The following is a 57,671-nucleotide window of genomic DNA, read 5'->3' on the forward strand; positions in this document are numbered from 1 at the left end:
TTAACCGCAAAAATTTTAATATCATCTTCTTGAGCCATTAGAGCTTCAGCAATAGCTGATTCATTATGATTGTAAAAGGTATATTGTCGATGATAAAAAATATTTGTTAAAAGTTGTTTAATAGAAGCTTCTAAAAAATCTTCATATTTTTGTTCTGTCCACTCAAGTCCTTCTTTTGTTTTATTCTTTGTCCATTCAATAACCTCATTAACACTTTCTACCCCAAAAGGCAACCAAGAATTAGAATAACCTTTCAACTTATCAAAAACGACCGTGGAATTCTTTATTGTATCTCTAGATTTTTTTCCTTTTAAAATTTCTGCTTTTATATTTTGTGCGATGGTGTTTATAATTTGTTCTCCACCTTTTAATGTTCTACGTTCATAATAGCTTTGAAAGTGTTTACCTTCTCCAACTTGTTTACTATTATAGTTAAAATCTTTTTCCTTCATTTTTAGACCATCAAATTCTTTTAAAAATAGGTAGTCTAAGGGTTTAACTCCAATCCATGACAAGCCTTGAAGTGCTACTCCAACTGTTAGGTCAACTGTTTTAATTTTTTCTTCAACCTTACTAACATCAATGCCTAAACTCTTTAATCTTTTAATAAGTAGCTTTAGATCATTTAGCATACTACTTTCTGCCACGCTTGCCTCATATGGTAATAAAGAATATGGATTTGTGTAGTCAACTTTTTTATTTTTTGTATCTTTTATATAAGGAAGATTTTTATCACTATTTTCTTTTTTAAACTTTTCACTTAAATCATAGCTATAAGTTGCTTCTCCCTGAGTAAAAAGAATAATATGTTGTCTTTTCAGATAATTTTTGCTTCCTTGTTTCTCATTTTTAAACAACTCTCTAGCTCTATGAATAGCTGCTTGTAAAGCAACACCATCTGCCTTCTGATATTTACCTTCATTAATTTTATTCTTCAAATGATTAACACTTAACTGTTTATTTTGCTTATCTACTAAGCTTCCTTTATCCAATAACATTATTGGATTATCTACTTCTTTATTAAAAGTAATTAGTCTAACAGTATTAAGATTCCTATTGGACACGTTTCCCGTTAAAGTATCGACTATCTGCTGAATTTTTATTTCAGCCTCATTAAAGGATTCTTCTGTCATCTTAGATGAAGTATCTAAAAGAATAATGACCTCTGCACCATAGTCAATATCCTTAAAATCAATGGTTGTTTTTACTTCGAGTTCATCATTGCCTACATCTATAACTTCTTTTTTTATTTCAAAAAGTTCTTTTTGCTCTTTTTTAGTAAGAATACCATTTTCATCTTTAACAGTTTTAGATTTATTTGTTAATTCTGCCTCATATAAATTTTTGACTTCTTGTATATTTTGATTAACTGTAGAAGTAGTTGAAGGTATTGAGGATGAACTTGCATCTAATCCTCTTATCGCTGCGGGTGTTGCTACCTCTGTTTTTTCTACTGTTTCACCAACAACAGGGGTTGCTGATTCTCTACTAACATTTACTGGGCTTGCTGCGACAGTTGCTGTGCTTGACCCATCTGTTAGTGTCCTTGTCTCCTCTTCATTAGAACTTACACTTGATACAGTACTCGCTACTGGACTACTTAGTATGCTTGGACTTGTTACTGTATTTGCTGTCTCCTCATTACTCACAGTATCTGCTTTTACGGTTTCAGAAGCGCTCCCAAAAAGCATCACTCCTGCTCCGAGCGACACGACACCTACAGAAAGCTTACGCAGTGTAAACTTTTTAGGTTTTCCTTTATTCATTTGCTTTACTTCTCCTTTAAACTTAAAATCCCTAATTTTATATTGCCTTATTGCTAGTCCGACACACTTTTTTTCAGATCAAGCAAGAATCGTATTATAATATAGCACTTCGGTTTTTACAAAATCATTATTTTAATGTAATTTTAGTTTTATGATTAAAAATATTTCTTTACATTAGAATATAATTATGAATAAGACTCTAGTTAGTGTTATTTAAAGGTTGCCATTTAAGGCTATTTAAGAAAAAGACATGCATATTTTTATAGCATGTCCTATTTTTTGACTGTTTCATTTTATATTTCTCATATAAAAATGTGCTTAAAATTAATTTTTACTTTAATAAGTTAACAAAATAATGTTATTCAAAATCTATGAAAGTTCAAAAACCCTAGCTTTTGGGCTAGGGTTTTGGCTTAGATGGCTACTTTATGCTAGAAGGGACCATGTAAGGCTATTAAAGGAGTGCTTTAAATTGGATGTTAGAATCTTCTAGGAAGTAATCATCAAAGCCACGTGGGTGATGGTACTCAATTCTATCTTGGTCTTGTGGGTAGGTGTATTTGCCACCAACTTCCCAGATAAATGGATGGAAGTCATATTGGAGACGTTCTTTACGCATTTTCCACAATTGAAGGATTTCATCTGTTGAGGCCATAAAGTTTGACCAGATGTCATAGTGGACAGGGATGATAACTTTGGCGCGGAGATTTTCTGCCATTCTAAGAAGGTCCACAGAGGTCATCTTATCTTGGATACCAAGAGGGTTTTCCCCATAGTTATTAAGGGCAACGTCGATCTTAAAGTCACGTCCGTGTTTAGCAAAATAATTAGAGAAGTGTGAATCTGCCCCGTGGTAAACAGTTCCACCAGGGGTTTCAAAGACATAGTTAACAGCCTTACGAGCCATTTCTTCATCTGTCACAGCTAGTCCTGCTAGTTCACCATCTTGAGCATCTGCCCCTTCTACAGGTAGGGTGACAAGACAGGTACGGTCAAAGGATTCTACCGCTGTGATTTTCATGTCCTTAAGTTCTAGGCTATCACCAGGTTTGACAATGATGATACGGTCTTCTGGGACACCCCATTTTTTCCAAATTTCACCACATTCGTATGGTCCTACAAATTTAACATGGGCTAGTTTTGGATTATTAATAATAGCAGCAGCTGTATTGATATCAATATGGTCACTATGGAAATGAGATACTAGATAGTAGTCTAGTTCATTGATGGCAAAGGGATCAATAACCATAGGTTGCACGCGCAAGTTTGGTTGCAATTTACGAACACCAGCCATGTTAGCCATTTGATGGCCTCGTACCATGTCTTTCACTTTTTTAGTTGATTTACCACGGTTTGACCAAAGGTCCATCACAATGTTGGCTCCACCTGGTGTTTTTAACCAGATACCACAGTTACCTAGCCACCACATTGAGAAATTGCCAGCAGGAACAACTTCTTCCTCGATTTCTTCATTCAACCAAGTTCCCCATTCAGGGAAGGTGCTTAAGATCCATGATTCACGTGTAATGTCTTGTACTTTTGCCATTAGGTTTCTCCTCTTTATATTTCTATACTATCAGTATAAAACGATGTGCTAAGTAAAAAAAGACCAAGTGTCACACATGTTAGTGTTCAAAAATAGACACTTAGCATGAAAAACCTGATCTATGAGGCTAGATAAGCACTATGACTTATCAGCTCTTTTAAAAAGTTGATCTAAGTGGTTAAGATAATCTGTCCTAGTTCCTACAATTCTCAAGACGGTGACAGCTTTTTCTTGAATGATATAAAAAATCAGATAATTTTTAGTCGGAATCATTCTTAAATAGGCATTCGAAAAGTATTTTTCCCCGATACGTCCTTCAAAATCCGTATAAGCTTCTGGAAAAAGTGATAGGTAATCAATCTTTGTCTGTAACTCTATCATAATTTTTTTAGTTGAACTTTCTGAGTACTCTCTTGAATAATACTTATAAATAGCATCTAAATCAGCTTCTGCCTTTTGTGAGATACTTACCTTATAAATCATACTTAGCAAAAACCTCCTCTGATGACTTGACACGTCCGGCTAAGACGTCCTGATAGCCTTCATCAATATCAGCTATCAAACTTTCAAGAAATTGGTCTGCTTTTTCTTCTTCTGGTGTCTTAAAGGGAAGCTCTTCTTTTTCGACTACATAGTCAAAAAAGAGATTAATGGCTCTAGTCATGGTCAGGTTTTTTGCTCTTAAAATGTCTCTAGCTTGTTCTACCGTATCACCATCCGCCTTAAACGAATATTGTTTTGTATGTTTTTGGGTATTCATTGTATATCCTCCGTATATCTTTCTTATAGCCATTATACCCTAAAAATAGCAAAATGGCTATTTAATGCCAACTTTTCTCCTAAAACTAAAAAATCCTCAGCAATTCTGGCCATCAGAATGTTGAGGTACTTACCATTGGTTTATTTCTTAATCATATTTTGCACCAACTCTTGCCGAATCAAACTTTCAATACGGGACTTGAGAATCTGGCGTTCCGTATCGGTATCCAGGTATTGGGCAATGGTTTTTTCGAGGGTATCTGAAAAATAACCCTTTTCAGACGGATTACCCCGATTAGAATAATGAATCATACTTAAGATATTGTCATCCGTCAAAATGGGATTAACCACCAAATTAGCAAAAGGACTGTCTAGACCTGAGTTGGTGGTGACCAGAAAATCTATCTTCAATAGGTCCTTGATACTTTGAAACTGCTCTGTAGTCAAAACAGCCTCAATCTGGCTATTAAGAAGATATTGCTGGCACTGCTTAAGCAGAAGTTTTTGAATACCAATCCCATCATCTGAAACAATAACCACCTTAGTTTCTTCTGGTTCAGCAGAGCTCTTACGCAACTCACCTCCCAGATGGATAGTTAAGTAGGCAATATCATCATCTGACAGGGTCATAGACCAGGCCTCCTCTAAAATAGGCGCACACTTCTGGGTCTTGATGAAGAGGTCCTCATACTTGTCTTTTATATGATTTGTCAGGGGATTAACTGACGAGATACCGTAGGTTTTGCGATAAATAAGAGCCTTACAGTGGGTGATCAGTTGCCAGATCAGGTCCTTCTTATGGGAGAAATGAAGCTGAAAACGGTCTTCCAGAGCTGTCAGAAAGTGATTTAGGGTGACACGCATGTCATCATAATCAGGACTCTCCACATGGCTATCCTTATCTTTCCTAAAAGACAGCATCAGCATGGCCACGAGGCCTATTTCTATCTCATCTAGGTGGAGCTTAAAGTGAGTATAGAGCTGCTCTGCCAAGTCCTTAGCAATGTAGTATTCTTTTCGCTTCCAAATCAGATTAAAATCTTTTTTCAGAGCATCTTTGACCTCCGCTGTAAACTGCATGTTTCGATAGCTAAGCAGGATATAAGGCAATATCTGGATCATAAACTGGCTGTCCTGACAGTTGATTCGCTTGCCAAGATTGGCTTGAGAAATGGGCAAATAGGCACTTAAAAACTGGAGGAAATCCTTAGAAAAATAGGTGGTGTAGCTTAGGGTCTGGGATAATTTGTGATCAAAAAAGTCAATAAAGGTGCTGTTGCCACTGTGGTAGATGTCATCTAATAACTTATAAAGAAACTGGATGAAAGCTAGGGGGTGGCAGTCAAAATAGTAGCCACTAGACTTGGTGGAATGAAGCTGGATAGAATATTCCTTGCTAGCTAAAATCATGCGCAGCTCGTTAAGGTCATTAAGAATAGTGTTTCTTGAGACATCATTAATCTGCATAAGTTTATCAATAGTGACACGCTCTGTTGAGACAGCAATGTAAATAGCAGATAACATCATGCGTTCATCGCTTTTTAGGACATAATTGTAATCACTAACATCCTGTAAGAGCCACTGACAAGCTGCTTTTTGCTCTTTTGTCAGCAAAATTCCAATCCGCGGGAGAGAAACAATCTGACTAACAGTTTCTGGCAAGGCTTCATTTATCTTTTCTAAATGGTAATAAACCTTTCGCCGAGATTGCCCTAAGGTCTTAGAAATGGTCATAACCGTCTCTGCCTTTTCTAGTCGGATTAAATAAGACAGCAAATCATAACTTTTTTTATCCAATAAGATCACCTGATACCTCCTTCTAATCTAAGCTTTGTCTCTTGGCTCTTTGTAAGCCTTTGGTCCCTAGGATAAGCAAGGGAAAACACTTCCATTATACCAAAAAAAGGACTTGGCGACTAGACTAGAAAGGGAAATAGTCAGAATCTTTAGAAAGAAAAGTAAGTCAAGATTTTTAGGCCAATGCCTAAAAACCTGGCATAGCTTAAGAAGCTAAAAAATCCCCCTTTTAGGGGGGAGAGGTAAGCATGTGGTAGCTAAGTTTAATCTTTGAGATCTTTTAACTTGGCTAGGGATTTCCAGGCTGGGGTAAGGCTTTGTAGGACATCTTGATAGATGTGATACTTTTCTTGGTAGATGTTTTCTTGACTGGCATTGGGACAAAAGCTGTTTTTTAGGGTGACCATCTGACTAACAGCCTCTTTCAAGGAGATTCTGTCTAAAGCTACTCGTCCTATAATAGCTCCGCCTAAGCCAGCCACTTCCTTGGTTTTTAGGGTTTCAATAGGCAGGCCCAAGACATCTGCAAAGAGTTGGACCCAGGCTCTTGAGTGGCTGGCGCATCCTGTCATGCGAATTCTTTTAGGGACTGAACCCTTGCTAGCTATCAGGGACTCCACATGTTGTTTGTGGGCAAAGGTAATACCTTCATGGACTGCTCTTAAGAGATGGGACTTGGTTGTTTTTGTCGTCAAGCCCATAAAACAAGCTCTGGCATCTCTGGTCACATTACTACCAAATAAAAAGGGGAAAAAGAGGACTGAACTGTAAGTGGCATCTGTCCCTTTTAGAAAGGTCTCAAGCAACTCATAGATGGATTCTTTGGTCTTGGTTTTGACAGCTATTAACTCTTCTGTCATTAGCATTTTTAGAATCATTTCCAGATTGCTAGCAGAGGCTGGACTGCTGGATTGGACGAGATAGTTGCTATTAACACAAGAAGGTGTTGCTTCTTTGCTTCTAAATGTTTTAGGGTAGCAATTGATATTCCAAGAGCCAGAAATCAGGCCAAAAGTATCTGGATTAATAAGCCCCAAGCCAATAGTTGAGGCTTCTATTTCAGATAGGCCAGCAAGAACTGGGGTACCTTCCATAAGGCCTGTTTCTTGGGCTGCTTTTGCCGTTAGACCTCCTACAATGTGAGCTGAGTCTACTAGTTTTGGCAAGGCATGAAGCATTTCTTCTATGCCAAAAAAAGCAAGAGTTTCCGGGTCATATTGGCCCTTTTGCTTGCTTATCCAGTAATTGGTCCAGGCATCACTATAGTCTTGATTAATTTTGCCTGTCAGCTGATACCTGATAAAGTCCTTAGCAGCTAGGACATGTCCTATTTTATTGTAAAGACTTCTTTTTTCTTCTTTAAGCCAGCGTAGAAGGACGGGGCTGTGGCTCGCATAAATCTGCTGCTTGCTTAAGGGAGCAAAGCTGTCTTGCTTTTTTTCGAAGCTTCTAGCTAGTTTTTCAGCTCGGCTATCTGTTGGTAAAACCCCATAACCTAGTGGTCTTCCTTGTCTATCAAGCAGGTAGAGACCTTTCCCATGACCTATGCAGGTAATTACGGCAATTTGACGTGTATCAATAGCATTATCTTGTAAGAGTTTTTGGATGGACTGGCTAACAGCCTGCCAGCTAGCATTAAGGTCCACTTCACAGTAGCCTTCTTGATTTTTTATTTTTAAGATGGAAAAGCTAGTCATTGCAAGATCTTGACCTGTCTCATCGAATAAGATGGCCTTGGTCTGACTACCACTATAATCTATGCTTAAAAAATAGCGCATCTTTCTTTCCTCATTTACTAACTTGGATTGAGAGCTTGGGCTCATTTTTATGGTTATAGTTAGGAATAACTAAAAAAAGCAAAGGTTAAACGGTTAACTTATTTTGCAACAAGAAGGAAATTCTTATTTGGTAGGGCTTAGAAGGGAAGCAAAATAATAACGTTAAACGGTTAACCTAAGCAAGTGTGATTATAGCACCCACTTTAAGGAAATGCAAGCATGAACCTGAAAAGACAAAAAAGTTAGCCAAAAAACTAACTTTCTGATTATTTTTAAAAAGAATGACGAATCATTAAATGATTAGGAACTTCCAAAAGTTGTGGTGAGGATTGCTGCGCTGCTTGACCTTTTAACTTTTGAATTAAGTGTTGCGTAGCCAGACAGCCAATGCCATAGGAGTCCTCCTTAATAGAAGAAACAGCTGGGGTTAATACTTGCATCCATTCCAAATCCTCATAGGTCCCTAAGCCAAAATCTCTAGGATAGTTATAGGGGGTTTGGTTAATAACCTTCATAAAAGCAAGTAGGGAAAGACTATTCATGGTCAGAAAGGCAGGCTTTTTATCTGCTTCTTGCAGGATCGTCAAGATACGTTTATGACTATTCTCTTGGCCTAAAAGGATACACTTGTCCTTATTTGCACTGACTTTTTCTTTAAAAGCCTGATAACGTAGCTCTCTGGTTGATATTCCTTCAACCGGATAAGTGACAAAATAAATATCTGTGTAACCTGCTTCTTGCATTTGCTCTATAAAGTTAGCTGTGGATTCTTTATTATCAGCTACTACTGTGTCAAACTTCAGTTTTTTTGCCTGCCTATCTATCATAACCAGCTTGTTGGAATGTAATTGCTTAATAGACGGGTGATTGGGGGCTACAGAGTCCAGCAAGATGCCTGAGACATTGGCTTGCTTGAGGCGCTGCAGGTTTTCTAGCTCAATCTGTAAGTTATTATCCGAATTGGTAAAATTGACAGAGTAGCCCTGTTGATGGCAGGTGTCATGGATACCCTTCATCACAGAAGAAATAAAAGGATTGGTAATATCTGCGATCACAACTCCAATTGTATGGGTATTTCTAGTTACTAGACTTTGGGCCATCTTATTAGGCTGATAGCCACTTATTTCAATAGCTTCTTTTATTTTTTGCCTTGTGGCTGGCGACATTTTCTTGTAATTACCATTAAGGTAATAAGATATTGTCGCTTTTGAAACCCCTACAAGCCTAGCAATATCACTAATCGTTACCTTCTCAAACATTCCCCTACTCCTAAACGATCTTATTAGCGTATTATACCATGATTACTAGGAATTTAAAATAAAGTCTTTAAGAGAAATTAAGCTAAAAAAGAGGAGTAACAGGGCTTAACTGCTACTTCTCTTAATGGTTATTGATATTATTTTCTAGGAACCATTCTCCCTTAATGAGTCTGGCCTTTTTGCCCATAGTAGGCATTTGGTCCATGTTTTCTAAGGTAATGTTTGTCCATGATGTATTTTGGAGCTGGTTCCACTCGGGGATTAATTTGTTCTGTAAAGCGATTCATTTTAGCAACTTCTTCTAAAACGACTGAGTGATAAACTGCCTGTTCAGGTGTCTTACCCCAGGTGAAAGGTCCATGGTTACGAACAACAATTCCTGGCACTGCCATTGGATCTAAGCTCCTATTGGTAAACTCTTCAATGATAACTGTTCCTGTTTCTTTTTCATAGGCACTGTTAACTTCGTCTGCTGTGAGTGAGCGTGCACAAGGGACAGGTCCATAGAAGTAATCGGCGTGAGTGGTGCCATAAAAGGGAATGTCACGTCCTGCTTGAGCCCAGCCAACTGCTTCTGTTGAATGGGTGTGGACAATGCCTCCTACTTCTGGCCAAGCCTTGTAAAGTTGGACATGGGTTGGTAGGTCTGAAGAAGGGTTGAGGTCACCTTCTATGATATTACCGTCAAGGTCTGTGACCACCATATTGTCAGGGGTCAGTTTGTCATAGTCCACGCCTGAAGGCTTGATAACAATACGTCCTAGTTCACGGCATACTTCTGAGACATTGCCCCAGGTAAATTTAACAAGTCCATGTACTGGTAAGGATTTGTTTGCTGCGCAGACACGTTGTCGCATTTCCCTTAAGTCTTTTGTCATATTAATCTAGCCCCGCTTTCTTAATTAATGGGTAAAGGAAATCTTGGGCTTCTTTGATAGCAGCACGAGTTTCCTCAACCGTTTCACAATTTTCAGACCACATTTCAATCAAGAAGGGGCCATTATAATTACTAGTTTTAAGGACGTCAAACATGAGTGACCAGTCAACACAGCCTTGCCCAAATGGAACATCCCTAAATTGGCCTTTTAATTGTTCTGTGACAGGATAGGTATCTTTTAAGTGTAGGGCTGCAATAGATTTGTGGCCAAGATAAAATTCACTCCAAAGGTCATTATGCCAAGCTGAAACATTACCAGTATCAGGGTAGACAAAGAGATAAGGTGAGTTAATTTCTTTTTCCACAGCTAGGTATTTTTCAATGGAATTGATAAAAGGATCATCCATAATCTCAATGGCTAAAATGACTTGGGCTGCTTCTGCCCAGTCACAGGCCTTGCGTAGATTTTTGATAAAACGGGCACGGGTTTCTGGTGATTTTTCTTCATAATAGACGTCATAGCCTGCTAGTTGGATGGTTCTGACACCTAAATCTTGGGCTAAGACAATGCACTTTTTCATTAATTCAAGTGATTTAGCTTCTGTTTCAGGGTCATTTGAACCAAGTGGGTAGCGACGGTGACCAGAAAAACAGATTGTCGGAATACGGATTCCCGTTTCATAAATAGCTTTGACAATGGCTAGTCTGTCATCTTTTGACCAGTCAAGACGAGCTAAGCGGGCATCTGATTCATCAACAGACATTTCAACAAAGTCAAAACCAAGCTCTTTAGCAAAATGCAAACGTTCCAACCAAGTAAAGTGTTTTGGAGTTGCTTTTTCATAAATACCAATCGGACGAGACATAAGCTTACCCCCAGATACGTCTAATTTCATCTTTAAAAGCACGCGCTGCTTTTGCTGGGTCTTGTGCTTCTGTAATGCCTCGACCTGCAATAAAGGTAAAGACATCAAGTCCTTCAAATAATTTCAAGGTATCTACATCAAGTCCACCTGTTACAGAAACCCGGAAGCCCATATCAATTAATTTTTTAACCTTGGTAAGGTCTTTTTCACCCCAAGTTTCACCAGCAAGGAGAGCATCACGAGATTGATGATAGATGGCTTGTGAGATACCAGCATCTAACCAGAGTTGTGCTTGCTCATAGGTCCAATCTCCATAGAGTTCGATTTGGATTTCACCACGGTCACCACGCTCTGTTGTAATAGCCTTAAGGGCTGCTTGCATGGTTGGAATCGTTGCACAGCAAATACAGGTCATCCAGTCTGCACCACGTTTAGCATTGTTTTTAGCAACAGTACCACCAGCATCAGCACATTTTGTATCTGCAACAATAATTTTTTCTGGGAAGAGGCTGCGTAGAACTTCTACCAGTTCACTACCAACCTGTAGTAAACAGACAGTTCCAGCTTCGATAATATCAACTTCATGGCCTACTGATACAGCTGCTTTAATAGCGCCTTGTAAGTCTGAGTGGTCTAGTGCAACTTGTAAATTTGGAATATGCTTTATCATCTTTTCTTTCCTTTCTGTCTAAGAAGTGCTTTCTTTTATGAAAGTTGAACTTCTAATGCATTAACTTTCTAAATCTAAGCCTTCTAAATAGGGACTATTCTTAGATTCATCAACCAAGGTCAAGACGTCTTCTTTAGTCTTGCAGGCTACTAACCTGTCAATAGCATTTTCAAGTTCAAAGAGGGCTATGATTTGTGGAATGGCTACTGAGGTGTGAATAGCAGAGCTAGTTGCTGCTAGGGCCAAGAGTACCTGAACTTCTTTTCCATCTGAAAAAGTAACAGGCTCTGTTAGGGTGATGAGTGAAAAGGCATCCCTTTGCACTCCAGCTTCAGGTCTAGCATGGGGCATAGCCATTCCTGGCATGAGAACATAGTAGGGACCATATTCTTCTGTTGAGTCAATGATTGCTTGGTAGTATTCTTCTTTGACAGCCCCACTTTCAATCAGTGGCTCTACTGATAGTTTGACAGCTTCTTGCCAGCTATTAGCAGAGAGGCCGAGGCGGATTGAATTATTGTCAATAAATGCTTGTGTTAAGTTCATGGTTTCCCTTTCTGGCTTTGCCTAGTTTCTTATCAACTGCAAAGCTTTTATGTCTATGGTGCGGATGCTGATTCTTCCTAAAGAGAAAGAGTTGAAATTGTTCTCAACTCTTGTCTCATATGAGGCTTTCTTTTATAGAACAGCTTGTAATTTTTCTTTGATTTCTTTATCATCCATGAGGTTGTCAAGTCCTACCAAGTGGCCTTTTGTTCTGCCATCAAGTTCGTGGATAAGGTGATTTGAAGCAACCACAATATCATAGCCAGAAGCTAAACCTTTTGCTTCTCCTACTGAACATGATGCTGATTGGATGTCTGTCACTCCAAGTTGACGAAGGGCATTTTCCACTTTCATTTTGATAACCATTGATGAACCCATGCCGTTTCCGCATGCTGTAAGTACTTTAACCATTATATTTTCTCCTTTAGTAATATTTCTTATTTTTTGGGGGAATAGCAGAGCTTGCCAATAAGTCGTTTACTGAGCTTCGCCACGGTAGTAAGCTTCTTTATCCTTAGCTTTTGCAAACTGCAATTGAGGAATAGCTAAGAAGATGAGGCAAACAAGGATATAACCTGCAATTCCTAGGTATTTGAAGATATAGCCAAAGGCTAACCATGGGAATTCAAAGTCAATATTTCCGTGGTAACCACCTGCAAGTCCAAGCAGGCCAACTGCCACTGCACCAAGTGCTACTTGGATAATCCCTGAGATAAAGGATAAGGCAACTGCTGCCTTCCAACCACCACGTTTGTCTGCATAGACTGCGATAGCAGCATTATCAAAGAATACTGGAACAAAACCTGTAATAATCAAAATTGGGTTTTTAAAGATAACAAGTAAGGCAATAGTTACTAATTGACCAATTAAACCAAAGGCAAATCCTGAAAGAACTGCATTTGATGAGCCAAAACCATATGAAGCTGCTACGTCTACTGCTGGGAATGAACCTGGAAGCAGTTTGTTTGAAATACCTTGGAAGGCATTTGTTAATTCAGAGACAAACATACGAACACCCTGCATCAAGATGAACAAATAAACTGAGAAGGTTAATGATGTTTGTAAGATATACATAAAGAAGGCTTGCTTAGCTGGAACATAAGCTCCAGGACCAATTAATTTGACATTAGACATGATATCTGGTCCAAGGACTGCTAAGATGCCACCAAAGAAAACAAGCATAAGTGTTGCAGAAGCAACTACTGTGTCATGGAAGATATTCAAGAAAGCTGGTAATTTTAAATTATCCAAGTTCTCTTCTTTTTTACCAAAGAAGGGAGCAACCTTGTCCACAAACCAAATAGCAAATTGTTGTTGGTGTCCAATAGCAAAGCCACCGCCACCTGTTAGGCGTTGTGTTGGCTCGACAGTCATATTTGAACTCACTGCCCAGTAAAGACCACAGATAATACCAACTGCCCAGGCACCAAAAGCATTTTGGAACTGAGGAATAAGAAGTAAAACAAAGACTGAAATTGTAGCTGCTTGCTGCACCATAATGTGACCTGTAATGAAAAGTGTTCTCACTTTTGTCACTTTACGTAAGGCAACTAATAAAATGTTAATGCCAAAACCAATCAAGAGAGCTGTTGTCGCAACGCTAATAAAGCCCATGGTTTCTAATTTTGCATTTGCTGCTGCAAGACCAAAATAAGGATCAATAACAGCGGCTTTTAGCTCAAATTTCTTAGCTAAAGCTACAAGGATGGGACGGAAAGTGGTAACCAGTCCACCCGCTCCGACATTCAAGATTAAATAGCCTACTGTAGCTTTAATAAATCCTGCAAATACTTCGTGCAATGGTTTATTAAGGAGAAGATACCCTATTAAAACCAGTAGTCCAACAAAGAATGCTGGATTCTGCAAAATGTTTTGCGAGAACCAGTTTAGGGGAGCAAGGAAGAATTCCATGATAAGACCTCTTTTCAAAATTTTTAATAAATTATTGCTTTACAAACTCATTATAGTTTGTGAAAACGTTTTAAAAAAGACCAAGTATCACACACACAAGTGTTCAAAAATAGACTTTAAGCCTTGCTATTATTGGGTTAAGTGTACCTAATTTATTTTTTAAGCATTTTAAAACGATTGCTGTAATTACCTTTTTGACTATGATTAAATTGTCTGTTAATTTCTTTTTAGTGATTTCTTTCTCCTTTTTTGCTGTATATCTAAAGCTTGTTGATTAAAGGGAACTTTTTTGTGTCAAACCAAGAAATATAAAGCTTATTTTTTATTTGGTTCACCTTTTTAACTAATGTTTAATTTAATAAATTAATTAAAAATTGCAATTAAATGAGAGCTGGGTTATCATGAATAGACTAGATTTTGGAGGAAGATATGAAAGGCCCTAGAAAAATTAACTATAAAAAACTCACCTTGTCTCTAGCTACGACAAGTGTTTTACTTGCTTTCGTGAACACTGTTCAAGCTGAGGAAACAGTACCTGAAACGGCTCCTCAAGTGGTTAGTAGTTCTAATCCCGCTGATGTTTCTTCTATTAATGAAGGAGTTTCAACTGATAACCTAACAGATGACCTGTCTACAGACGATTTAGCTACTGATGATCTGTCTCAAAATGATGAGCTTATCAATGGATTTGATGAAAGTGCCTATGCTGATGATAGTTTCACTGGCTATTCTGATGAGAAAACCGGTGAAGAAGTTAGTGAAGACGACGGTGGTTTTGATGAGAATGCTATCGCTGATGATAACTTCACTGGCATTCCTGACGACGACACAGGTGAATTAGAAAATGGTTTTGATGATTCTATAGAAGACACTTACCAAAAACCTATTAATAAAGCTGCTAAACCCCTATCTGAAATACTTGATCCTAGCCACATTAAAAAACTATATGAAATCATTGGCAAAGGTCAAGGCTCTTTAATTGCCATTATTGATAGTGGCTTTGATAGTAAACATGAGGTTTACTATTTAGGTGATTCTGAAAAAAATATCTACAAGGAAGCTAACCTTAATAAGGCTAAAGCTGCTAAAGGTATTACCTATGGTAAATGGCTAAGCCCAAAAATTGCTTTCTTCTATAACTACAATGACAAAAATGATAATCTTGGAGACCATTTAAAAGACGTTGGACATGGTAATAACGTAGCCAGCATTCTAGCTGGTAACGCACAAGAAACTTCTGAAGACTACCTCTTTAAAGGTGTGGCTCCGGAAGCTCAGTTACTTTACCATTATGTCAAGGTAACTGATGAAAACCCCAAACTCTATGCTCAGGCTATCAAGGATGCGACAGACTTAGGAGCTAAGGCTATTAATATGAGTTTTGGAGTTGGCGAAGAGTCTATGGGCTCTTTACCTCCTGAGGTTCATGAAGCTTTCAAATATGCCTTTAACAAGGGTGTTGCCCTTATTACAGGAGCTGGGAATGACACTAGTTTTGGTGGCTTAAACTTCAAACCCTTAACGGAAAATCCTGACTTTGGTATTATTGGATCACCAGCCTTCTTTGAAGAAGCTTGGGCAGTTGCTTCTTATAGTCCTGAAGATATCCTTACTGAAGTTATCACCCTTAACTCAGATGATAAAACATCTAGCCATCTACCAATTGAAGTGACTACGACTTTTGAGAAAAATAAAGCTCTCACTTTCCAATTTGTCAACTATGGTAAAAAAGAAGACTTTGAAGGTAAGAACCTCACAGGTCAGATTGCCCTTGTTGAACGTGGGGGTGACTATGACTTTATTGATAAGATGAAAAATGCTAAGGCTGCAGGGGCAGCAGGGATTATTATCTTTAATAATGTGGAAAAAGACGGTCTCTACCAGCTTCAAAAATTAGGAGACTTCCCTATTGCCTTTATGACCAAAGAAGCTGGACAAGAACTAGCTAAGCAAAGTGGTAAAAAAGTGACCTTCACAGGTGAGAAAAAAGTTACTAAAGATGTTCGTGGGGCTAGAATATCAAACTTCTCAAGCTGGGGCTTAACACCAGAAGGTGCTCTTAAACCAGATATTACTGCTCCCGGAGAGGATGTCCTAGCAGCTGCTAATGACAATACTTACAAACTGGTACAAGGAACCAGCATGTCAACTCCTCACGTTACAGGTATTATTTCCTTGTTGCAAAAACATTTTGAAACAAAATACCCTGAGAAAACTGACAAGGAACGTCTCGATTTAATCAAGAAAATCGTAATGAGCTCTGCTACTACCCTTTATAGCCAAGCAGATAAGGCCTTTTATTCACCACGCCAGCAAGGTGCAGGTATTATTGATGCCGAAAAAGCTCTTAATGCTGACATGTACCTAACAAGTCAAGCTGGTGATTCAAAAATCAACCTTGGGGATATTGAGGATCAATTTACCTTTACTGTTCGTGTTCATAACATGTCTGATAATGAAAAGTCACTTTCATACCAGGCTAACTTATTAAGTGACCAAGTAGAAGGTCAGCACTTTGCCTTGAAACCAAGAGCTCTTTATGATACCGAATGGAAAGATGTTACTGTTGCAGCTAATAGCCATACTGATGTAACTATCACCATTGATGCTAATAAGTTTAAAGACATGCTCTTAAAAGAAATGAAAAACGGCTTCTTCTATGATGGTTTTGTTCGTTTCAAAGCTAAAGATGGTAATGAAGCTGAATTAATGAGTATTCCTTTCCTTGGCTTTAGAGGTGATTTTGCAAACCTAAATGCGCTTGAAAAATCAATCTATGACAGCCTTGATGGAACCTTCTATTACAAACCAGAAGCAGGCGCTGACAAGTTGCAATTGAACTATGATAACTTCTCTTTCCAACTTGAGAAAAATAACTATACAGCCTTGTTAACAGATGTTAGCTCTTGGTCACTTATTCAAGCTCGCAAGAACCTAAAAGAAGATGACCTTGATAGTCTTTCTGAGACAACTGAACTTATCATCTTAGGTACTTTTGCAAAATCTGATGGCTTATCTGAAAACTACTACCTTGAATTAGATGAAAATGGTCGTCCTCAATTTATTATTTCACCAAATGGAGACAGCAACCGAGACTTTGTTCAATTCCAAGGAACCTTCTTACGTAATGTTAAAGATTTCGGAGTAGAGGTTCTGGACAACAAGCAAAATCTTGTCTGGAAGAGCGAAAGTATTGTCGGACGTAAGACCTTTAAAAACCAAGCTTCCGTGCTAGATTTTACAAGATGGAACGGTCAGGATCAAGCTGGCAATACCGTTGCTGATGGTCAGTATACTTATCGTATTGTTTACACACCTGTTCTAGAAGGAGCCTTAGAGCAACACATGGAATTCACTGTTCATGTCTATACTCAAAAACCAACCTTACCTCTTGCTGCAAACCTTGATACAGAGTCACAAAAATTGACCCTAACTCAACTAGCTAAGAGAGACTTCCCAATTTACCGTACAAGAATTGTTTACAATTATATGGATGGTGATACACCTACAACTGCTTATATCGAGCCAAATGAAGATGGTAGCTTCACCTTGATTAATGCTGTAGAAGGTATGGACGGTCAAATGATTCCAATCAGCCTTGACCAATTTATCTATCTGGTAGAAGACATGGCAGGTAATATGGCTCATATCTCAGTCCGTGATCTCCTAAATGCAGCAATAACCGATATTAGAAATTCAGACCAAGCTAATAAACCAGCAGAAGATGCTCTTGGCAACGTGTCTGGTAAAAACCTAGATTACACAGGTGAGTCTGCTACACATCAACTTTCAGTAACTGTAAGTGATAATTATAAAGCAGCTAACCTTGATGAAACAGGTCAAGAACTTCCAACTACAGGTGATACTAACCAACGCACCTTAGCAATTGCTGGAATTCTTGCTATTGCCACATCACTCTTATTAGGTCTATTCAAATTATTTTCCAAAAAGAAAAAGAAATAATTGAAAATCCTATCATAACTAGCTAGATTAAGAGCTATAAGGATTTCCTTTGAAAAAGACACAAGCTGTCAAGAAAAAACAAGAAGTCATTGGGCATTAAAACCCCAGAACTTCTTGTTTTTCTTTTATTTCAAGTATGGATTCAACTAAATTCTTCTAAAAAAGTGCATTCTTAAAGTAAGAGGTGCACTTTCTTTTTTATAAATAGCTTGTTAGGGATTATTAGAGAGCTAGTTTGCTCTTAATATTCTCCTCATAGCTTACTTGTTTGGTTTAGAAATGAAGATAAGCTTTTCCTTTTTTAATTGCCAAGCTAGGATAAAGGTTCCAGCAAGTAAGACTAGACAGGTTAGAAAACTTCCTTCTATACCAAACTCCCCACCAGAGATCCAGTTAGCAACCCCTGATTTCCCAGAAACATGGAGTAGGGATTTTCCTGCTTCCTGACCACTTACAGCTACGCCAAAAATATTTCCCTGAGCAAAGTTCCAAGCTCCGTGTAGTCCCGCAACACCCCAAAGATTATCTGTTTTAATCATGTAAAGGGCCATAAAAATTCCTGATAAGGTAATGCAAAGAATAGAAGGAATGGTCACATGATCATTACTTAGATGGAGAACTCCAAAGAGACTTCCTGAGATGGCAATAGCAATAGCTAAGTTGCTTCGCTTATTTATAATAGGTAAGAGCCAACCACGGGTTAAAAGTTCTTCTGTTCCACCCTGGATAAACCAAAAAGGTATGGTAGATAAAACATACAAGATGGCTGACATGGAAAAATCAATCTTATTTAATGTGATTCCTCCAAAGAGATAGACCACCCCTACAGATATAGACAAGATGAGCATTCCTACAGCCCAGCCTTTTAAAATCTCTAAAAATCTATCCTTTCGGAAAAAGCCTAAACTTTTGATTGGTCGTTTTTCATACCATTTGACCCAGGCAAAATTGACCACTGCAATAACTGCAAAAAGTCCAAGCTGAACATGCAGCCCTTCGATAGCATCCAGATAAGGTTCGATATTGACGTGACCATTGCCTATGAAAAGTTTTAATAAGTAAAGAGGTCCTGATAAGAGAAGGTATCCAAGCGTCCCTCCCACATTAATAAAGACATCAACCATGACACAGGCGATAATAATCATTAACCAAGCTGGGAGCTTTTGATAGCGGTTAGTTGGTAATTGTAACATTTTTTTCATTAGCAAATTCTTCCTTCTTTCGATTTTTTCATTAGGTGAAAATTATTTTTATAAATTGTCTTTAAGAGACAACAATTCTCATTTAATACTCCTTATTCTAACATAATTCTTTTAAAAATAGCAGTTGTGTAAAGAGATTTCTCTATAATAAATAAAAGAGCCTTCCCTTCTTAAATGTATTTTAAACTTTCACAAAGCTTGAGAAAGCAGATTTTTAACTTTTAGAGGTAGTTATCCAGTCGCATTATTAAACTTTCAAACAAGAGAACCTCAACGACATTTAAATTCAATCGATGCCGTAATTTTTGGCGGGTCGAGGGGGAATTGTAGACACAGATAGTTTGGTCGCTCATCTGAACAAGAGGGGAATTAAAGGAAGTAACCGCAAGAATTGTTGTATGGCGTTGCTTGGCAGACATGAGAACCTTATTAATGCTGCCGTCACTGCCACTGAGTGAAAAAATTAAAATGACATCCTGGTCTGTAGCAATATCACAGACCCGTTGGATGCTATGCTGTTCATAATAGTCGTTGGACCAAATATTAACTAACTTTAACTTACGATTAAAGTCAGAAGCAACCATCGAGCTAGACCCAATGCCTATACAAAAGACCCTGCGAGCCTTTAAGATATGTTCAGCAAAGAGATTAAAGTCTTCTTCACAAAAGATGTCTAAATTTTGTTGTAAGTTAAGAGATAATTGGTTTTTAAAGTAATCCCAAGATAAAACCTGCTTCTTGTTTTCAGAGTTTTCTTGGGCGCGTTTTGAAAACTGCAAATTATATTTTAATTCACTATAGGATTCATAGCCCATTTTTTTACAGGCCCGAATCACCGTTGATGAAGATAACAATAAATCCTGTGAAATGCTTTTAAGTGTAACATTTTCAATGCTATCTTGCTTTAGTAAGTAATCGATAACTTCCGCTTCACGATTTGATAATAATAAATATTTCTCTTGATAGTTATCAAAAAACATTATACTCCCTCTATTAACCAATAGTTTTCTAATATATTAAGACGCTATGGTTTATTATAGTAAAATTTTACTCTAATAGCAAAATTTTTTAAGAAGAGTAAATTTTTTGAAAAGGCTCTCATACTATTAAAATTTTGTTAAACTAATAGAGTAAATTAAAATTTACCAAAAGGAGATTTTTATGTCAGAGAAAAGTAAATTTGTTGCGGCCTTTGAACAATTTGGTCGTTCCTTCTTGCTCCCGGTGTCGGTTTTGCCAGGTGCAGGGATTATTCAGGGGATTGGAACAGCCTTTACAAATGCCAATACATTGGAGATGTTCCCATTTTTTAAAAATGAAATCTTCCAGTTTGTGATGAAATTTTTCATTACTCTTGGAAGTACTGCTTTTAGTAATTTACCTGTTATTTTTGCGGTAGGTGTGGCTGTAGGTCTAGCACGTCGTGAAAAAGGCTCTGCTGCCTTATCAGGTTTACTTGGTTTCTTAGTGCTTCACTATGTCCTACACTTTTTACTAGCAGAAACAGGGCATTTGGTTAATACCGCCGGGATGCAAAGTGGGGATGCAAAGCTTGCCCTATCAAATGCCATGCAAACAAATGTTCTTGGTATTCAAACCATGGACCTCAGTGTTTTTGGAGGGATAATTGTTGGTATCACAGTTTACTTTGTCCATAAATGGGCTGTTAAACAAGAATTACCTACTATTATTGGTTTCTTCAGTGGACCACGCTTTGTTCCTATCGTTACTATGGTTGTTATGTCAGTTGTAGCTGTTTTACTCTTTTTCATCTGGCCAACTGTGCAAATGGGAATCAGTGCTTTGTCCCTTATGATTTTAAAATCTGGTCCTATCGGAACCTTTCTATATGGGCTTATTGAACGTTCACTCTTACCTTTTGGTCTTCACCACGGGCTTAACTGGCCAGTACGTACTACTGAACTTGGTGGTTCATGGATTATTAATGGTGAACATGTTTCAGGGACAGTTAATGCTTACCTTGCTTCACTTGCTGACCCTTCTATCACATCAATTGATCCTTCTATCACTCGCTTTAATGGTGGTAAGTTCGTCTACTTCATGTTTGGTCTTTCTGGTGCAGCCTTTGCTATGTATAAAACAGCAGCTCCTGCCAAACGTAAAATTGCTGGTTCCCTTTTATTTGCTGCGGCAGCCACTTCTTTCTTGACAGGGATTACAGAACCTATTGAATTCACTTTCTTATTTGTTGCACCGCTTTTATACGCAGCCCACGCTGTTCTTGCAGGTAGCGCCCTCTTTGTGATGCATATGCTTGGCGCTGGTGTTGCTACTCCAACTGGACATGGCTTTATTAACCTAGTGATTTACGGGGTACTTCAAGGGCCTAAAACCCACTGGTGGCTTGTTTTCCTAGTTGGTATTCCTTATTTCTTCCTCTACTACTTTATCTTCAAGTTTATGATTCTTAAATTTGACTTTAAAACGCCTGGACGCGGAGGTGGTGACGAAGAAGTTCGTCTAGCAAGTAAACAAGAGGCTCGTGGTAAGTACGGGCTTAAGATCCAACAAATTGGTAAAGAAGATGGCTCTACGACAAAAGCCCTCAGCAAGCAAGAAAAGACCCACAAACAAGCCCTTGGTCTCATTGAAGCTCACGGTGGAGCTGACAACATCCTAGACGTTAACGCTTGTATCACCCGCTTGAGAATTGACGTCAAGGATAAATCAGTGGTTGATAAAAAAATCATTCAAAGTGATTATGAAGCTATGGGATTTGCTGAAAATGGTATGCAAATGCAATCTATTTATGGCGCTTATGCCAATGTTCTTAAAAATGAAATTCGTGATATTCTAGGTATGGAGGAATAGTAGTGACTGGTAAAATCTTATGCGTAACAGACTTAGACGGCACTTTTGTCAAAGACTCAAAAATCATTTCAGCAAAAGATTTACAGGCTTATGAAAAATTAAAAAAACTGGGGGATTTTGCCCTAGCAACTGGTCGGTCCCTCAAGGAAATACACTATCTAGTTGACAAGTATAAGCTTAACCTACAGCATGCTATTGCCTTTAATGGAGCACTTGTCGAAAGTGGAGATAAGATTATTTTTGCACAAGAAATAGCTAAAAGTGAATTAAATCCACTTTTGGAATATTTAGCTAAAGAAAAATTGATTTTTGATGCTCTTGACAATCAGGCACGTTTAGGAAATTACTGGACAGATGAGAGCGAGCGCCTTTGGGGAATGGAGCTCATTCAATCTAATCAGCCCTTTCACTTATTAGATAATCGTACTATTTATAAAATTAATATTCGACCTGAAAAATCACAAACAGCGCATTATTTAGATGATTTAGGTCAAAGCTTCCTGAATTTAGAAGTCTTTGAAGCGGGTGCCAGACGTATCGAAGTTACCGCCAAGGCTATTTCCAAAGGGTCTGGACTTAAGAAAGTTAAAGGGCCTTATGACTTAACCATAGCATTTGGGGATTCTGGCAATGATTTGGCCCTCTTTGAAGAAGTAGATATTGCTTATTGCATGAGCCATTCTCCACAAGCTGTAAAGGAGAAGGCTGATTATGTGCTTGATACTTTTGCCCAAGCTGTTGACCATTTAGAAGGCATCCTTGCCAAGCAACTTAATCATTATTCCTAAGGAGAGAAAGATAATGTTAAATGGATTTATGAAACGTTTTGGTCTTGATAAAGATCAAGAAAAAACACAGGCTATAGCAGAAGACCTGCTAGCAGTGGCAGATGGTCACGTAATTTCAATTACTGATGTCAAGGACCCTGTTTTTGCCCAAAAAATGATTGGTGATGGCTTTGCCTGCATTCCAGATAATGGCAGTGTCTATTCACCTGTTTCCGGTACAATTACTACTGTTTTCCCAACCAAGCATGCTTATGGGATAACAACTGATCAAGGTCTAGAAGTCCTCATTCACATTGGTATTGACACTGTTAGTCTCAAAGAAGATGCTTTTGTAACCAACCTTAAGAGTGGAGATGCTATTAAAGCAGGGGATTTAATAGCTAGTGTTGACTTAGATATTCTCAAAAAAGAAGAAAAAGACCCTAGTGTGATTGTAATTATCCCAAATTCTCAAGATGTTTCTGAAGTCCAACTACTTAAGACTGGCCTACAAGCTGCCAAGACAAGGGTGGCCCAGGTTAGTCTCAACTCAGTAGACTAATGACTACCCTTATCTTTCTAAATTGAGAAAGATAGTAACTCACAAAAAAGAAGCCTGGATTACTTCTCTGGCTTCTTTTTTTGGCTATTTAATAACAATATTAACTAATTTATTAGGTACTGCAATAACCTTAACAATGGTTTTTCCTGCAATTTCAGCCTGTACTTTGCTATCAGCTAGGGCAAGAGCTTCTAAGTCTTCTTTTGGTAAATCCTTAGCTACCCTTAGTTTAGCTTTAACTTTTCCTTTGATTTGGACAACAATTTCAAGATCATTTTCAACTAATTTGGCAGCATTCCACTGAGGCCAAGCAACATAAGCCAGAGATTCTTCTGACTTGGTCAAAACTTGCCATAATTCTTCACCCAAGTGTGGTGCAAATGGCGCAATTAATTGAACAAAGCCTTTGGCATACTCCACATAAAGTTTTTCTTCTTTATTAGCAGCATTAACAAAAATCATCAACTGAGCAATGGCAGTATTAAACTTCATGGTATCGATGTGTTCTGTGACTGTTTTTACGGTTTCATTGTAAATCTTATCTAGAGCTCCGCTATTGTCAGAAGACATTTCTTTAGTAGTAATCAGACGATAAACACGGTCTAAGAACTTACGGCTACCTTCTAATCCTTCCTCAGACCAGGCAATTGAAGCATCAAGTGGGCCCATGAACATTTCATAGACACGAAGGGTATCAGCACCATATTGCTCAACCACATCATCAGGGTTAACAACATTTTTAAGGGATTTGGACATTTTAGCAGGTGCTTGTTCTAGTTCTTCACCTGTTTCCATGTGGAAGTAAAAACCGTCACGCTTTTCGACCTTATCAGTAGCAACTAGGGCCCCACGGTGGTCACGGTAGCTAGTTCCTAAAATCATTCCTTGGTTGTAAAGTTTTTGGAAGGGTTCTTTGGTAGGAACTACTCCAAGGTCATAGAGAACCTTGTGCCAGAAGCGGGCATAGAGCAGATGAAGAACTGCATGTTCAGCACCACCAATATAAATATCAACTGGTAGCCATTCTTTCAAGAGTTCTGGATCAGCAAGTTGTTTGTCATTATGAGGGTCAATATAGCGCAAATAGTACCAACTTGAACCTGCCCACTGAGGCATGGTATTGGTTTCACGACGTCCTTTAACCCCATCTTCGCGTGTTACTTGAAGCCAATCTGTCAGATTAGCTAAAGGTGACTCACCTGTTCCTGAAGGACGAATATCTTTTGTAACTGGTAAAACAAGAGGAAGCTGTTCTTCTGGAAGAGCTGTTGAGGTCCCATCTTCCCAATGCACAATAGGAATTGGCTCACCCCAGTAACGTTGGCGTGAAAAGAGCCAGTCGCGCAAACGATAAGTTACTTGACCCTGGCCACAACCCTTTTCTTCTAGCCAGCTAATCATTTGTGACATGGCTTCAGCCTTGTCCAAACTATCTAAGAAATCAGAATTAATATGGGGACCATCTTCGGTGTAGGCCGCTTCTTGAACATTGCCACCTTCTAAAACTGGGATAATTTCTAAGTTAAATTGCTTAGCAAACTCCCAATCACGGTTATCATGAGCAGGTACTGCCATAATAGCGCCGGTTCCATAGCTTGCAAGCACATAGTCAGCAATCCAAATTGGGATTTCTTTACCATTAACGGGGTTAATAGCGTAACTTCCAGTCCAAACTCCTGTTTTTTCCTTGGCAAGGTCTGTACGTGCTAGGTCTGATTTTAGGCTGGCTTGTTGTTTATATTCTGACACTACTTGTGCTTGGTCTTTACTTGTAATAGCGTCAACAAGCGCATGCTCAGGTGCTAAAACGGCATAAGTGGCTCCAAATAGGGTGTCAGGACGGGTTGTAAAGACTGTAAAGACTTGGTCAGTGCCCTTAATTTTAAAAGTAACATTAGCCCCTTCAGATTTTCCAATCCAATTGCGTTGCATATCCTTGATAGATTCTGGCCAATCAACTTCTTCCAGATCCTCTAGGAGACGTTCTGCATAGGCAGTAATTTTTAGCATCCACTGGCGCATAGGCTTACGCACAACTGGGTAACCACCTCGTTCTGATGTGCCATCTGGTAAGACTTCTTCATTGGCAATAGCTGTCCCTAGTTCTTCAACCCAGTTGACTGGAACTTCAGCCTCATAGGTCAAGCCTTTTTCATAGAGCTTAGTAAAGATCCATTGTGTCCACTTGTAATAATTCGGATCAGTAGTGTTAATCTCACGGTCCCAATCATAGGAAAAGCCTAGGGCATTAATTTGACGCTTGAAATTGGCAACATTTTCAGCTGTAAAATCCGCTGGGTCATTCCCTGTGTCCATGGCATATTGTTCTGCTGGCAAGCCAAAAGCATCCCAGCCCATTGGATGAAGGACATTGTGGCCTTGTGAGCGTTTGAAGCGACTTAAAATATCAGTTGCTGTGTATCCTTCTGGATGTCCCACGTGCAGGCCTGCTCCTGAAGGATAAGGAAACATGTCTAGGGCATAAAATTTTGGTTTACTCGTATCTGTTCCTGTTTTGAAGGTATGATTTTTCGCCCAATAGTTTTGCCATTTAGGTTCAATTTCTTTATGATTGTAAAATGTCATATGGATTCTCCCATGTAAAAAATCTAGTTCTTTCTATTATAGCATAAATAATGATGCATTATAGTAGTAATTAAGAACAATAACTCTATCTCTCGGTAATCACTTCTGCTCAGAAAAACAAAGCTGTAAGATTAGTCATTAAATACCTTTTCTATTTTAAGGATATGCCTGCTTGGAGCTTTTGTCTTCTGCTCAATGACCTCTTCTTGCCTTAACTGCTTGATAGTATCTTTAATTGTTTTTTTAGGGTAGTGTGCTGATAAAATAGCAATAATGTCATTGTCTCTAATACCGTCTTTGGAATTATCTACAAAAACTGTTGACTGAAATACTAAATATAAGATTCTTTTTTGTAACTCTGATCTCTCTTTTAAATTATCTAACTTGGTAGAGAAATTATCTAACAGGGATTTTTTATCTTCAAGTATGGAAATAATATCATCTTGACCTTCTTTCAGCATTTGTAAAATAGTTATTACAAAAAATGTGCCCTCTGCTTTATTATCATAGTCTCCAGTTGTTTTAAAGGCTTTATAATATTTTTTCTTGTTTTCTTTAATTTTCTGTGATATTACGAGACCCGAAAAAATATCCAATTTTCGTGATAAGTATCTTGATAAAATATAACGCCCAGTACGCCCATTACCGTCATAAAAAGGGTGAACATTTTCAAAAAAGAAATGTGATAAACTGGCTTTTATTAGAAATGGAACTGTTCTATCATTTATAAAACTAATCCAACTCGACAGCATAATAAGTATTGTTTTTTCTTCTGTTGGTGGTAGATGCTCTAACTTACCTGTATTCTCATCAAGAATATTAATATAGCCATCTCGAAATAAGTAACCATCTAGTGCATTATCTCCTTCTATCTCACCATCAGTTAAATTATCATAAATCTCTCTAATTATATTGATACTATCTATCCTCAAATCCTCTTGAGTAATAATATCATGATACATTCGAACTGTAGATAGTAGTCTAATCTTATGATTTTTACCCTTTTGTGATAGAGCCTTAAATGCTTCAGAAACCTCTTTACGTGTTGTTTTTACCCCTTCTATTTCATTAGTATCAATAATAGATTTATATAATTGTTCTTTGTAAAACTGCTCTTTAGCAATAGCTGGCAGAGCATTAGCAAGTTCTTTAATAGTATTTGAATTTTCCTGTATTTGTTGCGATAATAGTTGTACCTCAAGCAGAGGCACAACAAAGAGGGGATAATCTCTTTCTTTTGGTAGATCTCTTTTCATCAAACTAGGATACATTTCAGTTTTTATCACACCTATAGTAGAAAATCTTTTTTGATATTCTTGTTTATTGTCATCATTATTGTTATATTTTACTATTTTTAATTCTTTATAGTCCATAATGCCCTCAACTTTTTAAAATATGCCTTATTTTCAAAAAGTTTATCATATATTTCGATATTTAACAACATAATATGGTACTTTTAAAAAAGTAGTAAACATAGGTTTTACACTATCTGTGTCTGTCTTTAAAAAAACTCTACTTATTTAGTCATAAGCAGAGTTTTTCTTTTTCTAATTAAAGAATATCTAAATGAAGAAATCGTCTCAGGTTCTTAGTTTAATTTAATAACTGTGGTTTGTTTTCGAGTTCTTCAATTTTACTTGAAGTGAGTTTCTGATAGTCTTCTTCTTTAATGGTATTGACAATTACCTTATCAGCAATCACAATACTGTTAATAGGCTTATAGATCGTTCCATCCTTGCCTGCAACCTGATTATCCAAACCTACTCTTTTATCCAGAGGTTTTTCTAAAATTAAATGATCATCATAGAAATAAAGTACTTTTAATCCATATTGACTATTATAGTCAATAGAATGTTGTTGCTTAAGCCAGTTTTTAAAATCATTATATTTGACCACAACATAACGTTCTTTAATCACGTCTGTATTTTTTTGTTCCACATACTCTTTTTTAGACATGTCATATTTAGCTTCTGCCTTTTGACGTTTCGCAATTGTATGTTCAAAGCTTTTGTTATCGCTTGCCTCTTGCATAAAAAGCATATCACGGCTATGGCGTGGAAGACTATAAGTGTCACGAATAACCTCAGATGAGAGGCGTTTGACAATAACCCATGGATTCGTTGGGTCTTTGACTGTTCGTTCGTCTAAAAGTTTTTGGGCATAACCAGTAAGGTCCTTTGAAGTCAAGACATAACCCACTGGTAGAGTTGTGGTTATCCCTTGGGGATTTGACTTTTCTTCATTATTTAAATCACTTGGAAGATGTTGAGTGTCATCACTCATGTTAGCCTGAAAAAGACCTTCTTGAATGTCTTGACCATTTTCATCCTCATATAAAAAGTCTGCTAGGTAGGTCATTTCCACCGAATCGGCAGGATTTGTAATGGACTTATCAAAGGGTTTAACATGTACCTGTCCTCCCAGTTGAAATTTAAAGGCAGGTGCTTTATCTTTACTGCTACTATGGTTTTCTCCAATATAAATAAGATCGTCTTTATTATTCAATTGAGTTTTATAGTTACTCAATTGAATTTGATCATCATCTAAATAAGTTTTCTTATCACCTAATCGGATTTTTTTATCATCAACGTCATTAGTCAAAATAAGGTCGTCGATATTTGTTACGCTGTAATAGTCACCTGAGCCATCATAATGCTCATTTATTTTGCTTTCAATGCGATTACGTAATTCTTCTTTAGAGATATAGTCCTCTAGTAAAGTGTGATCAATAAAGGGTACTAATTGTAGAGTTTCCTTAGTGTTAGCATCAAGGGCATCGACATTGATACTAACAAAACGACTTGTAGGTTCGTCAACGAGTGACGACATGGCACTTGGTTGTGGTTCCTCCTCAGTTGATATGGCTAAGACCGGAGTCGCGATACATATTGTTAAGCTAGTAACAATACTTGTCAACAGTAATTTTGATGTCTTTAAGCTTATCATAAATATTCCTCCTTAATGATATAATATATAAAAGATTAAAAATTTTCCAAAAAATGCCCAAATCATTTCTTTGTATATTATTGAAATAACTGATTTTTCACTTGAGGAAGACACAAAAAACCTAACCCCTTTAGCATTTAGGAATCAGGTTTTTCTTTATGAGCTAGTAAATATAAAATCGCCCTTTAGGGAGCTAGCTAATTAGAAAGCTCTGCGATTTGATACAATTCAACTTCAGCAATTGTTTCTGAACCAAACATATTAAGCATTAGTTTAACCTTGTTATTTTCAATTTCGACAACACGGCCTTCTTGACCCATGAAGGCACCATCAATAATCTGTACCATGTCACCTTCTTTGATATTGGTATCAAAGACATCAATGGTTTGCCCCATAGATAATAAGATAGCACGAATCTCTTCTTCAAGAAGTGGAGTAGGTTTTGAACGGTTACCATGAGAGCCTACAAAGCCTGTTACGTTTGGTGTGTTACGCACAACAAACCAAGCTTCATCTGTCATAACCATTTCGACAAGTACATAACCTGGAAAACGGTTTTCTTCAATTTCCTTAGTTTGACCATTTTTTTCAACATTTACTGTTTGTGTGGGAATTTCAACACGAAGGATATTATCCATCATATTATAAGTTTGTGCACGAAGCAAGAGGTTTTCTTTTACTTTATTTTCATAGCCTGAGTAAGTTTGGAGTACAAACCAGCCTTTGTCAAATGAATCTAGCATAATTTTCCTTTCATTATAAAAAAGCCTTTAGCGGGCTTTGACAGTGATTTCATTACCTTCATTATAATAGAAGACTTAAGGTCTGTCAACGATTTCACAAATAAGGATAAAATAAAAAGCCAGGTTTCCCCGGCTCATACTTATTTTTAGAAAAAATTGATTATTGACAAGATACCTTTTGAAAGCACTTGGTCAAAGAAATAAATGATAACGGTAAAGAAAGCAGTGTACTCAAGTACTGAGATAAAATCTTTCCAACGTTGTTTTCTATTTGGCCAAGTCGTATCCTTTAAAAGCTTGAAAATACCAGTGGTAAATTTCATCAGATTCTCCTCTAACGTGTTTCTTTATGTAATGAGTATTTTTTACAATGTTTACAAAATTTATTTACTTCTAGTCGTGTCGGTTTAGGCGTACTACTCACTGAAATAGAGTAGTTTCGGCTTCCACAATCTACACACGCTAGGCTTGCTTTTTTCTGTGCCATAACGCCCTCCGTAGTCCATATTCTAACATGAATTTCTCATTTACGCAAGTTATCTAAAATAGTCAATGATGCCATTCCATAGATCCTGGGCCTTTTCTCGTAAGCCTGATTCATCGACAGCGTCTGATAGTGATTTAGACGCTTCTTGGGCTGATTTTCTAAGGCCTTCTATAATGTCATGTGACTCCTGTGCGTTTTCACTATTAGCTTCATTGATACCATAAACAGCTGAAATCCCATTTTGTGCATAGGCATTGTCAACATGGAATTGACTCCCTTTAGTGTAAGGTAAGATGTAGGAAGCTTGAGTGCTAAAGATTGCAGAAGCAGTTCCTGCACTTGAGTCTGACAGATAGTGTTGCTCATCCGTTTTATTAAAGCCTATCCACTGACTGATTACAACATCTGGTGTGTAGCCAATAACCCACTGGTCACCAGACAAATCAGGATTGAACTCTGTTTCTGTCGTTCCTGTTTTACCAGCCAAGGTATAGCCATAAACATTGGCATTGACAGCTGAACCATTTGAAAAAGTTCCAAGCATCATGCTTGTCATCTTATCTGCTACCGTTTGACTGACCACGCGCTTGGCTTGATCACTATGTTTTTTGATGACCTTACCATTAGCTGTTTCAATTTTAGTAATAAAGTGAGCATTATGCATAACTCCTTTATTAGCAAAGGCAGAGTAAGCTTGGGCCATTTGAAGAGGATTTGTTGTGATACTGCCACCTAATGCAATCCCTAACTCCTTATTGGCACTGTCCATATCCAGACCAAACTTTTTACCATAAGCAAGAGCTTTATCAATACCTAATTCTTTTACCGTAGCTACTGCTGGTATATTATAAGAATTAGCTAGCGCTTGGTACATAGGCACATCTTCTGACTCATAATTGCCATAGTTATGGGGTTTATAGCCATCAAAATCCCTGATTGTATTAGGAAGTTTTTTATCAATTGACCAACCGGAAGCTAGGGCAGGAGCATAGACTATCAAAGGTTTAATACTTGAAGCAGGGCTCCGCTTTGCTTGGGTTGCATAGTTAAAACTTCTAAACCCTTGCTGTCCATTACTATTGACTCGACCGACTAGGCCTCTTACGCCTCCTGTTTTAGGGTCTAGGGCCACACTAGCTCCCTGGGCCATTTCCCCATCATAGGCAGAAACAGGAAAGAGGCTTGCTGTATTAAAGGTTGTTTGCATGCCTGTTTGATAGTTCTGATCCAGTTCTGTATAAATCTTATAGCCATTATTAACCAGATCCTTCTCTGAGATGCCATAATTAGAAATGGCTTCATTAATCACAGCATCAAAATAAGAAGGGTATTTATAGTCGTTTGACTTACCAACATAGGTATTTGCCAAGCGATTTCCCATGCCTACTGCTTGGGCTTGATTAGCCTGGTCTTGACTAATTTTTTTAGCATCGACCATGACTGATAAAACAGTATCTCTTCGATGGGTAGCATTTTCAATAGAATAATAAGGATTATAAATTTCAGGACCTTTTAACATGCCTGCTAGGGTAGCTGCTTCATCTAGACTTAAATTAGCAGCACTGGTTCCAAAATATTTTTGGCTAGCATCTTCGACACCCCAGACACCATTTCCAAAATAAGAATTATTAAGATACATGGTTAGGATTTCTTTTTTACTGTATTTTTTAGTAAGTTCTAGGGCTAGAAAAAACTCCCGAGCTTTCCGCTTAATAGTCTGCTCCTGAGAGAGATAGGCATTTTTGGCCAGCTGCTGGGTAATGGTTGACCCACCCCCGAAACGTCCCAAGGTAATAGTGGCAAGGAAAAACCTTTTGAGATTGATTCCCTTGTTTTCATAGAAAGTTCTATCTTCAGTAGCTATCACAGCATTTTCCAGATCATCTGAAATAGCATCTAACTCTACATAGGTACCCTTTTGTCCAGAAAGACTGCCTGCCTGCTCTGCATTCTTATCATAAATCAGCGTCGTAGCCTTCAAAGCATTTTGTAAGTCAGAGACCTTTGCTGTCTTTGAAAGGTAAAAGAGATACGAGCCCATAATCAGGATAAAAGTCCCCACTATAAGAAGGAGGATTTTCCCTATATGATAGCGCCGCCAAAAACGCCTAATCGGATTTTGCGGAGAAGGCAAGATAGCTTCCAACTTGGCTAACCATTTAGGGAGCTGTTTTTCTTCCTTTTCAGAGGCATAATTGCTGCGCTGAAACACCCTTTTGCTGGTCTGGATAGCTGCCGCGTCCATATCCTCAGAAAAACTCTTATTTTCATAAGAGTCCTGATAAGTCTTCTCTGACCTGCTAGCTTCCTTTAATCTTTGTTTTTCCGCATACTTTTTCGGAAAAAACTTCTTTTGCAATAATTGTAAAAATGTCATAGTTTTATTATACCATTTACAAGCACCTACCAGCTAGTTTCTACTAATATCAAGTGCTTTTGAATAGGCAATCCCATCCACTTGAAAGAGTAAACCTTCTGGTCCACCATTTTGTGCAAATTCGGTTTGAATGGATTTGCGAGCTGGATATTTGCCATTAAATCTTTCTTTAATTACTTTTTCCATAACAGGAAGGTTCCAAATATCTCTAAAGAGACAGTCCATCTTAACAAGAGCATCTAGAGTCAAGCCAACTAGGGCAAGGCGACGTTCCATCTCATCAAAAGCTCCATTTATTTGGTCTTCAATAGGCTGCCCTAGATTACCAGAGCAATAATTTAAAAAGTAGAAATCCCCAGCTTCCACTAAACCTGTGTATGACCAATCCTCTTGAACGTCATAACGCTTGATACTTTTCATTTTCAATCCTCTTACATAAATCATTTTTAACATATTATATCAATTTATTATCCATTTCCAAATAAAAAGGTTGGTTTTCTTTTTCCTTTAAGTTAGGCTTAAGATTAGTAAATTTTTAGATGGTCACCCAGCATAAAAATGCTATAATAGACATAATCAAAAAAAACACTTTTTAACTAAGAAACTAGAAAGAAACAGGTAAATACATGAAAAAATTTGATGCCTTTAAAGAAACCCTCTCCTCAGATAGCTTAAAAGCTATTTATGAGGAAAGCAAACTTGAAGTGGCTAATGATGAACGTGAAGGTACAGAAGCTTTTTCAGCTGCTCTAGCAACTCAAATGGCTATTAACTTGGTTGACAGATACCACGCTTGGCTGGAAGAAGAAGACAAAAAATGAGCCAAACCATTACCTTTACTAATCCCTATGAAGATAGTAAGGTTAAAGAGTTACTAGAAGAAAAACTACTTATCCCCAGAAAAATCAGACACTTTTTAAGAACTAAAAAACATGTCCTGACTAATAACCAAATCATTACTTGGCAGGATACTGTGAAAAAAGGAGACCTTATTTCCCTTATCTTTGATGACGAAGATTATCCTCCTAAGACTATTAAGATGGGGGATGCCAGTTTAGTTGATTGCCTTTACCAAGATCAGAACCTTATTGTGGTTAATAAGCCAGCAGGAATGAAAAGCCACGGCAATGAGCCTAATGAATTGGCCCTTTTAAATCATGTGTCTGCCTTCGTTGGCCAGACCTCTTATATTATTCATCGTCTTGATATGGAGACAAGTGGTCTTATTATCTTTGCCAAAAATCCTTTTATTTTACCTATCATGAATAGGTTACTTGAAAAAAGGCAAATTAGCCGTGAATACTGGGCTTTAGTAGAAGGTTATCTTCCCAAGGATAGGCTTGTTTTTCAAGACCCTATTGGGCGACATCGCTATGACCGACGAATGCGTGTGGTTGATTATAAAAAAGGGCAGGCTGCACACACTGAAGTTAGGAGCCTAAAAACTTTTTCAAACAAGACAAGTCTACTTAGCTGCCAATTAAAAACTGGTCGTACTCATCAAATCAGGGTCCATTTGGCCCACCACAGACTTCCTATTGTTGGGGATCCCTTATACAATAATCATCATAAAAGCAGTAATCGTCTAATGCTGCATGCACATAGATTAAGCTTTATTCATCCTCTCAGCCTTGAAAACATTTGCCTTGAAGCTACTTCACCTTCATTTGAAAAAGGACTCCCTAACCCTTAGGAAGTCCTTTTGTTTATTCTTTATTTAGGGCAAGTCCTGGCAGTGGTTTTGAGAAATCAAATTCTGCATGTTCTCCTGCTTGCCAGATAATAGGAGTTAGGGTCTTACCATCTTGGTGAAGGCCAAAGGCATATTTTATGCCGCTACCACCTATACCACCTCCTATAATGATGATGGCACTATCTTTTTCATTTTCAAAGGTTAGTTGGTAATTACGGCCTGGTTTTTCATCCACCTTAGTTACTTTGGCACTGCTTTCTTCTGCAGGCTTTTTAGGATCTTTAAAGCTTACTTTTTTTCTGATGTTACCATCTTCTGAAATGGTCAAAGTATAGGTTGTATCATCTTTTTGGCCTGTCCAACTACCAAGTAAGGCTTCTGGAAAGACTGATGGTGCTTTTACGTTATTTTTTTCGGCTGTAACAGAAATATTTTTTGTTCCTGATTGACTAATAAGGTATTTAGAACCTGCCTTTTTCAGGGTAAGTTTTCCATTTAAATCATGGGTAATATGACCAGAAGTTCCCTTTTCAGGGTCCGTTGCCTTATCATACATAAAATTATAAACAGCTGAGAAATCTAAGAGGAAGGTTTCCTTTCCTACTTGAGTGAGGTTATTTAGGGCCACACTAGGAATCGAAAGAGAGGAGGCCTTTCTTTGATCCATCTCCATTTTACCTTTAATACTTTCTTTGAGGCCTTTATAGAAGTCATTATTAGCTCCTTGCTCAAAAAGCTCTGCTAGGTGTGTATCATCTTGACCCGTATTAATATAGGTTAGCAGATAATTGAAGGCTGATAATAGGTATTTACCGGCTTCTTCTTCTGTTAATAGATTATCAATATCCAGTTTGAGGTCTGAATTATCAGGATGATCAGCCAGGGTAAGCTTTTTAGACACCAATTCCCCATCTGGGAAATGTTTCTTAACATAAGCTTTTGATTTTCGTGTGACGGGATAATCACTCACTTGATATTGTCCTTCTTTTAAGGTGCCAATCCTATTATCGTCAAAATAAAGCTCAGAATCTTTTAAATTACTAGTAACTGTAAATGTTTTAAAGATAACAGATAAATCTAAAACATTATCCTTACCATCATAAGTTTTTTTGACATCAATCCTTTTGCCTTGATAGGTCCCAGAGATGCTAGCTGTATAATCTGAAATTGGTAGACGTTTGAGTGTCGTTGAAAAATCTTCGGAGCTAGTGGTTGTCACTTTTTTATGGTTAAGGAGAATATCAACCCCTTTTAAGTTGGTTTTAAGGGTTAAGGATAAGGGTTTCATGGCTATGCGATAATCAGGAAAGACCAGAAACTTTCGGCCAATAGATTTTATATAAACTTGGTCACTAGAATCAGCCTCTTTTAATTGCTTTTTAACTTCTTGTGCATGATCTGGATTAATCCGATGAAAGGTCGCATAGAGAGCCTCATCATTAGTTATTTTTTCATTGTTATCATCCCAAATTACATATTCCTTGATATTTTCAAAAACACGGCCATTGTGAATAGATCTTGCTTTCACATAGCGGTTGATATAGTTCGTTTTTGAATAATAATAGCTAGCAAATATTAGTAAAATAAATAATAAGAGCCCTATACTAATGCTACTTATTTTTACCCATTTTTTCTGTAAAAAGGTTTTCATGACTTTCTCCTAATCATTCATTTTAAGTTTTATTATATCAAAAATGCTAGGGTTTTTCTTTATGCTTTTAGGTTTTTGTTTTATTTAAGTGTCTAAAATCTATGAATTTGTATAAAAATGACTTTATTAACTTTACTACTAAGTACGAATTGCATTTTTTGCTACAGAGTGAAACCTGGTAATTAGGCTGAAGATTAAGACTATTTTTACCTATTGACGGTAAATTCTTGAATAATTAGTAAGACTGACTTATAATATCTCTGGAAGCGCCTACAAATACGGAGGATGATTATGTTAAAAAAGAAATTAAGCTTATGTGCCCTTGCTCTTTTAGCAACACTTAGTTTTCAAAGCTCAGCCTATGCTTGTACAGGTTTTATTATTGGAAAAAACTTAACAAGTGACGGTAGTACCCTTTATGGTCGTACTGAAGATTTAGAGCCCAATCATAATAAAAACTTTATTGTTAGAAAAGCTAAGGATAATAAGGCAGATGCGAAATGGAAAGACCAGGCCAATGGCTTTGAATACCCACTACCTAAGCACTCTTTTAAGTATACAGCTGTTCCTGATGTGACACCCAAAGAAGGGGTGTTTGACGAAGCAGGTACAAATGAATACGGGGTTTCAATGTCAGCTACAGTTTCTGCCTCTGCTAATGACAAGATACTAAAGGTAGATCCTTATATTAAAAATGGCTTAGCTGAATCTTCTATGGCTAGTCTTGTTTTACCTAGGGTTAAGACAGCTAAAGAAGGGATTGAGCTAATTGCCAAGGTCGTGAGGGAAAAAGGTTCTGCTGAAGGTAATATTGTTACTCTGGCTGATAAAGATGGGGTCTGGTATATGGAAATCTTATCTGGACACCAATATGCAGCTATTAAGTTCCCAGATGATAAATTCGCTGTCTTTCCTAATACTTTTTATTTAGGACATGTTAACTTCAATGATAAGGAAAATACAATTGTTTCTACTGGTATCGAAAAAGTTGCCCAAAAAGCAAATTCTTACAAGACAGTCGATGGACAATTCCATATTGCCCAATCTTATAATCCACCTCTCGCAGATGCCAATCGTTCACGGACCTTCTCAGGTATCAAATCTCTTGATCCCGATTCTAAAGTAACATACAAAGATGATTATTATGAGCTCTTGCAAAGTACCAGCAAGAAATTTACTTTAGAAGATGCTATGAAGCTACAGCGTAACCGTTTTGAAGGGCTTGATTTAAAACCTTTAGACCAAATGGAACTAGACGGTAAAGGAAAACCTAAGTCTAAGGCAGCTATTAAAGGTTATGCTTATCCTATTTCAAATCCCAATGTTATGGAAGCTCATATTTTCCAATTAAAAGAAGATATGCCTGCTGAAGTTGGTGGTGGGGTAATGTGGCTAGCAATGGGTAGTCCTAGAAATGCTCCTTATCTTCCTTATCTCGCTAATATCAGCCAGACCTACAAGGCTTACCACCAAGATAGCACGAAGTATAATAAAGACTCTTGGTACTGGACAGTTTCTCATATCAATGACATGGTTGCTGCTAATTCTAAAAAATTCGGTAGTCAAGTTATTGATGATATCCATGGCCTTGAAAAGACTTGGATGACCGAACAAGATAGTACTAATAAAGAGGTTTCCGACTTAGCTAAAACAAATCCTAAAGCTGCTCAGGATAAGGCTAATCAGGTATCCTTAGAACGTGCTGAAAAAACCTTCAAGCACTTAAAAGAGATTGAAAAGAGACTAGAAAAAGAAAGTTCACAAAACAAGGATAGCAAGACGGCCAAATGAGGAAATGCTTATTCCTAGTAAAAGAAAATGTTAAGTTTCCTTTAAGTTGACTTAGCTATACTATTTTTATCCTAAAGTTTTTCTTTTTCATAAATCTCAAAAGAAGCCCTCACTATGAGAGCTTCTTTTTTTGCTGTCTATAAGAATGGTCGGTTTAAAAGGTTACATCATACCGCCCATCATAGATGGATCCATGCCAGCTGGCATTGCTGGGCTTGCTGGTTCTGGTTTATTAGCCACAACAGCTTCTGTTGTTAAAATAAGACTAGCTACTGAGGCAGCATTTTGAAGGGCTGACCTTGATACTTTAACAGGGTCAATAATTCCTGTTTCAATCATATTTACCCATTCACCACTTGCTGCATTAAAACCTGTACCACTAGGGCTATTTTTGAGCTTATCAATAACGACAGAACCTTCATAGCCGGCATTATAAGCAATTTGGCGTACAGGTTCTTCTAGGGCACGAAGAACAATGTTACGTCCAGTTGCTTGGTCTCCTTCAAGGGCTAAGCTAGCAACCTTTTCAATAACTGAAACAAAGGCTGTACCACCACCAGAAACAATACCTTCTTCAACAGCAGCGCGTGTTGCATTTAAGGCATCTTCAATGCGTAATTTCATTTCTTTTAATTCTGTCTCTGTAGCTGCACCTACTTTAATAACTGCAATACCACCTGATAATTTAGCAAGGCGTTCTTGTAGTTTTTCACGGTCAAATTCAGAAGTGGTTGTTTCAAGTTGGGATTTGATTAAACCAACACGGTTAGCAATAGCTTCTTCACTTCCTGCTCCTTCAACAATAACAGTAGAGTCTTTATCCACAGTCACACGAGCTGCTTGACCAAGGGCTGAAATGGTTGCATCTTTGAGTTCTAAGCCAAGGTCTTCTGTAATAACTGTTCCACCTGTCAAGATAGCAATATCTTCAAGCATGGCTTTTCTACGGTCACCAAAACCAGGTGCTTTAACAGCAACTACATTAAAGGTTCCACGAATTTTATTTAAAACTAAGGTTGGTAGTGCTTCGCCATCTACATCATCAGCAATAATTAAGAGTGGACGATTAGTTTTGAGGACTTCTTCAAGTAATGGTAGGATTTCTTGAATGTTTGAAACCTTTTTATCTGTAATTAAGATAAATGGTTTTTCTAGGTCTGCAACCATTTTCTCGTTATCTGTCACCATATATTGAGAAAGATAACCACGGTCAAATTGCATACCTTCTACAACATCAAGTTCAGTTTCCATACCACGAGATTCCTCGATAGTAATGACACCATCATTACCAACACGTTCCATAGCTTCAGAAATATAATCTCCAACTTTTTCAGAACGTGATGAAACAGCTGCTACTTGGGCAATAGCTTCCTTACCCGAAACAGGTTGAGAAATTGCTTTTAACTCTTCTACAGCAGTAGCAGTTGCTATTTCAATACCACGACGAATACCAATTGGGTTTGCACCAGCAGTAACGTTTTTTAATCCTTCACGAACAATTGCTTGAGTTAATACTGTTGCTGTGGTTGTTCCATCACCTGCAATATCATTGGTTTTTGAAGCAACTTCTGAAACTAACTTAGCTCCCATATTTTCAAAATGATCTTCTAGTTCAATTTCTTTAGCAATAGTTACCCCATCATTGGTAATAAGTGGTGAACCAAATGCTTTTTCAAGGACAACATTACGTCCTTTTGGTCCAAGGGTTACTTTAACCGTATCAGCTAAAATATCCACACCTTTAACCATTGCTGCACGCGCATCTGCTGAAAATTTAATTTCTTTTGACATTTAAAAACCTACTTTCTTTTTTAAATTCTACTGGTAATATTCTCTGTTTGAAGTTCTTAATTGGTAATAATGGCCAAGATGTCAGCCTCACGAATAAGAGATACCGTTTCATTTTCTAGGCTTACTTCTAAATCATGTCCACTTTCAACAAGGACCTGGTCACCAACCTTAACAGAAGGGGCTACAATATCACCTGTAATTGTGCGTATTCCTGTTTCACTTACTGCTAAAACTTCTGCTTTACGTGTTGATTCTTTATGAGCTCCTGCCAGTACAAAACCACCAACGGTCTGTTCTTTTTCTTCTTCAAATTTAACGACCACACGGTCACCTAATGGTTTTAACATGAGATTTCCTCCATCTAAACTGTTTTAGTAATTTTAGCACTCTACATCAACGAGTGCTAGTTACATTTTCTATTTTAACACTTGGTCAAAAATAGTCAAGAAAAAGAGTATGGTTTTTCCATACTCTTTGAGAAATTTTAGAATTCTTGAATGTCAAACTTCAATTTGCCCCGTGACAAACCAATTTTAATTGTTTTACCTTCTGATAATTGGCCAGAAAGAATCAACTCTGACAATTTGTCCTCAATTTGTGTTTGCAAAGTTCTTCTGAGTGGACGGGCACCCATTTCGCTGTCGTAGCCTTGTTCAGAAAGGTATTTAAGAGCCGATGCTTGAAGCTTAAGTTCAATCCCTTTTTCCTTAAGGGTAGCAATTAATGGCTTAACCATAATCATAATGACTTGGCGAATGTCTTCTTGACTTAAACTGTGGAAGACAACTTTTTCATCAATACGATTAATAAATTCAGGTCGATAAGCCTTCTTCAATTCTTCCAAGATCCGTTTTTCCATAGCCTGGTAATCTTGGGTGATGTCTTTAACTCCAAAGCCAACTGTCTTATCATCCCTAAGAGCTGTAGCTCCTATATTGCTGGTCATAATAATGATAGTATTTGAAAAGTCTACTTTCCGGCCTCTACTATCTGTTAAAACCCCATCATCAAGGACTTGGAGTAAGATATTAAAAATATCTGGATGGGCCTTTTCAACCTCGTCAAATAACAGAACCGAATAGGGTTTATTTCTAACTTTTTCAGTTAATTCGCCACCCTCATCATAGCCAACATAGCCCGGAGGAGCTCCATTAAGACGGCTTGCCGCAAATTTCTCCATGTATTCTGACATGTCAAAACGAATCAGGGCTGATTCATCATCAAAGAGAAGCTCTGCTAATGCCTTGGCTAACTCTGTTTTACCAACACCTGTTGGCCCTAAGAACATAAAGGAGCCGATGGGCCTTCTTCCTGTCCTAATACCAGACTGATTCCGACGAATAGCTCTGGAAATAGCTGAAACAGCATCATCTTGTCCAATGACACGTTTATGCAGTTCTTTTTCAAGGTTAAGATATTTTTGATTATCTGCTTTACTAATTTTCTCAACTGGAATACCAGATAATTTACTTAAAGTAGACATAATATGCTCTTGTGTCACTGGAGTTGGTTTTAGAACTTGTTTTTGTGATTTTTTAATCAGTTTAGCAACTTGCTTGAAATTACCTTCTAAAATGGCTTGATCAATAGGAGTGATAGCTGATGGCTTTTCCTTTTTCACAAGACTTTGTACTCTTGCACTTGTTTCGTCTAGTAAATCAATAGCCGAATCAGGCAAATTCTTACTGGTTAGATAACGGTGTGCAAGTTTAACAGCTTTTTCTACAGCCTCATTAGAAATAAGAACATTATGATAGACTTCGTAGGATTTTTTAAGTCCCATTAGAATATGATAGGCTTCCTCAGTGCTTGGTTCTTCTATGAGAATCTTAGCAAAGCGACGAGATAAAGCTGAATCTTTTTCAATATGTTTTTGATATTCTTCTTGGGTCGTAGCACCCACCATGTGAAGTGTCCCTCTTGAAAGGGCTGGCTTTAAAATATTAGCAGCATCTAGTGTACTATCAATCCCACTACCAGATCCCATAATGGTGTGTAATTCATCAACAAATAAAATGATATGCCCATCTGCTTCTATATCATCAATGATTTGATTCATACGTTCTTCAAAATCACCACGAAAACGAGTTCCAGCAACAACACTCATCATATCGAGTTCTAAAACACGCATCTCTTGTAACTCATAAGGAATAGCCCCATCAACAATTCTTTGAGCTAGGCCATAAGCAAGAGCGGTTTTCCCAACACCTGCATCTCCAACTAAAACGGGATTATTTTTGGTTTTACGGCTTAGGATTTGAACTATGCGAGATATCTCTTTATCTCTACCAATAACTGGTTCTAACAAGCCTTGGCTGGCCATTTCTGTTAAATCACGCGTAAAGTCAGATAAGTCCCCAGCTGTAGGGCTTGGTTTTATCATTTCAGAAAAACCATTACTTACTCTTGCTTTTTTAGGGCGTTTAAGTTCATAGATAGCTTTAATGGTTTCTTTACTATAGGCTGCTTGTATTTCGATAGCTTTTCTTAAATCAGCTAGACGTAAGCCACCTTTCCCATCATCTTTTATTTTAAAGCCTGCTAACTCGAGAAGTCTTGTAGCCATAATATCTGGATTTAACAAGATAGCAAAAAGAACATGTTCTGAACCAACTTCATGAGCCTTTGTTACTTGAGAAATAAGATCTGAGAACTCAAGGATTTGTGAGAGAGTACGCGATTGTACCCTCATATAAATATCTTTAATCTGGTCCTTAGGTGGCTTTCCCACTGCTAAGATAGCAGCAGCTTCATATTCTTCCAAGGCAACTTTAGATTCAAAATCACTAAAAATTAGCCCTGCAATAGAATTATCCACAGCTACCATTGCTAAAAGCAAGTGCCACGTTTCAAGATATTGACTGTCAAAGCGAGCAGCCTGAAACTGGGCATGTTTAAAAATTTCTTGCATTTTTGCTGAATAGTCTATCATTAATTGCTTCCCTTTCTGTCTATACGTTGCAATAATTGGAAAAGCATGCGAGCACGAATGTCACCCGCATTATTGCCTAAGACCTCATCACTTGCCATAGACAAAATAAAATTTCCTTCTCGCTCGGTTAGTAAATGTTCATCAAACAAGAGCTGGATGGAGTCCATGAAGACTTGTTCACTAACTCGATTACCTATATTAGCTGCGAGATTCCCAATAAGATGATGTTTATCAGAGAAGTGGATTTTTGCAATACGAATATAGCCGCCACCACCACGTTTACTTTCCACTTCATAGCCTCGACTTTGGGTAAATCTTGTTTTTATAACATAATTAATCTGACTTGGCACTACTTGGAATGAATCAGCTAAAAGTGACCGCTTTATCTCCGCAATCCCTGATTGTGCCAATAATTCTTTGATATATTCTTCAATACTATCTGACGCGTTCTTGCTTGGCATGCACTCACTCCTTTAACTCATACAGACTCAGCACTTTTAAGCAATACCGTTCTGTTTTTGACTAAAACTGACTTTAATTATAACAAAATAGGCTTAGGAAAAGCAAATCTTAATAGTTACGCTTTTTAGTCATAGCAAAAACAGATAAAGCCTATCTGTTGGAATCAAAGTTAAGCTGATATTAATATTAAAAGTATTGTAAACTTAATTAATCTATCATAGAGTCCGATTTTATTTCTTGCAAACGTTTTCTTTGGTGTTATAATGTAACTGAATAAATTGTTAACTTTTAGTTGTTTTTGATAAGTGAAATGGAGGATACCATATGAACTACGACCCAAGACAAAAGAATGGTTTAGGTGAAAACTTAAGCTCTCAAAATAAAAGAGTTGGTAAGCAGCCTGGAATGTCAACAGCTGCAGGTAGACCTGTTTATGATAATCTGGATACCATGACTGCTGGCAAACGGGGGCCTGCCATGTTACAAGACGTTTGGCTTCAAGAAAAGTTAGCCCAATTTAATCGTGAAGTCATTCCCGAAAGACGGATGCATGCAAAAGGTTCTGGTGCTTTTGGTACCTTTACAGTAACTGCTGATATAACTAAATATTCTAAGGCAAAAATCTTCTCAGAAATTGGTAAAAAAACGGAAATGTTTGCACGTTTTTCAACTGTAGCTGGAGAACGTGGAGCTGCAGATACAGAACGGGATATTCGTGGCTTTGCCCTAAAATTTTACACTGAAGAAGGCAATTGGGATATGGTTGGCAATAACACGCCTGTATTCTTCTTTAGAGATGGCAAACATTTTATTGACCTTAACCACGCCGTTAAGAGAGATCCTAGAACAAATATGCGTTCCGCAAATACTAACTGGGATTTCTGGACATCTCTGCCAGAAGCTCTGCATCAAGTAACTATTGTTATGTCTGACCGGGGTATCCCATCATCTGTAAGATATATGCACGGCTATTCATCTCATGCTTACTCCCTAATAAATGCTGAAAACAAGCGCGTGTGGAACAAGTTCTTCTTTATTTCTCAACAAGGTATTCAAAACTATACTGACCAAGAAGCGGAAATGCTTGTGGGAATGGACCGTGAGGCAAGTCAACGCGATTTATATGAAGCTATTGAAAAAGGCATGTTCCCAAAATGGAAAATGTATGTTCAGATTATGACTGAAGAAGAAGCCAAAAATATGCCCTATAATCCTTTTGATTTAACAAAAGTTTGGTACAAAGAAGACTTTCCACTTATTGAAGTCGGTGAATTTGAACTAAACCGTAATCCAGAAAATTATTTTGCTGAAGTTGAACAAGCTGCCTTTTCACCTGCAAATATTGTCCCAGGAATTGATTTTTCACCTGACAAAATGCTTCAGGCTCGCCTGATGGCTTATCCAGATGCTCAACGTTACCGCTTAGGTGTTAACCATCACCAAATTCCAGTCAACAGCCCTAAAGGCGTTAAAAACTATCATTCCTTTCATAGAGACGGTCAAATGCGTGTCGATGGTAATCTTGGTTCTGAATTACATTACGTCCCAAACTCTTATGGTAATTGGACAGACCATCCTGAAATGAAGGAACCGCTTCAAGAAGGTGGTGATATCTATGCTTTTGACTTCCGTGAAGATGACCATGATTACTTTACTCAGCCAGGTAAACTGTTCAAGGCAATGAGTGAGGAACAAAAATTGGTGCTTTTTGAAAATACTGCACGCAATATGGGAGATTCAACCTTACAAATTAAGCACCGTCATATTAACCATTGTTATCAAGCTGACCCAGAATATGGTAAGGGTATCGCAAAAGCTCTAGGACTCAATATTGACGAGGTCGATTTAAGACCAATGGAACACAAATCCCGAGAAGAAAATGATGCAGACAATGCACGAAATAGTCACTTGCAAGAACCCACTATGCCAGCAGATCCGGAGTCTGCACGTAATTTACCACCTCAAGGACGTGATACAAATGTTTCTGACCCAAGACTTCTATCTGACTGGAAAAAGGACCCTTATATCTTATAAGACTGATAACTTGTGCATCCTGATTAAAACCCTTTGGGATATTACAAGCTGTCTATAAAAAATAAAACTTCCTTGCTATTTTAGCAGGGAAGTTTTTTGAAAATAATTTAAAGCCGGTATTTTGATATGCCTATAAAAGAAGATTTGAAGCTTTAAAAACTCGCAGGCTCAGTGTTCTTAATATCAAAAAGGAAAGGATAGCTTTTATCCTTTCCAGCTCTAGTAGCACTTACAAGTTAACAAAAAGAGCAAAAAGGCAGATAACACGTTATCTGCCTTTATTTTATTTGTTTATCTACTGATTAAGATAATTTAGTGATATTCACTGCTTGAGGGCCACGTTGACCTTCTTCTACATCAAATTCCACTTTTTGTCCTTCGTCTAAAGATTTAAAACCATTAGACTGGATTGCTGAAAAATGTGCGAAGACATCTTGACCTTCTTCAGTTGAGATAAAACCGAAACCTTTTTCAGCGTTAAACCATTTAACTGTACCTTGTGCCATTTACATCCACTTCCTTTCTAAAATGCTGTTTGTAAAAATAGAGAGAAATGAAGATGTTAAACACATATATTTACTCAAAAACTAATTTACAGTCTCAGTATAGCAAAAGAGACCATGTCTGTCAATATAAAACATTAAAAGTACTTTAAAACATTAGGAAGGAAGCGCTTTAAATAATAAGCAAATTTTTTAGTTGTATTTAGGAAGATTCTAGGCTACAATGTGATTGATTTTAGTAGAAAAAAATAAATTATTAAAATATCCCACAACTATAGCTTCTGAGTGATTGATTTTAGTAGAAAAAAATAAATTATTAAAATATCCCACAACTATAGCTTCTGAGCATTGCCTACTAACTAAGTACCTAGAAATAAAGGAGAAACAATGACTGATACTGATCTTACTAATCGTATCCAAAAAATGCGCCAAAAATATGTTGACCACGACCTATCTAACTTGAAACAAGGAGACTATACTTGCCAAGACATACGCAAGGCAAAAAAACTAAAAAAACGCTTAATTGCTCTAGAAAAAGAACGCTGCCACCGTCTGATTGAACATGCCGATGTTTCTCATATCGATCAAAAAATTGCTTCTCTTAAAAGTGATTATATAAAAGAAAGTGTGGCTCCAAAAGAACAAGGAGAGGTATAAGGATGTCAATTACCCTCCTTCTCATTGTTTTTTTGTTAGCTCTTATATTATCAAACGTCATTAATAGAATTTTACCTCAAATCCCTCTACCTGCTATCCAACTGCTATTTGGTATTTTATTTGGTATTTTTAATAAAAAACAAGCCCTAGTTCTAGATCCAGAGCTTTTTTTAGCCTTTGTTATTGCTCCGCTTAACTTCCGAGAAGGTCAAGAAACAGATGTTAGGAGCTTTTTAAGAAATAGAGGCCTAGTCATCTATCTTATTTTACCCACTGTCTTAATCACAACCCTGTTAATGGGTTTTAGTATAAGAGAACTCTTACCTATTGATATCCCTCTTGCCTTATGCTTTGCAATGGGGGCTGCTTTAGCTCCTACTGATGCCGTAGCTTTCTTATCTTTAGCTAAACGTTTTAGGTTCCCTAAGACCATTAAAAACATTTTAACCTCTGAAGGACTCCTTAATGATGCTAGTGGTTTGGTGGCCTTCCAATTCTCATTAACAGCCTTGGTCACTGGGTATTTTTCGCTAACAACTGCCAGTTTTCACCTCTTTTTAGCTATTGTTGGAGGGATAGCTATCGGCTTACTCTTTTCCCTTCTAAATCGGATTTTTCTATCAATACTTGAGAAATTTGATGCAGCTGATGTCACTGGGGCCCTCTTGCTAGAATTAACACTGCCTTTTGTTGTTTATCTGCTTGCTTCTTTTTTAAATGTTTCTGGTATTATTGCTGTTGTCATTGCAGGGGTTTTGCAGGCTAACCGTTTAAAGAAGGTAACCCTCTTTGACGCCCAAGTAGACCGTGTAACTAATATTATTTGGGAGACCATCAATTTCATCTTAAATGGCTTTGTCTTTCTGGTCTTTGGGGTGGAGCTCGCAAAACTTACCGGACCCGTTTTAACAAGCCCAGAATATAGTAATTTATATCTTTTATTACTTGTTTTTGGATTAACAGCATTACTCTTTTTCTACCGTTTCTTGGCTTTTCTTGCTTACTATTTTTATAGAAGTTTTCATTCTAAAAAGCCTCTTCGAAAATATCTAAAGGCCATTAATCTCTTAACCTTTTCTGGTGTTAAAGGAAGCGTTTCAATCGCAATTGTTTTATTATTGCCACAAATTGATCCCTTTATCAATAACTTTACCCTCTTTATTGTCGGTTCAGTAACTCTTTTAAGCTTTTTGACAGGATTGGTTATTTTACCAAGGTTGGCACCCCTAGATACTGCTCCCAAAAGCCATTTGACCAAGATCTCTATTTTAGTTAATGTCCTCAAAAAATTAGGAGACGAAAGCCGTTTAGCGCCTGACAATCAAGCTGCTCTTTATTATGTTATGGATGCCTATAATCACCGCATTGAGCATTTGATTTTGGAACAAGAGCCAAACAATGTTAAAGAAGACCTTGCTGAGCTACAACTCCTTATTCTTTCGATTGAAAGCGAGGGCCTAGAGTATGCCTTTACTCATAAGAAGATGTCCTTATTTGAATATCGCATTTACCACTCCTATCTTAAGTCACTTGAAAGACAGGTTAACCGCAGCTTTACCTCCAGCTTCAGCTATACCTTGACAATTCTTGTAAGGGCTCTCCGCCATATTTTGAGAGAACTTATTTCCATTGGGAATCCTCGTCAACGAAAATTTTCCTTCTGGAAAAAGAAAGCCCCTTTAAGCCAAGAAAATCGTGATAACCTAACTGATCTCTATTTAAATAATACCGAGCTCATACTAGAAACTCTAGAAGATATGGAGGGCTTTTATAACTCTTCTTTAGTTAATTTCCTTCAAAAACAAAGAATTCAAAATGCTGAATTAATTAAGTCTGGTCTATTTGTAGAACGTGTTATAACAGACTACATTCCAGATACTAGTGGTGAAAGACTACACGGTTATTATCTTGAAAGGCAAATGATTTATGAATTTGAAGCTCGAGGGGACTTAACTGCCTCAGAAGCTCAAACCTATCTTGAAGAAGTTAATGAATTGGAAAGCTATGCCTTAAGAGATAATTCTCCAAACTTTGCCTATGACCTTGTTAAGTATAGAAATAACTAAAGCAGCTCAGCTTATCTCAAGAAAACTATTACAATAGCAAGACTAAAAAAAGGGGTTAGTCCCCTTTTTCGTTTTAATTCAGTTACCAAATACTGGCAGGACCGCAAACAAGATAAACATATTAATCCAGAAGGCAAAAATAAAGAGTAGCCCCCACATAAGCAAATAGTATTTTTTAGCAACAATTGCCATTAAAATAGCTATTAAACCAAGTACTATAAATAATTTTTGCATGACAAATAGATAAACCGAAAAGCCAAGAAAGCTTATATCCCAAGGAAGAAAAAAGATTCCCAGCCACAATAATACGACTCCGACTACATAGTACTTAGTGTAATGATTAATCACTTGTTTAAAACTCAACATCTCTATAGCACCTATCCTTTCAAACTAAAGCTATCTAATGTATTAATTAAAAATCTTACCATGATGGCCGGTTTTTGGCCGGTTTTTTCTTTTTCTGTCCTTTTACAAAAACAAAGAAACCTTGATTTAACAACGTTTTTACGAGGTTAATCAAGGCTTCGTTTGTATATAAAAGGCGGTAGACGGATTTGAACCGACGATCAAGCTTTTGCAGAGCCGTGCCTTACCACTTGGCTATACCGCCGCAACAGTAATTATTTTACTCTAAAAATAAAAAAAGGTCAAGGTAAATTTATAGGGGCCCGGCCACAAAAAATTTCACTTTAATAAATAACATTTTTTTCTCATAAAAGTCTTTTTTCAAAAAATTGGCAATCTTTCAGACCTATTATAGCAATTCTCATTTATTTTCCTATGAAAAAACAGAAAATAGCTGTGTAATTTTCTGAATTTTATAATAAAAATCGAAGCGCTTTCTTTGGACATTTTTCAAAACTTTTCCTATAATACGGTTAACAAAATGAAGGAGGACATTTATATGTCATTAGTCGGAAAAGAAATTGCTGAATTTTCAGCAGATGCATTCCTCAACGGGGAATTCATAAAAGTTAGCAACGATGATATTAAAGGAAAATGGTCTATTTTCTGTTTCTACCCTGCTGACTTCTCATTTGTATGCCCAACAGAACTTGGTGACTTACAAGAACAATATGAAACTTTAAAATCATTAGGTGTTGAAGTTTATTCTGTATCAACTGACACACACTTTGTTCATAAAGCATGGCATGACGATTCAGATGTTGTAGGAACTATTACTTACACTATGATTGGTGACCCTTCACATCAAATTTCACAAGCCTTTGACGTTCTTGATGAAAGCGGACTTGCTCAACGTGGTACATTTATCATTGACCCAGATGGTATCATCCAAATGGTTGAAATTAATGCTGATGGTATTGGACGTGATGCAAGTACCTTAATTGATAAAGTTCGTGCAGCTCAATATATTCGCAAACATCCAGGTGAAGTATGTCCAGCTAAATGGAAAGAAGGCGAAGAAACTCTTACACCTAGCCTTGACCTTGTTGGAAAAATCTAAAACATAACTTATTATCATATCAGAAAGGGGGATATTCATGGCTTTAAATTCAGATATTAAGGCTCAACTTAATCAATATTTAGACTTATTAGAGTCTGATATCGTTTTGCAAGTTGATCTTGGTCAAGATGAAAACTCTAAAAAAATGAAAGAGTTTGTAGAAGAAATCGCTGCAATGTCAGAACGCATTTCTATTGAAAACAAAGAACTTTCTCGACAACCAAGCTTTAGAATTGCTCAAAAAGGTAAAGAAAGTGGGGTTGAATTCGCAGGTCTACCACTTGGACACGAATTTACATCATTTATCCTTGCATTACTACAGGTTTCAGGAAGAGCACCAAAAGTAGATGACGACATTATCACTCGTATTAAAGCAATTGATAAACCACTCCACTTTGAAACTTATGCTAGCTTGACTTGTCATAACTGTCCAGATGTTGTCCAAGCCTTCAATATCATGGCTGTTTTAAACGACAATATTTCACATACCATGATTGAAGGAGGCATGTTCCAAGACGAAGTTAAAGAAAAAGGAATCATGTCTGTCCCTGCGGTTTACTTAAACAACGAGGAATTTACATCTGGTCGCGCAACTATTGAACAATTACTTGACCAAATTTCCGGCCCCTTATCTGAAGAAGCATTTGCTGACAAAGGTACTTATGATGTGCTTATCGTTGGTGGTGGACCAGCTGGTAACAGTGCTGCCATCTATGCTGCACGTAAAGGGCTGAAAACTGGCCTCTTAGCCGAAACATTTGGTGGTCAGGTTATGGAAACTGTTGGTATTGAAAATATGATTGGAACCTTGTATACAGAAGGTCCTAAACTCATGGCTCAAATTGAAGAGCATACCAAATCATATCAAGTAGATATCATCAAATCACAACTAGCTACTTCTATCCAGAAAAAAGATTTAGTTGAAGTAACCCTAGCTAACGGTGCAGTTTTAAAAGCAAAAACCGCCATCCTAGCCTTAGGCGCAAAATGGAGAAATATTAACGTTCCTGGGGAAGATGAATTCCGTAATAAGGGAGTTACTTATTGTCCTCACTGTGATGGACCTTTATTTGAAGATAAGGACGTTGCTGTTATCGGTGGTGGAAACTCCGGAATGGAAGCAGCACTTGATTTAGCAGGTATCTGTAAACATGTCACCGTTTTAGAATTCTTACCAGAACTAAAAGCTGATAAAGTATTACAAGAACGTGCTGCCAAAACTGATAATGTTACTGTTATTACCAATGCTGCAACTAAAGACATTGTTGGCCAAGATAGTGTAACAGGAATCAACTATACTAATCGTGAAACTAAGGAAGAAAAACACATTGATTTAGAAGGTGTCTTTGTTCAGATTGGCTTAGTTCCTAATACAGCTTGGTTAAAAGGTAGTGGCATTGAACTTACAGAACGTGGTGAAATTATTGTTGATGGCCATGGTTCAACGAACATTCCTGGTATTTTTGCAGCTGGAGATTGTACTAATTCCGTTTACAAACAAATTGTTATCTCAATGGGATCAGGAGCTACTGCTGCCATCGGAGCATTTGATTACTTAATTAGACAATAATTTAAAGAAAGATTTAAAACATCTTATAAAATGAGCCTTCCTTTCTAACTGACACTAGTAAATAGCTAGGTCTAAAGAAAGGGTGGCTTATTTTTGTTAGCCAAGAATTTTAAGGCTGAAAGTCATATTTAACTTGCTAATTCTTGCTAAATCTGATAGAATAGTCTTGTCGTTTGTGCGACAAATACTCATCTTAACCCCATTGTGGAATTGTTGCCCTCGTGGTGGTTCTGCAAGTTGACGGTTGAGAGAGGCTAAAAAACAAAAAGGAGAAACTACTCATGGCAGTAATTTCAATGAAACAACTACTTGAGGCTGGTGTTCACTTTGGTCACCAAACTCGTCGCTGGAACCCTAAGATGGCTAAGTTCATCTTTACAGAACGTAACGGTATCCATGTTATCGACTTACAACAAACTGTTAAATTAGCTGACCAGGCTTACGAATTTGTTCGTGATGCTGCGGCAAATGACGCTGTTATCTTGTTTGTAGGTACTAAAAAACAAGCTGCTGAAGCAGTTGCTGACGAAGCAACTCGTGCAGGTCAATACTTCATCAATCATCGTTGGTTGGGTGGAACGCTTACAAACTGGGGAACAATCCAAAAACGTATTGCTCGTTTGAAAGAAATCAAACGTATGGAAGAAGAAGGAACATTCGATGTCCTTCCTAAGAAAGAAGTTGCACTTCTTAACAAACAACGTGCTCGTCTTGAAAAATTCTTGGGTGGTATCGAAGATATGCCTCGTATTCCAGATGTAATGTACGTGGTTGACCCTCATAAAGAACAAATCGCAGTTAAAGAAGCTAAAAAACTTGGTATCCCAGTTGTAGCTATGGTTGATACAAATGCTGACCCAGATGATATCGATGTTATCATCCCAGCAAATGATGATGCTATCCGCGCTGTTAAACTAATCACTTCTAAACTTGCTGACGCTGTTATCGAAGGCCGCCAAGGTGAAGATGCAGATGTTGACTTTGATACTGAAGCTAAAGCAGAATCAATTGAAGAAATCGTTGAAGTTGTCGAAGGCGACAAAGCTTAAGTTTAAACTGACTTTTCTCAAGGTCATATAACTTTAAATATTCTTGAAAAGTGAAACATTAAACGGGGCAGAAAGCAAACCGCTCTGTCTCGTTTTTTTAAACTAAAATAATAACTATTAATTATTGGAGGATTCTACTAATGGCAGAAATTACAGCTAAGCTTGTAAAAGAATTACGTGAAAAATCTGGTGCCGGCGTTATGGACGCAAAAAAAGCACTTGTGGAAACTGACGGTGACATGGACAAAGCCATTGAACTTCTTCGTGAAAAAGGAATGGCTAAAGCAGCTAAAAAAGCTGACCGTGTAGCAGCTGAAGGACTTACTGGTGTTTATGTAAGTGGTAACTTTGCTGCTGTTGTGGAAGTAAACGCTGAAACAGACTTTGTTGCTAAAAATGCACAATTTGTTGAATTAGTAAATGAAACAGCTAAAGTTATTGCTGAAAACAAACCAGCTAACAATGAAGAAGCACTTGAATTAATCATGCCTAGTGGTGAAACTCTTGCCGCAGCATATGTTAATGCAACTGCTACAATCGGAGAAAAAATTTCATTCCGCCGTTTTTCCCTTCTTGAAAAAACTGATGAGCAACACTTTGGTGCTTACCAACACAATGGTGGACGTATCGGAGTTATCTCAGTTATTGAAGGTGGCGATGACGCTCTTGCTAAACAAATTTCAATGCATATCGCTGCTATGAAACCAACTGTACTTTCATACACTGAACTTGATGCCCAATTTGTTAAAGATGAATTAGCACAATTAAACCATGCTATTGAGCTTGACAACGAATCACGCGCAATGGTTGACAAAGCACCACTTCCATTCCTACAATATGGATCAAAAGCAGAATTGTCTGAAGATGTTATTGCTAAAGCTCAAGAAGATATCAAGGCTGAACTTGCAGCTGAAGGTAAACCAGAAAAAATCTGGGACAAAATTATCCCAGGTAAAATGGATCGTTTCATGCTTGACAACACTAAAGTTGACCAAGCTTACACACTTCTTGCTCAAGTTTACATCATGGATGACAGCAAAACCGTTGAAGCTTACCTTAACTCAGTAAACGCAAAAGCAATTGCCTTTGCACGTTTCGAAGTTGGAGAAGGTATTGAGAAAAAATCAAATGATTTTGAATCTGAAGTTGCAGCAACTATGGCTGCTGCCCTAAATAGCTAATAGCATATTAAAATCCTTGACCTCAGAGTCAGGGATTTTTTCTTTCTACACAAGTCAACCACAAAAAAATACTCCGAAAACTTTCTTCCAGAGTATTTTGACTGTTATTACCAAATAATCACTCGATTTTCAGGAGCACGCCACATTGGGTCCCCTTCTTTAATGTCAAATTCTTGGTGGAATTCTTCAAAGTTTGTAAGGGTAACATTTGTACGTAAATGCCCTGGAGCATGCACATCTACACTTACTAGCATTTGCATATATTCCTCACGCGCCTTCAATCGCCATATTTTAGCAAAATTAACAAAGAATTCACGAACAGAAAAATCAGCCTCTCTTTGAGCTGCCTCTAAAGCACAAGCCACACCACCTAAATCAGCAACATTTTCTGAAACAGTCAATTTCCCATTTACCTTAGAACCATGTGAGTCAAGGCCATCAAATTGCGCAACTACCTTATCCGTTCTTTCCTTAAAGGCGGCATAATCTGCCTCTGTCCACCAGTTATTAAGACTACCAGTTTCATCAAAAGAAGCTCCGTTAGTATCAAAAGCATGTGAAATTTCATGAGCAATAACCGCACCAATCCCACCATAATTAGCAGAAGAACTTTGTTCTAGAGAATAAAATGGCGCTTGTAAAATAGCAGCAGGAAAAACAATCTGATTCTGCTGAGGGTCATAATAAGCATTAACCATATGAGCTGGCATATGCCACTCACTACGGTCCACAGGCTTGTTCCACTTACTCCATCTATGAGCAATTGAGATTTCAGCCAAGGCCTGAGCATTCTCAACAAGAGACTTGCTCTCATCAATGATTTTCTTAACATAGGTTTCTGGTAATTTACCTGGATAGCCAATATGTGGTGTAATCACGTTGAGCTTAGTAATAGCCTTTTCACGAGTGGCTGGCGCTAACCAATTAGCTGTTTCCAGACGATGCTTATAGACATCTATCATAGTAGCTACCTTCTTCTCTACATCAGCCTTAGCCTCTGCTGAGAATTTTTCCTTAGCATACCAAAGCCCTAAAGCTTGATTATAAGGACCTTGCGCCAAGTAAAAGGCTGCCTTTTTCTTAGCCATAGCCTGTGGAGTTCCAGAAAGAGCACGCCCATAGCTACCTGATTTTACTCGAATCTCATCTGTTAAATAAGCATTCCAGCTACCTGCTGCCGTTAAAATTAAATCTGCTTTTAACAAATCCCAATTTGCTTCTGAGTAATAGTCAGCAGCAAATTCAGTCCAGAAATTTTCTTCTGGCACAATAATCTTATCTGGAACCTGACCAAGGATTTGTTTAAAAATATCAGTTAAAGGGAGTTCTGGAACTAGTTTAGTAAAGTCTTCCCATTCATAAGGATGATAAAGCTTAGCATACTCTGAAGATTCTTCCCGAGATAGGACATACCTAGCAAGTTTTTTGTCTAACTCAATTACCTTGTCTAGAATATCTTTAATGTCAGCATCAGAAAAACCAAACTTAGGCAAGAGGTCTTCTTGCATATCACGCCAAAGGGCAAGGAATTCTTTTCCTTTTTCATTACCTTCTTCATAGTAAGTCGTATCTGGCAAAATAATACTTGGAGCTTCTGCCCAAAGGACGTTTAGCTGGGCATTCATAAAGTCTGGCGACACCCCAAATGGGAATAGATTAGGTTTACCAGCCATCTCATAAGTTGCTATCTTAGAAGCAAACTCTGCAAATGAACCTAGGGTCTTATATTCCTTAATCAAAGGAAGGACAGGCGTTACACCAATTTCTTCACGTTTATCATAATCAGCAACCATTCTATGAAAAGCCACGAAATTTTCTAAAATACTATCCTTAGGCACCTCCTTACCTGCTAACCAATTATCCGTGGTCTCAAGCATTAGGTTTTCAATTTCGTCTGCTAAATCTGAAAAACCACCTGTTGTGGGCTTATCTTCAGGAATAATGGCTGTTTCAATCCACTTGCCATTCACAGCCTGATAAAAATCTTCTTGATATGTTTTCATTACAAACTCCTTATTATTATTAAAATTGTCTTCCATGAAAAACAATTCCTTGTAACCTCTTACATTATAACAAATTTATAGCTAAAAAACTTGTCTTTATCCTGAGATTTAGTTAAAAACACATTTTATTTTCATTTTTTAGTATTAAATGAGAAAAAATAGCTTGTAAAATAAATACCCCAAGCCAGTAGATTTTCGTCTAAGCTTTGGGGTATCATTCAAAAAAAGATAATTATTTCTGAAAACTCACTCTCTAGTGGCTTGTTCTAGGAAGTCCTTAATAGTCCTATAAATAGACTCTTGGGACAAACCATAATAATCAAGCAGATAAGCTATCTTTCCCACCTGGCCAAAACTTTCATCCACTCCCATGCGTCTAACCGGGGTTGTCTTTTCTTCACTGACAAGCTCACATATGGCACTTCCTAGCCCACCTATTTTATTATGGTTTTCAAGGGTTACAATAGGCTTACCTAGTAATAAAGTTTTCACTTCCTCATGAATAGGTTTAACACGGAAAAGATCAATTACCCCAACAGCAATCCCCTCTTTAGCCATCTTTTCTGCTACTTCAAGTGCCTCTGCCACCATTATCCCTGACGTTACAACAGTTATATCCTTTCCTTGACGAAGCTCAAAATAGCCCTTTGAAAAATCTTCACCTCCCTGATAAATCGGTTTAGGATTTTTTCTGATGGTTCTAATATAAGTTAAGCCTTTAAGAGATAAGCTTTGCTTCAAAACTGCCTGAAATTGGATATCATCACTCACTTCAAAAACATTTGCCTTAGGAATAAGCCTGAGCAATCCTAATTCCTCAAAAGGCATGTGAGTACCACCATTCATTTCAGCACTAACACCTGCATCTGAACCAATAATAGTAGCATTGAGCTGAGCATAAGCTAAGGAGATAAATAATTGATCAAAGACACGCCGAGAAGCAAAAGGACCAAAGGTATGTAAATAGGGATGATAACCCTTAAGAGACAAGCCTGCCGCAAGCCCCACCATCTCGGCTTCCATAATACCTACATTCACGTAACGCTTCCCAAAAGCTTCAGCCAATGTATTAGTTGCCATAGAACTTGACAAATCAGCTTCTAGAACTGCAAGTCCTTGTTCCTGACTAGAATTCTCTAAGAGAAAGTCTCTGTATACCATGCGCATTTCTTTTACAGAACGAGTCATCTACTCACCTCCAATTCCTCTTTTAAGGCACTAGCGGCTCTTACCAAGCTTTCTTTTTGCAGCTGATTTGGACGTAGATGATGATTTTCAGCCATGTCTTCTATCAGCTTGACCCCTTGGCCCTTAATAGTATCTAATACAATACATTTAGGTTTTGATGAGGCTGATTCTTTAAAAGCCATAATAGCATCATAGATAGCCAAAATATCCCCACCATCAACACGGGTGGCTTCAAATCCAAAAGCTTGAAATTTTGCCACAAAATCCCTTGTGTGACAAATGTCTTTAGTTAAGCCATCCAGCTGTTTTTTATTATCATCAACAAATATAAAGAAATTAGCTAGCTGCTGATGGGCTGCAAATTGAAAAGCTTCCCAGCACTGACCCTCATTTAACTCCCCATCACCAACAACTGCATAGGTAACGTAAGGAGAGGCTTCTATCTTCTGAGCATAAGCTATTCCTGTAGCTACACTGACTCCTTGACCAAGAGAACCTGTTGTCATGTCAATTCCCGGTGTCAAGTTCCTATCAGGATGTGAAGGAAGTCTAGTTCCATTCGTATTTAAAGAATGTAAAAATTCTTGGTCAAAAAAACCTTGTAAATAGAGGGTACTATAGAGAGCAGGGCCAGCATGACCCTTTGACAGTACAAAATAATCTCGCTGATTCTTTTCAAATAATTGAGGGGTCATAGGCATAATCTGACCATAGAGGGTTGCTAAAAGCTCGACAATTGATAGACTCCCCCCGTAATGCCCAAAACCAAGATGATTAAGAGTTTCTAAGGTCTCAAATCGTATTTGAGAGGCAAATCTTTTTAAGTGAGCCAAGGTCTCTTCACTTAATGCCATAGCTATCCCTCCTTAACCTTTGATTTTCCAAGAAATGATAGAGCAATCAAAGCTATCAAAATAAGTATTAAACCAGTCGCAATGACTACTACACCACCAATATTATTAAGGAAACCAAGAAGAATACCTGTTAAACCAAAATCAGCATCTGAGAAGGTTGACCCTTCAAAACCAAGTCCACCTAATACAGGCATTAGGAAAATTGGTAAGAAACTGATTAAAATACCCTGAACAAAGGCACCCACAGTTGCACCACGTACACCACCTGAAGCATTTCCAATAACCCCAGCTGTAGCACCACAGAAGAAATGAGGAACAACCCCTGGTAGGATAACCGTTGTTCCGCTAACAATCATAATGGCCATGCTAAGAAGACCACCTGCAAAACTAGAAATAAAACCAATTAATACCGCATTAGGAGCATAAGGATAAACAATAGGACAGTCTAAGGCAGGTTTTGAATTTGGCACTAATTTTTCTGAAATTCCTTTAAAGGCTGGAACAATTTCCCCAAGAATAAGACGAACACCTGCTAAGATAA

At 37.6% G+C, this 57,671-nt stretch carries 48 protein-coding genes and 1 tRNA gene (2 of these 49 cut by a window edge); 14 read left to right on the forward strand and 35 right to left on the reverse strand.

The annotated features are described in order from the left end of the window. The 13 genes from A3GU_RS10600 to A3GU_RS0104665 all read right to left on the reverse strand — a co-directional run. Positions 1-1,766: the 5' portion of a serum opacification factor gene (locus A3GU_RS10600; protein ID WP_018366374.1), read on the reverse strand. Its footprint begins 1,483 nt before the window's first position; only the first 1,766 of its 3,249 coding nucleotides appear in the window; the start codon lies at positions 1,764-1,766; the stop codon falls past the left edge of the window. 454 nt (positions 1,767-2,220) lie between these two features. After that, entirely contained in the window at positions 2,221-3,312 is a 1,092-nt protein-coding gene (gene ulaG / locus A3GU_RS0104610; protein ID WP_018366375.1) for an L-ascorbate 6-phosphate lactonase, read from the reverse strand. A 138-nt stretch (positions 3,313-3,450) separates the two neighbouring features. Next, positions 3,451-3,795 (reverse strand): type II toxin-antitoxin system RelE/ParE family toxin, encoded by a 345-nt coding sequence (locus A3GU_RS0104615; RefSeq protein WP_018366376.1) that lies wholly within the window; start codon positions 3,793-3,795, stop codon positions 3,451-3,453. Continuing rightward, positions 3,785-4,072, reverse strand: coding sequence for a type II toxin-antitoxin system RelB/ParD family antitoxin (relB, locus tag A3GU_RS0104620; RefSeq protein ID WP_018366377.1), 288 nt, complete (start codon positions 4,070-4,072; stop codon positions 3,785-3,787). The genes A3GU_RS0104615 and relB overlap by 11 nt, the downstream gene beginning before the upstream one ends. Positions 4,073-4,212: 140 nt before the next feature. After that, positions 4,213-5,877, reverse strand: a complete 1,665-nt coding sequence (locus A3GU_RS0104625) for a BglG family transcription antiterminator (RefSeq protein ID WP_018366378.1) — start codon at positions 5,875-5,877, stop codon at positions 4,213-4,215. Positions 5,878-6,131: 254 nt separating this feature from the next. Next, positions 6,132-7,646, reverse strand: a complete 1,515-nt coding sequence (locus tag A3GU_RS0104630) for an FGGY-family carbohydrate kinase (RefSeq protein ID WP_018366379.1) — start codon at positions 7,644-7,646, stop codon at positions 6,132-6,134. A gap of 272 nt (positions 7,647-7,918) precedes the next feature. Then, entirely contained in the window at positions 7,919-8,905 is a 987-nt protein-coding gene (locus A3GU_RS0104635; RefSeq protein ID WP_018366380.1) for a LacI family DNA-binding transcriptional regulator, read from the reverse strand. A gap of 161 nt (positions 8,906-9,066) precedes the next feature. Next, positions 9,067-9,783 carry an L-ribulose-5-phosphate 4-epimerase gene (locus A3GU_RS0104640; RefSeq protein ID WP_018366381.1) on the reverse strand — a complete coding sequence of 239 codons (717 nt, stop codon included), beginning with the start codon at positions 9,781-9,783 and terminating at the stop codon, positions 9,067-9,069. Between the two features lies 1 nt (position 9,784). Beyond that, positions 9,785-10,648, reverse strand: coding sequence for an L-ribulose-5-phosphate 3-epimerase (locus A3GU_RS0104645; RefSeq protein WP_026216447.1), 864 nt, complete (start codon positions 10,646-10,648; stop codon positions 9,785-9,787). A 4-nt stretch (positions 10,649-10,652) separates the two neighbouring features. Then, complete coding sequence (locus A3GU_RS0104650) at positions 10,653-11,318, reverse strand: 3-keto-L-gulonate-6-phosphate decarboxylase UlaD (protein WP_018366383.1); 666 nt, start codon at positions 11,316-11,318, stop codon at positions 10,653-10,655. Between the two features lie 60 nt (positions 11,319-11,378). Then, positions 11,379-11,864: a PTS sugar transporter subunit IIA gene (locus A3GU_RS0104655; protein ID WP_018366384.1), complete on the reverse strand. Its 486-nt coding sequence runs from the start codon at positions 11,862-11,864 to the stop codon at positions 11,379-11,381. Positions 11,865-11,996: 132 nt separating this feature from the next. Further along, positions 11,997-12,275: a PTS sugar transporter subunit IIB gene (locus tag A3GU_RS0104660; protein WP_018366385.1), complete on the reverse strand. Its 279-nt coding sequence runs from the start codon at positions 12,273-12,275 to the stop codon at positions 11,997-11,999. 66 nt (positions 12,276-12,341) lie between these two features. Continuing rightward, on the reverse strand, positions 12,342-13,775 hold the full coding sequence (locus tag A3GU_RS0104665) for a PTS sugar transporter subunit IIC (protein WP_018366386.1): 1,434 nt from the start codon (positions 13,773-13,775) through the stop codon (positions 12,342-12,344). A gap of 429 nt (positions 13,776-14,204) precedes the next feature. Between A3GU_RS0104665 and A3GU_RS0104670 the strand changes: the two genes are divergently transcribed. After that, a complete protein-coding gene (locus tag A3GU_RS0104670) occupies positions 14,205-17,738 on the forward strand; it encodes a S8 family serine peptidase (RefSeq protein ID WP_018366387.1) in 3,534 nt (1,177 codons plus the stop codon). Positions 17,739-17,998: 260 nt separating this feature from the next. Here the strand turns inward: A3GU_RS0104670 and A3GU_RS0104675 are convergent, their stop codons facing one another. Continuing rightward, positions 17,999-18,946: a CPBP family intramembrane glutamic endopeptidase gene (locus A3GU_RS0104675; RefSeq protein WP_026216448.1), complete on the reverse strand. Its 948-nt coding sequence runs from the start codon at positions 18,944-18,946 to the stop codon at positions 17,999-18,001. A gap of 215 nt (positions 18,947-19,161) precedes the next feature. After that, entirely contained in the window at positions 19,162-19,920 is a 759-nt protein-coding gene (locus tag A3GU_RS0104680) for a MurR/RpiR family transcriptional regulator (protein ID WP_018366389.1), read from the reverse strand. A gap of 181 nt (positions 19,921-20,101) precedes the next feature. Between A3GU_RS0104680 and A3GU_RS0104685 the strand changes: the two genes are divergently transcribed. Genes A3GU_RS0104685 through A3GU_RS0104695 form a run of 3 tightly spaced genes read left to right on the forward strand, consistent with a single transcriptional unit; the run spans position 20,102 to position 23,101 of the window. Beyond that, on the forward strand, positions 20,102-21,772 hold the full coding sequence (locus A3GU_RS0104685; RefSeq protein WP_018366390.1) for a PTS transporter subunit EIIC: 1,671 nt from the start codon (positions 20,102-20,104) through the stop codon (positions 21,770-21,772). 2 nt (positions 21,773-21,774) lie between these two features. Beyond that, positions 21,775-22,560, forward strand: coding sequence for an HAD-IIB family hydrolase (locus A3GU_RS0104690; RefSeq protein WP_018366391.1), 786 nt, complete (start codon positions 21,775-21,777; stop codon positions 22,558-22,560). 13 nt (positions 22,561-22,573) lie between these two features. Continuing rightward, positions 22,574-23,101, forward strand: a complete 528-nt coding sequence (locus A3GU_RS0104695) for a PTS sugar transporter subunit IIA (protein WP_018366392.1) — start codon at positions 22,574-22,576, stop codon at positions 23,099-23,101. A gap of 84 nt (positions 23,102-23,185) precedes the next feature. On the opposite strand, the gene leuS is transcribed toward A3GU_RS0104695, so the two are convergent. From leuS to A3GU_RS0104730, 8 genes are all read right to left on the reverse strand, one after another. Then, entirely contained in the window at positions 23,186-25,687 is a 2,502-nt protein-coding gene (gene leuS / locus A3GU_RS0104700; protein WP_018366393.1) for a leucine--tRNA ligase, read from the reverse strand. Positions 25,688-25,818: 131 nt separating this feature from the next. Then, on the reverse strand, positions 25,819-27,060 hold the full coding sequence (locus A3GU_RS0104705; RefSeq protein ID WP_018366394.1) for a Fic family protein: 1,242 nt from the start codon (positions 27,058-27,060) through the stop codon (positions 25,819-25,821). A 220-nt stretch (positions 27,061-27,280) separates the two neighbouring features. Further along, positions 27,281-28,633, reverse strand: coding sequence for a hypothetical protein (locus tag A3GU_RS0104710; protein ID WP_018366395.1), 1,353 nt, complete (start codon positions 28,631-28,633; stop codon positions 27,281-27,283). Positions 28,634-28,830: 197 nt separating this feature from the next. Then, complete coding sequence (gene nusG / locus A3GU_RS0104715; protein WP_018366396.1) at positions 28,831-29,376, reverse strand: transcription termination/antitermination protein NusG; 546 nt, start codon at positions 29,374-29,376, stop codon at positions 28,831-28,833. A gap of 146 nt (positions 29,377-29,522) precedes the next feature. Then, entirely contained in the window at positions 29,523-29,699 is a 177-nt protein-coding gene (gene secE / locus A3GU_RS0104720; RefSeq protein ID WP_018366397.1) for a preprotein translocase subunit SecE, read from the reverse strand. A gap of 11 nt (positions 29,700-29,710) precedes the next feature. Beyond that, positions 29,711-29,863, reverse strand: coding sequence for a 50S ribosomal protein L33 (gene rpmG / locus A3GU_RS10020; protein WP_083906200.1), 153 nt, complete (start codon positions 29,861-29,863; stop codon positions 29,711-29,713). Between the two features lie 49 nt (positions 29,864-29,912). Next, a complete protein-coding gene (gene pbp2a, locus A3GU_RS0104725) occupies positions 29,913-32,240 on the reverse strand; it encodes a penicillin-binding protein PBP2A (protein ID WP_018366398.1) in 2,328 nt (775 codons plus the stop codon). Between the two features lie 33 nt (positions 32,241-32,273). Next, a complete protein-coding gene (locus A3GU_RS0104730) occupies positions 32,274-32,660 on the reverse strand; it encodes a RidA family protein (protein WP_018366399.1) in 387 nt (128 codons plus the stop codon). 206 nt (positions 32,661-32,866) lie between these two features. Between A3GU_RS0104730 and A3GU_RS0104735 the strand changes: the two genes are divergently transcribed. Both A3GU_RS0104735 and A3GU_RS0104740 read left to right on the forward strand, forming a co-directional pair. Continuing rightward, the gene (locus tag A3GU_RS0104735; protein ID WP_018366400.1) at positions 32,867-33,061 is read left to right on the forward strand and encodes a hypothetical protein; all 195 of its coding nucleotides are present in this window, start codon (positions 32,867-32,869) and stop codon (positions 33,059-33,061) included. Continuing rightward, on the forward strand, positions 33,058-33,933 hold the full coding sequence (locus tag A3GU_RS0104740) for an RluA family pseudouridine synthase (protein ID WP_018366401.1): 876 nt from the start codon (positions 33,058-33,060) through the stop codon (positions 33,931-33,933). The genes A3GU_RS0104735 and A3GU_RS0104740 overlap by 4 nt, the downstream gene beginning before the upstream one ends. A 13-nt stretch (positions 33,934-33,946) precedes the next feature. On the opposite strand, the gene A3GU_RS0104745 is transcribed toward A3GU_RS0104740, so the two are convergent. Further along, entirely contained in the window at positions 33,947-35,584 is a 1,638-nt protein-coding gene (locus A3GU_RS0104745) for a zinc ribbon domain-containing protein (RefSeq protein WP_018366402.1), read from the reverse strand. Positions 35,585-35,875: 291 nt separating this feature from the next. Between A3GU_RS0104745 and A3GU_RS0104750 the strand changes: the two genes are divergently transcribed. Then, a complete protein-coding gene (locus A3GU_RS0104750) occupies positions 35,876-37,375 on the forward strand; it encodes a C69 family dipeptidase (RefSeq protein ID WP_018366403.1) in 1,500 nt (499 codons plus the stop codon). A 162-nt stretch (positions 37,376-37,537) separates the two neighbouring features. Here the strand turns inward: A3GU_RS0104750 and groL are convergent, their stop codons facing one another. The 4 genes from groL to A3GU_RS0104770 all read right to left on the reverse strand — a co-directional run bounded on the left by groL (position 37,538) and on the right by A3GU_RS0104770 (position 42,559). Beyond that, a complete protein-coding gene (gene groL, locus A3GU_RS0104755; protein ID WP_018366404.1) occupies positions 37,538-39,166 on the reverse strand; it encodes a chaperonin GroEL in 1,629 nt (542 codons plus the stop codon). Positions 39,167-39,222: 56 nt separating this feature from the next. Beyond that, positions 39,223-39,513 (reverse strand): co-chaperone GroES, encoded by a 291-nt coding sequence (gene groES / locus A3GU_RS0104760; protein WP_018366405.1) that lies wholly within the window; start codon positions 39,511-39,513, stop codon positions 39,223-39,225. 137 nt (positions 39,514-39,650) lie between these two features. Next, positions 39,651-42,098 (reverse strand): ATP-dependent Clp protease ATP-binding subunit, encoded by a 2,448-nt coding sequence (locus A3GU_RS0104765; RefSeq protein WP_018366406.1) that lies wholly within the window; start codon positions 42,096-42,098, stop codon positions 39,651-39,653. Beyond that, positions 42,098-42,559 (reverse strand): CtsR family transcriptional regulator, encoded by a 462-nt coding sequence (locus tag A3GU_RS0104770; protein ID WP_018366407.1) that lies wholly within the window; start codon positions 42,557-42,559, stop codon positions 42,098-42,100. Before A3GU_RS0104770 ends, A3GU_RS0104765 begins: the two co-directional genes overlap by 1 nt. Before the next feature lie 325 nt (positions 42,560-42,884). On the opposite strand from A3GU_RS0104770, the gene A3GU_RS0104775 reads away from it, so the two are divergent. After that, positions 42,885-44,594 carry a catalase gene (locus A3GU_RS0104775; protein WP_018366408.1) on the forward strand — a complete coding sequence of 570 codons (1,710 nt, stop codon included), beginning with the start codon at positions 42,885-42,887 and terminating at the stop codon, positions 44,592-44,594. Positions 44,595-44,896: 302 nt separating this feature from the next. Here A3GU_RS0104775 and A3GU_RS0104780 read toward each other — a convergent pair whose 3' ends face one another. Then, positions 44,897-45,100: a cold-shock protein gene (locus tag A3GU_RS0104780; RefSeq protein ID WP_018366409.1), complete on the reverse strand. Its 204-nt coding sequence runs from the start codon at positions 45,098-45,100 to the stop codon at positions 44,897-44,899. 384 nt (positions 45,101-45,484) lie between these two features. Here A3GU_RS0104780 and A3GU_RS0104785 point away from each other — a divergent pair, with 384 nt between their 5' ends. Both A3GU_RS0104785 and A3GU_RS0104790 read left to right on the forward strand, forming a co-directional pair. Further along, positions 45,485-45,754: a hypothetical protein gene (locus A3GU_RS0104785; RefSeq protein ID WP_018366410.1), complete on the forward strand. Its 270-nt coding sequence runs from the start codon at positions 45,485-45,487 to the stop codon at positions 45,752-45,754. Positions 45,755-45,756: 2 nt separating this feature from the next. Continuing rightward, the gene (locus tag A3GU_RS0104790; RefSeq protein ID WP_018366411.1) at positions 45,757-47,820 is read left to right on the forward strand and encodes a cation:proton antiporter; all 2,064 of its coding nucleotides are present in this window, start codon (positions 45,757-45,759) and stop codon (positions 47,818-47,820) included. A gap of 78 nt (positions 47,821-47,898) precedes the next feature. Here the strand turns inward: A3GU_RS0104790 and A3GU_RS0104795 are convergent, their stop codons facing one another. Beyond that, positions 47,899-48,186 (reverse strand): hypothetical protein, encoded by a 288-nt coding sequence (locus A3GU_RS0104795; protein ID WP_018366412.1) that lies wholly within the window; start codon positions 48,184-48,186, stop codon positions 47,899-47,901. Positions 48,187-48,359: 173 nt separating this feature from the next. Then, positions 48,360-48,430 (reverse strand) — tRNA-Cys (locus A3GU_RS0104800). A 294-nt stretch (positions 48,431-48,724) separates the two neighbouring features. Between A3GU_RS0104800 and ahpC the strand changes: the two genes are divergently transcribed. The 4 genes from ahpC to tsf all read left to right on the forward strand — a co-directional run bounded on the left by ahpC (position 48,725) and on the right by tsf (position 53,085). Beyond that, on the forward strand, positions 48,725-49,285 hold the full coding sequence (ahpC, locus tag A3GU_RS0104805) for an alkyl hydroperoxide reductase subunit C (RefSeq protein WP_018366413.1): 561 nt from the start codon (positions 48,725-48,727) through the stop codon (positions 49,283-49,285). 37 nt (positions 49,286-49,322) lie between these two features. After that, entirely contained in the window at positions 49,323-50,855 is a 1,533-nt protein-coding gene (ahpF, locus tag A3GU_RS0104810) for an alkyl hydroperoxide reductase subunit F (RefSeq protein WP_018366414.1), read from the forward strand. Positions 50,856-51,136: 281 nt separating this feature from the next. Beyond that, positions 51,137-51,904: a 30S ribosomal protein S2 gene (rpsB, locus tag A3GU_RS0104815; protein WP_018366415.1), complete on the forward strand. Its 768-nt coding sequence runs from the start codon at positions 51,137-51,139 to the stop codon at positions 51,902-51,904. Positions 51,905-52,044: 140 nt separating this feature from the next. Beyond that, positions 52,045-53,085 (forward strand): translation elongation factor Ts, encoded by a 1,041-nt coding sequence (gene tsf / locus A3GU_RS0104820; protein ID WP_018366416.1) that lies wholly within the window; start codon positions 52,045-52,047, stop codon positions 53,083-53,085. Positions 53,086-53,192: 107 nt separating this feature from the next. Here the strand turns inward: tsf and A3GU_RS0104825 are convergent, their stop codons facing one another. From A3GU_RS0104825 to A3GU_RS0104840, 4 genes are all read right to left on the reverse strand, one after another. Further along, positions 53,193-55,088: a M13 family metallopeptidase gene (locus A3GU_RS0104825; RefSeq protein ID WP_018366417.1), complete on the reverse strand. Its 1,896-nt coding sequence runs from the start codon at positions 55,086-55,088 to the stop codon at positions 53,193-53,195. A gap of 246 nt (positions 55,089-55,334) precedes the next feature. Then, positions 55,335-56,276 (reverse strand): transketolase family protein, encoded by a 942-nt coding sequence (locus A3GU_RS0104830; RefSeq protein ID WP_018366418.1) that lies wholly within the window; start codon positions 56,274-56,276, stop codon positions 55,335-55,337. After that, positions 56,273-57,130 (reverse strand): transketolase, encoded by an 858-nt coding sequence (locus A3GU_RS0104835; RefSeq protein WP_018366419.1) that lies wholly within the window; start codon positions 57,128-57,130, stop codon positions 56,273-56,275. The genes A3GU_RS0104830 and A3GU_RS0104835 overlap by 4 nt, the downstream gene beginning before the upstream one ends. Before the next feature lie 2 nt (positions 57,131-57,132). Further along, positions 57,133-57,671, reverse strand: the final stretch of a protein-coding gene (locus A3GU_RS0104840; RefSeq protein WP_018366420.1) for a PTS ascorbate transporter subunit IIC. Its footprint extends 805 nt past the window's final position; 539 of the gene's 1,344 nt are visible here — the last part of the coding sequence; the start codon falls outside the window, past its right edge; it ends in the stop codon at positions 57,133-57,135.

It is taken from the genome of Streptococcus didelphis DSM 15616, assembly GCF_000380005.1.
GTDB classification, from domain to species: domain Bacteria; phylum Bacillota; class Bacilli; order Lactobacillales; family Streptococcaceae; genus Streptococcus; species Streptococcus didelphis.

Coding starts and splice junctions, on each gene's coding strand:
- A3GU_RS0104825 (WP_018366417.1), bottom strand. CDS start 55,088: ATGAAAACATATCAAGAAGATTTTTATCAGGCTGTGAATGGCAAGTGG.
- A3GU_RS0104740 (WP_018366401.1), top strand. CDS start 33,058: ATGAGCCAAACCATTACCTTTACTAATCCCTATGAAGATAGTAAGGTT.
- A3GU_RS0104655 (WP_018366384.1), bottom strand. CDS start 11,864: ATGAACTTAACACAAGCATTTATTGACAATAATTCAATCCGCCTCGGC.
- A3GU_RS0104730 (WP_018366399.1), bottom strand. CDS start 32,660: ATGAAAAGTATCAAGCGTTATGACGTTCAAGAGGATTGGTCATACACA.
- ulaG (WP_018366375.1), bottom strand. CDS start 3,312: ATGGCAAAAGTACAAGACATTACACGTGAATCATGGATCTTAAGCACC.
- A3GU_RS0104670 (WP_018366387.1), top strand. CDS start 14,205: ATGAAAGGCCCTAGAAAAATTAACTATAAAAAACTCACCTTGTCTCTA.
- rpmG (WP_083906200.1), bottom strand. CDS start 29,863: ATGGCACAGAAAAAAGCAAGCCTAGCGTGTGTAGATTGTGGAAGCCGA.
- nusG (WP_018366396.1), bottom strand. CDS start 29,376: ATGCTAGATTCATTTGACAAAGGCTGGTTTGTACTCCAAACTTACTCA.
- pbp2a (WP_018366398.1), bottom strand. CDS start 32,240: ATGACATTTTTACAATTATTGCAAAAGAAGTTTTTTCCGAAAAAGTAT.
- A3GU_RS0104765 (WP_018366406.1), bottom strand. CDS start 42,098: ATGATAGACTATTCAGCAAAAATGCAAGAAATTTTTAAACATGCCCAG.
- groES (WP_018366405.1), bottom strand. CDS start 39,513: ATGTTAAAACCATTAGGTGACCGTGTGGTCGTTAAATTTGAAGAAGAA.
- A3GU_RS0104695 (WP_018366392.1), top strand. CDS start 22,574: ATGTTAAATGGATTTATGAAACGTTTTGGTCTTGATAAAGATCAAGAA.
- A3GU_RS0104665 (WP_018366386.1), bottom strand. CDS start 13,775: ATGGAATTCTTCCTTGCTCCCCTAAACTGGTTCTCGCAAAACATTTTG.
- relB (WP_018366377.1), bottom strand. CDS start 4,072: ATGAATACCCAAAAACATACAAAACAATATTCGTTTAAGGCGGATGGT.
- leuS (WP_018366393.1), bottom strand. CDS start 25,687: ATGACATTTTACAATCATAAAGAAATTGAACCTAAATGGCAAAACTAT.
- rpsB (WP_018366415.1), top strand. CDS start 51,137: ATGGCAGTAATTTCAATGAAACAACTACTTGAGGCTGGTGTTCACTTT.
- ahpC (WP_018366413.1), top strand. CDS start 48,725: ATGTCATTAGTCGGAAAAGAAATTGCTGAATTTTCAGCAGATGCATTC.
- A3GU_RS0104835 (WP_018366419.1), bottom strand. CDS start 57,130: ATGGCATTAAGTGAAGAGACCTTGGCTCACTTAAAAAGATTTGCCTCT.
- A3GU_RS0104745 (WP_018366402.1), bottom strand. CDS start 35,584: ATGAAAACCTTTTTACAGAAAAAATGGGTAAAAATAAGTAGCATTAGT.
- A3GU_RS0104680 (WP_018366389.1), bottom strand. CDS start 19,920: ATGTTTTTTGATAACTATCAAGAGAAATATTTATTATTATCAAATCGT.
- A3GU_RS0104830 (WP_018366418.1), bottom strand. CDS start 56,276: ATGACTCGTTCTGTAAAAGAAATGCGCATGGTATACAGAGACTTTCTC.
- A3GU_RS0104615 (WP_018366376.1), bottom strand. CDS start 3,795: ATGATTTATAAGGTAAGTATCTCACAAAAGGCAGAAGCTGATTTAGAT.
- A3GU_RS0104775 (WP_018366408.1), top strand. CDS start 42,885: ATGAACTACGACCCAAGACAAAAGAATGGTTTAGGTGAAAACTTAAGC.
- secE (WP_018366397.1), bottom strand. CDS start 29,699: ATGAAATTTACCACTGGTATTTTCAAGCTTTTAAAGGATACGACTTGG.
- A3GU_RS0104735 (WP_018366400.1), top strand. CDS start 32,867: ATGAAAAAATTTGATGCCTTTAAAGAAACCCTCTCCTCAGATAGCTTA.
- A3GU_RS0104685 (WP_018366390.1), top strand. CDS start 20,102: ATGTCAGAGAAAAGTAAATTTGTTGCGGCCTTTGAACAATTTGGTCGT.
- A3GU_RS0104640 (WP_018366381.1), bottom strand. CDS start 9,783: ATGACAAAAGACTTAAGGGAAATGCGACAACGTGTCTGCGCAGCAAAC.
- ahpF (WP_018366414.1), top strand. CDS start 49,323: ATGGCTTTAAATTCAGATATTAAGGCTCAACTTAATCAATATTTAGAC.
- A3GU_RS0104785 (WP_018366410.1), top strand. CDS start 45,485: ATGACTGATACTGATCTTACTAATCGTATCCAAAAAATGCGCCAAAAA.
- A3GU_RS0104750 (WP_018366403.1), top strand. CDS start 35,876: ATGTTAAAAAAGAAATTAAGCTTATGTGCCCTTGCTCTTTTAGCAACA.
- A3GU_RS0104710 (WP_018366395.1), bottom strand. CDS start 28,633: ATGATAAGCTTAAAGACATCAAAATTACTGTTGACAAGTATTGTTACT.
- tsf (WP_018366416.1), top strand. CDS start 52,045: ATGGCAGAAATTACAGCTAAGCTTGTAAAAGAATTACGTGAAAAATCT.
- A3GU_RS0104705 (WP_018366394.1), bottom strand. CDS start 27,060: ATGGACTATAAAGAATTAAAAATAGTAAAATATAACAATAATGATGAC.
- groL (WP_018366404.1), bottom strand. CDS start 39,166: ATGTCAAAAGAAATTAAATTTTCAGCAGATGCGCGTGCAGCAATGGTT.
- A3GU_RS0104630 (WP_018366379.1), bottom strand. CDS start 7,646: ATGCGCTATTTTTTAAGCATAGATTATAGTGGTAGTCAGACCAAGGCC.
- A3GU_RS0104795 (WP_018366412.1), bottom strand. CDS start 48,186: ATGTTGAGTTTTAAACAAGTGATTAATCATTACACTAAGTACTATGTA.
- A3GU_RS0104780 (WP_018366409.1), bottom strand. CDS start 45,100: ATGGCACAAGGTACAGTTAAATGGTTTAACGCTGAAAAAGGTTTCGGT.
- A3GU_RS0104790 (WP_018366411.1), top strand. CDS start 45,757: ATGTCAATTACCCTCCTTCTCATTGTTTTTTTGTTAGCTCTTATATTA.
- A3GU_RS0104660 (WP_018366385.1), bottom strand. CDS start 12,275: ATGGTTAAAGTACTTACAGCATGCGGAAACGGCATGGGTTCATCAATG.
- A3GU_RS0104650 (WP_018366383.1), bottom strand. CDS start 11,318: ATGATAAAGCATATTCCAAATTTACAAGTTGCACTAGACCACTCAGAC.
- A3GU_RS0104770 (WP_018366407.1), bottom strand. CDS start 42,559: ATGCCAAGCAAGAACGCGTCAGATAGTATTGAAGAATATATCAAAGAA.
- A3GU_RS0104635 (WP_018366380.1), bottom strand. CDS start 8,905: ATGTTTGAGAAGGTAACGATTAGTGATATTGCTAGGCTTGTAGGGGTT.
- A3GU_RS0104645 (WP_026216447.1), bottom strand. CDS start 10,648: ATGTCTCGTCCGATTGGTATTTATGAAAAAGCAACTCCAAAACACTTT.